Raw genomic sequence first — 55,296 nt, forward strand, 5'->3', positions numbered from 1 at the left:
CGGGGCGCCCTATGATCAACGGCGCCATCCGCTTCCACGCCGCGTCGCTCAATACCAAACGGTCCATCACACCCAAGACGGCCTCCCCAAAAGCAGCCTTGAATCTGATTTGCTCCTAAAAGGGAATCCTTAGAGTCCACACCACCTAGGGCTGCTGAAGGGATAGCTGGCCTGCGGGCGTTTCGGTGGTCGTTGCTGCATTGGCAGACGCTTGAGCTCGCTTCGGCGCAGTCTCGAACAGCATCACGATCGCGGTCCCGAGCAGCATCAGGAGCTCGGCCGCATGCATGCGCATCGCTTCGACCTCGCCGACCTTGGAGGCCATCATCATGCTGGCGAAGCTCAGCACGCTGCCGAGGCAGAGCGCCACCGCCAGCGCCTCGTCGGCGCCGCTGCTGCTCTTGCGCAGCGGTGAGAAGGCGGCCATCGCGAGGAAGACTGCGAAGAACGCCACCACGGTGATCCGCGCCAGCGCGAGCAGCCATGCGAGGCGCACCGTCGCCATCTTGCCGAGGTGCAGATAGTCGCTGGCATAGAACGCGATCGACACGCTCGGCCGCTCATAGAGGCCGTGGATCGGCGACACCATGATGCTGAAGGCGATGATGGTCCAGACCGGAATGAAATAGGCCGCAAGCAGCGCGCCGTTGAAGGAGCTGATCCGCCAGTTGTTCGACATTGCCGCTTCCCGTGCTTCCGGCGCCTTTCAGACCGGCGACGGTTCAGCTTGCGAGCTAACGCCGATCAATTGCCGGCAGCAATTTAAACCCTTTGTTAAGGTTAAGCGCGATGCGACGATTCCGGATCGAGGCCGGGATCTGCGCAAGATCGGCGCCGGCCGGGGATAAAGGGGTAAAATGACCGATAGAACGCGCGTTTTCGTCGCAACGCCCTGCTACGGCGGCGATCTGAAGATGGCCTATGTGTTGTCCGCCCTGAAGCTTCAGGCTGCGGCCACCGCCCGGGGCATCGACATCCAGTTTCATCTGATCGGAAACGAATCGCTGATCGTCCGCGCCCGGAACGAACTGGCCCACCAATTCCTTGCATCCGGCGCCAGCCATCTCCTGTTCATCGATGCCGATATCGGCTTCGAACCCGAGTCCGTGTTCCGGCTGCTGGATTGCGGCACTGATGTTTCGGCCGCGGCCTATCCGCTCAAGCACATCGATTGGGCAAAGGTGCAGCGGGCTGCGGACGCCAAGCGCAAGAACCTCGCGTCATCCTCGCTGGACTATGTCGTCACATGGGAGGGCGACCAGATCACATCTCGCGGCGACGGCTTCGCCAAGGTCCGATATGCCGGAACCGGCTTTCTCATGATGAAGCGATCCGCCCTCGTCAGGCTGTGCGACGCCCATCCCGAACTCAAATATCGGGCGAACCACAAGAGCAACGACTTGAACACCGGCGACCTGGTTCGCGCCGACCTCGACCGCGTCTCGCTGTTCGAATGCATGATCGACAAGACAACCGGCGAGTATCTGTCCGAAGATTACGCGTTCTGCCGGCGCTGGATCGATCTCGGCGGCGAAATCTGGCTCGACCTTCGAAGCGAGCTCACGCATTTCGGTTCGTACGCCTTCCGCGGCCGCTTCGCCGACCAGTTGGCCTGAACAAGACAGCCCAAGCGAAAAGGGTCCAGCCTGAACAAGGGAGGCCTCGCCTTTCGGCGAGGCCTCCCTGCTAGTTCGGCTCAATTGTCCGAATTAGCGCTCCGGATTGGGCTTCTGGCCCTGCCGGCCCTGATCCTGCTGTTGCTGGCCGGGCTTCTGGCCGCCGCCCTGCTGCTGCTGGCCGGGCTTCTGATTGGGGTTCTGGTTCGGCTGTCCCGGATTCTGATTTGGGTTGCTCATTCAGCTACTCCCTTTGCTTTCATCAAGCTGGGGACAACGCGCGCGTCGGAAGCGCGGTTGCTCGGGGAACACGGGTTCCGGCGTGATCATTGCAGGGCAAAGCCATGTCGGCCCTGTGACATCGGAACCGCATCCGCCAAACTAGTTATGTACAAGCCCTTTCTGCTGCTGCCACGCTGTTGCCGCGCCCGGGGTTCCACTGTTAGAAAACGACACGACGCGACGGATCAGGCTGCCGGGGCCCTCGCCGCGTCACCCTCGACGTAGCGTTTTCGAGCGAAGTGGGAACCGGTTCGCGTGAAGAAAGCGCGTCCAGATCAACACGAGAGCCTGGTCGGTTCTCAACCGAACAGGCTCTGACGGCAGCGTATGGATTATTTCGCCCAGCAATTGATCAACGGCCTCGTGCTCGGTTCGATCTACGGCCTGATCGCCATCGGCTACACGATGGTCTACGGCATCGTCGGCATGATCAACTTCGCCCATGGCGACATCTTCATGATCGGCGGCTTCATCGCGCTGATCTCGTTCCTGGTGCTGGTGTCGCTCGGCCTCACCGCGATCCCCCTGATCCTGCTGATCGTGCTGCTAGTCTCGATGGCGATCACGGCGCTCTACGGCTGGACCATCGAGCGCATCGCCTACCGGCCGCTGCGGCATTCGTTCCGCCTGGCGCCGATGCTCTCGGCGATCGGCATGTCATTCGTGCTGACCAATTTCTCACAGGTGTCGCAGGGCGCGCGGGTGAAGCCGGTGCCGCCGATCATCACCGGCGGCTACACGCTGCATGAAGGCTCGTCGGGCTTCGCCGTGCAGCTCTCCAACATCCAGATCATGGTCGTGCTCGCCACCATCGTCGTGCTGGCGCTGTTCACCTGGCTGGTCTCGCGCACCCGGCTCGGACGCGACATGCGCGCCTGCGAGCAGGACCAGACCATGGCCGCGCTGCTCGGCGTCGACGTCGACCGCACCATCTCGATGACCTTCGTGATCGGCGCTGCGCTCGCCGCGGTCGCAGGCATGATGTATCTCTTGTATTACGGCCTGGTCGATTTCTTCATGGGCTTCGTCGCCGGCATCAAGGCGTTCACCGCCGCCGTGCTCGGCGGCATCGGCTCGCTGCCGGGCGCGATGCTCGGCGGACTCGCGATCGGCCTGATCGAGACGTTCTGGTCGGCCTATTTCTCGGTTGAGTACAAGGACGTCGCCGCGTTCTCGATCCTGATCGTGGTGCTGATCTTCATGCCGACCGGCCTGCTCGGCCGTCCCGAAGTCGAAAAAGTCTGACAGGCACTTCGTGAGCGCGACCTCAGCCCGCCCCTCGCACGCCGCGCAGCCCTCGGGCAGCGCCTTCATTCTCAAGAAGGCCCTGATCAGCGCCCTTGTCGCGCTGGTGCTGTTCTCGCTGATGATCGGCGTTCGCACCGAGGCCGGGCCGCAGGGCGGCTTGATCTACTGGACGCGGTTCGGCGACCTCGCAGCCCTTGTCGCTACCGTGTTCGGCGGCAGCATCGTCGTCGAGTTGCTGCGGCAATGGTGGGGACCGGTCGACAAGGACCGCGTCGTGCCGAAGCCGGTGCAATCGGCGATGTCGTTCGCCGGCCGCTGGCTGGCGCCGGCGCTCCTGGTGTTCACCTTCCTCGTGCCTGTCATCTTCTACAACCAGCGCTACATTCTCGACCTGTCGATCCTGGTCCTGACCTATGTGATGCTGGGATGGGGATTGAACGTCGTGGTCGGCCTCGCCGGCCTGCTCGACCTCGGCTATGTCGCGTTCTACGCGGTCGGCGCCTATTCTTATGCGTTGCTTGCGACCAATTTCGGATTGTCGTTCTGGGTCTGCCTGCCGCTTGCCGGCATCCTGGCGGCGTTCTGGGGCGTGCTGCTCGGCTTCCCGGTGCTGCGGCTGCGCGGCGACTATCTTGCGATCGTGACGCTCGCCTTCGGCGAGATCATCCGCCTCGTCATCATCAACTGGCAGAGCCTGACCGGCGGCCCCAACGGCGTCTCGGGAATTCCCCGCCCGACCATGTTCGGCATTCCGCTGACGGCGGGTGACGACGGGCTCGCCGCCAAGCTCGGCATCGAATTCTCGCCGACCCACCGCCTCGTCTTCCTGTTCTATCTGATCCTGGCGATGGCGCTGATCACCAACTGGGTGACGATCCGGCTACGGCGGCTGCCGATCGGCCGCGCCTGGGAAGCGTTGCGCGAGGACGAGGTCGCCTGCCGCGCGCTCGGCATCAACACCACGACCACCAAGCTGACGGCGTTCGCGACCGGCGCGATGTTCGGCGGCCTCGCCGGCGCGTTCTTCGCCACCCGGCAGGGCTTCATCAGCCCGGAATCCTTCACCTTCCAGGAATCGGCGCTGGTGCTGGCGATTGTGGTGCTCGGCGGCATGGGCTCGCAGCTTGGCGTGGCGCTCGCCGCGCTGACCATGATCGGCGGCTTCGAGCTGTTCCGCGGCCTCGATCAATACCGCATGCTGGTGTTCGGCATGGCGATGGTGCTGCTGATGATCTGGCGGCCGCGCGGGCTGATCGGCCATCGCGCGCCGACCGTGTTCCTGGAACGCAACCAGGCGATCTCGTCCGACCTCGTCAAGGAGGGCCACGGATGAGCGGCGACCCCATCCTCACCGTCGACCGCCTGATGATGCGCTTCGGCGGCATCGTCGCGGTCAACGAGCTGTCCTTTGCGGCCGAGCGGCGCAAGATCACCGCGCTGATCGGGCCGAACGGCGCCGGCAAGACCACCGTGTTCAACTGCATCACCGGGTTCTACCGGCCGAGCGGGGGCGCGATGCGCCTCGCCCATGACGACGGCCGCACCATCCAGCTCGAGCGGCTGAACGATTTCCGCATCTCCAAGCAGGCCAAGGTGGCGCGCACCTTCCAGAACATCCGGCTGTTTCCCGGCATGACCGCGCTGGAAAATCTGATGGTCGCCCAGCACAACGCGCTGATGCGCGCCTCGGGCCTGACCCTGCTCGGGCTGCTCGGCCTGCCGTCCTGGCGCGAGGCCGAGCAGCGCGCCATCGATCTGGCGCGGACCTGGCTCGCGCGCGTCGGCCTGCTCGACCGCGCCGACGATGCCGCGGGAAATCTGCCCTATGGCGACCAGCGCAGGCTCGAGATCGCGCGCGCGATGTGCACTGAACCGGTGCTGCTCTGTCTCGACGAGCCGGCGGCCGGTCTGAACGCGCGCGAGAGCGGCGGGCTCAACGAGCTGCTGCTGTCGATCCGCAACGAACAGGGCACCTCGATCCTCCTGATCGAGCACGACATGTCGGTCGTGATGGAGATCTCCGATCACGTCGTGGTCATGGATTACGGCGTCAAGATCGCCGAAGGCACGCCGCAGACGGTGCGCGACGACCCCAAGGTGATCGCCGCCTATCTCGGCGCCGACGAGGAAGAGGCGATCGCCGTGATGGAGAGCGGCACGTGAGCGCGGCACAGGCAACGACACCCCTGCTCGCGGTGCGCGGCGTGCGCGCGGCGTATGGCAAGATCGAGGCGCTGAAGGGCGTCGATATCGAGATCAATCGCGGGGAGATCGTCGCCCTGATCGGCGCCAACGGCGCCGGCAAGTCGACGCTGATGATGACGATCTTCGGCAGGCCGCGCGCCCGCGCCGGCGCCATCGAGTTCGACGGCCGTGACATCACCGGCGTGCCGACCCACGAGATCGCGCGGCTGCGCATCGCACAATCGCCGGAGGGCCGGCGGATCTTTCCGCGCATGAGCGTCGCGGAAAACCTGCAGATGGGCGCCGATGCCACCGAATGCAGCGAGGCCGAGCGCGCAGCCGGGCTGGAGCGGGTGTTCGCGCTGTTCCCGCGCCTGAAGGAACGCGTCGCACAACGCGGCGGCACGCTGTCGGGCGGCGAGCAGCAGATGCTGGCGATCGGCCGCGCCCTGATGAGCCGGCCGCGGCTGTTGATGCTGGACGAGCCCTCGCTCGGGCTCGCGCCGCTGATCGCGCGGCAGATCTTCGACGCCATCCGCACGCTGAACCGGCAGGACGGCCTCACCGTGCTGATCGTGGAGCAGAACGCCAATCATGCGCTGAAGCTCGCCCATCGCGGCTATGTCATGGTCAACGGGCTGATCACGCTGGCCGGAACCGGCGCCGAATTGCTGCAGCGCCCGGAAATCCGCGCCGCCTATCTGGAAGGCGGCCGCCGCGGCTAGCTTGACGTTCCGTGCCGTCCCCGCAAGCAAGACGCGGCGGATGCAGTGTCGATTTGCCTGAAAATTGCCGGTGACTTCGCCGCGAAATCAGCTGAGAATGCCCGCGGTTTTGGGGCCCGGCGTGCCGGGCCCTTCCGCAAGAGGCAACGACCACGAGGGACGTCTCATGAAATCACTGAAGCTGATCGGCCTGGCACTTGGCGCTTCGTTCGCATTATCGGCGAGCGCGTTCGCGCAAGACATCACCATCGCCGTCGCGGGCCCGATGACGGGCTCCGAATCCGCTTTCGGCCGGCAGATGAAGAACGGCGCCGAGCAGGCGGTCGCCGACATCAACGCCGCCGGCGGCGTGCTCGGCAAGAAGCTCGCGCTGGAAGCCGACGACGACGCCTGCGATCCGAAGCAGGCGCGCTCGATCGCGGAAAAGATCGGCTCTTCGAAGATCCCGTTCGTGGCCGGCCATTTCTGCTCGTCGTCCTCGATCCCGGCCTCCGAGGCCTATGCCGACGCCAACGTGCTGCAGATCACCCCGGCCTCGACCAACCCGCTGTTCACCGAGCGCAAGCTCTGGAACGTGGCGCGCGTCTGCGGCCGTGACGACCAGCAGGGCCTGGTCGCAGCCGACTACATCATGAAGAATTACAAGGGCAAGAACGTCGCGATCCTGAACGACAAGACCACCTACGGCAAAGGCCTCGCCGACGAGACCAAGAAGGCGCTGAACAAGGCCGGCTTCCAGGAGAAGATGTTCGAGTCCTACAACAAGGGCGACAAGGACTTCAACTCGATCGTCTCGCGCCTGAAGCGCGACAACATCGATCTGGTCTATGTCGGCGGCTACCATCAGGAAGCCGGCCTGATCCTGCGCCAGATGCGCGACCAGGGCCTGCAGACCGTGCTGATGGCCGGCGATGCCATGAACGACAAGGAATTCGCCTCGATCACCGGCCCCGCCGCCGAAGGCACGCTGTTCACCTTCGGCCCCGACCCGCGCAACAAGCCGACCGCGAAGGCGATCGTCGAGAAGTTCAAGGCCAAGAACATCGACCCCGAGGGCTACACGCTTTACACCTACGCCGCGATGCAGGTCTGGACGCAGGCCGTCGCCAAGGCCGGTTCGACCGACGCCAAGAAGGTGATGGACACCATCAAGGCCGGCGAGTGGGACACCGTGCTCGGCAAGATGGCCTTCGACGCCAAGGGCGACATCAAGGCGATCGATTACGTCGTCTACAAGTGGGACGCCAAGGGCAACTACACCGAGATCAATCCGAAGGGCTCCTGAGCCTCTCTCGCGTCTGATCCAATCAGAGTACGAGAACGCCCCGGTCCGCCGGGGCGTTTTCTTGACCTGTTGCCTGCAAGTCTTACCGCAGGTGCCTGCCCGCCCATGCCCGACGGTTGATGCATCCGTTGCGGCTGCTATACCGGATCGATCGGACAGCAGGCGGATGGACCCATCGTGAAAAACCTTCTCACCGATATTGCCGGCGTTGCCGTCGGCCATGCCGACGATCCCACGGTCGCCTCCGGTGTCACCGCCATCCTGTTCGAGCGGCCGGCGGTCGCCTCGATCGATGTCCGCGGTGGCGGTCCCGGGACCCGCGAGGAAGCGCTGCTTTCGCCGCACAACGTCGTCGAGGCGATCGACGCCATCGCGCTGTCCGGCGGCTCGGCGCACGGGCTCGATGCCGCCGGCGGCGTGCAGGCCTGGCTCGCCGAGCGCGGCCGCGGCTTCCGTATCCGCGACGCGGTGATCCCGATCGTGCCGGGCGCGATCTGCTTCGACCTGCTCAACGGCGGCAACAAGGCGTGGGGACGCTTTCCGCCCTATCGCGACCTCGGCTACGCGGCGGCCAATGCCGCCTCCGATGACTTCGAGCTCGGCAGCGTCGGCGCCGGCATGGGCGCGACCACGGCCAACCTGAAGGGCGGCCTCGGCTCGGCGTCCGACATGACCGACGACGGCGTGACGGTCGCGGCGCTCGCGGTGGTCAACGCGGTCGGCAGCGTCACGGTCGGCAGCGGCCCCTGGTTCTGGGCGGCGCCGTTCGAGGTCGGCGGTGAATTCGGCGGGCGCGGCCTGCCGCCCTCGTTCACGCCGGACATGCTAAAGGCGCGGCTGAAGGGCGGCGCCGACGCGCGCGCCGTCGAGAACACCACCCTCGTCGTCGTGGTGACCGATGCGCAGTTGACGAAGCCGCAGGCACGGCGGCTTGCGATGATCGCGCAGACCGGCATGGCGCGCGCGATCTATCCGGTGCACGCCCCGCTCGACGGCGACGTGGTGTTTGCCGCCGCGACCGGCGCCAGGCCGATCGATCCGCTGTTCGGCCTCACCAGGCTCGGTGCGCTCGCCGCCAACACGGTGGCGCGCGCCATCGCCCGCGGCGTCCATTCAGCGGCCGCGCTGCCATTCGCCGGCGCGCTACCGAGCTGGCGGGACAGATTCGGTTAGATCATCGCGCTTCTGGCTCTGCCGTCATTGCGAGCGAAGCGAAGCAATCCATCTGTCCGCACATGTGGACAGATGGATTGCTTCGTCGCTCCAGCGCAAAATTGCTTTGCAATTTTGTCGCCGAGCTCCTCGCAATGACGGAAATTACCAGTCTCGTCTTAAGCGCTGACCGAAATCGCAGCGAAGTCCTGCGCCGAGATCGCCTTCGCCTGGCGCTGGATCAGCTGCTCGACGATATTGTAGGACGAAGCCGCGTTGAGGGTCGCGGAGGATGTGGCCGGCGTCGTCATAGCCACCTTCGAGCCGTCGGCATAGGTCGTCGTCGTGGTGGTCGAGCCGTCGCTGTTGGTCACCGACGTCGAGGTCGCGCCGTCCAGCGCCTGCATCAAGGGATCGGAGCTCGATCCGCCCGCGCCGCTGCTGGATTCGTCGGTCGAGCCACTGGCCATGTGATGGCGATGATGGCCACCGCCCTTGTGGCCCTGCAAGGCCTGGGACATCTCGTCGAGGCTGACGTTACCGTCGCCATTGCTGTCGAGCTTGGAGAACACGTCGTCGGCCTGCGCCGTATTGGTGCCGCCGGCGCCGAGCGCGTTCTCGAATTCCGACTGGGTGATCTTGCCGTTGCCGTCGGCATCGATCTGCGAGAACAGGTCCTTGAGCGCATCCGAGCGGCTGGCCGCCGTCGGGCTGTTTGAAACCGCGGTCTGGGACTGGCTTTGCGCGGAAATCAGCGCGCCCATCGTCAGCGGCGAAATCTGCGGAGAGCCGCTGCCCGAGCCGGTACCGGTGCTGCTGCCGGCCGACGTCGATGTACCGGTCGAAGGGGCGAACAGGCCGGTGGTCTGATTCCCCTGACCAGAGCTGCCGGTCTTGGTCGTCGACTTCGACGACATCAGCGAGCTCAAGAGGTCAATGGCCGACGACGCAGCGCCAAGGGCGAACAGCATGGCAATACTCCAACAGGGCCGCGCCTGGCGGCTCAAACGCTGGTCAATGGCTGAGCAAAGGGCGTGCCATGGCAAAAACCCAGCAAAACCAGGCGTTCCCGCATCGAAGCGGGTTCCGCGCACCCGGCAAGAGCTGCCGCCGGCGGAAGAATTTTCCGGTCGCAGAGCGCCGTCCGCTCGTCATTGCCCGCCACGCGTCCGCATGTTAGGCGGACTCACCCGTCGCCCCCTGAAGTGTTCCGGAACAGCTGACATGACTCAGTCATTCACCCCGCGTCCCCTCGTTATCGCTCCGTCGATCCTGGCGTCGGATTTCTCAAAGCTCGGCGAGGAGGTCCGCGCCGTCGACCAGGCCGGCGCCGACTGGATCCATCTCGACGTGATGGACGGACACTTTGTGCCGAACATTTCCTATGGCCCCGACGTCATCAAGGCGATGCGGCCGCACACCAAAAAGATCTTCGACGCCCATCTGATGATCTCGCCCTGCGATCCCTACCTGGAGGCGTTCGCCAAGGCGGGCTGCGACCATATCACGGTGCATGCCGAGGCCGGCCCGCATTTGCACCGCTCGCTGCAGGCGATCCGCGCGCTCGGCAAGAAGGCCGGCGTCTCGCTCAATCCGGCAACGCCGGCGAGCGCGATCGAATATGTGCTCGACCTGATCGACCTCGTGCTGGTCATGTCGGTCAATCCCGGCTTCGGCGGCCAGGCCTTCATCCGCTCGGCGATCGGCAAAATCAGCGATGTCAGGGCGATGATCGCGGGCCGGCCGATCGACATCGAGGTCGACGGCGGCGTTGCACCCGACGTCGCGGGCCAGCTCGCGGCCGCCGGCGCCAACGCCTTTGTCGCGGGGTCCGCCGTGTTCAAGGGCGGCACGGTCGAGGCTTACAAGACCAACATCGCCGCGATCCGCCATGCGGCGGCCGAAGCTCGCGGCGAGGCGATCTGACGATCCGGGGAAACTAGAACAGTGCGGGCGGCGTGGCCGCGGCATTCGCCGCTTGCTCCGCCGCCTCATCGCTCTCGCCGTCGTCCGCTTGCGACGCCAGCCGCGACGGCCGCACCACGGTCACCGTGCACGGCGCTTCCCCCGCGACCCTGGCGGACACGCTGCCGAGCAGCGCGCGCCGCAGCGAGTTCTGCCGCGCGCCGATGATGATGTGGTCGACCAGGTTGACCGCGGCGAACTCGAGGATCGCGGCCGCCGGATCGATCGCCTCCAGCACATGCACGGTCAACCGCCCTTCCTCGAGCCCGAACGGCCGCGCCCAGTGCTGCAGCGCCACCAGGCGGTCGACATGCTTGTTCTGGCCCTGCTCGTCATGGGTGCGGTCGATCGCCAGGCGATTGAGCTTCAGCACATTCACGCAGGCGAGCCGCGCCGAGGGCGAGGTCGACAGCACCCGCTCGGCGGTGACGCGGATGGTGTCGTTCAGCGCCTCGGCACCCTCGCCGATATCGAGCGCGACGGCCACGATCGGGCTCGAGGCGAGCTGGGCCGCGACATCGGACTTCGGCCGCGGCGGCACCGCGCCGAGATTGAAGCGGCGGCGCCAGACCGTGCTGAGCGGATCGCGGCGCAGCCGCTGCGCCCGCGCCGTCAGCTTCACCTGATCGGGATGGCCGAGATCGAAGGCAAGCTGCGCCGCGGTCGGATAGCGCGCGGCGGGGTCGATCTCCAGGCAGCGCAGCACGATTTCCTGCAGCCAAGGCGGATAGTCGGGCTTCAGCTCGCGCGGCGGATAGGGATCGCGCCACAGCCGCCGGCGCATGCCGCGCAGGCTTTCGGTCTCGCCGAAGGGGCGGACGCCGGTGGTGAAGAAGTAGAGCAGCACGCCGAGCGAAAACAGATCGCTGCGCGGATCGTCGCGGACGCCGAGCAAGCGCTCCGGCGCCATGTAGGGCGCGGTGCCGTAAGGCAGCCGAAACTCCTCCTGCAACAGGTCGGGCAGATGCCGGTGATGCGAGAGGCCGAAATCGATCAGCACCGCCTCGCCGCGCTCGCGGAACATGATGCTGCTCGGCTTGATGTCGTGATGGATGACGTTCTGCCGGTGCAGGCTGGCGAGCGCGGTGGCGACCTTGCCGCCGATCACCCTCACCTCCTCATACGGCATCGGCAGCTCGCCGAGCCGCTTGTAGAGCGTCTGACCGGGGATGCGCTCCATCACCACATAGGCCTGGCGTTCGAAGTCGCCGGTGCCGAAACAGGCCGGCACGTGCGGCCCCGACAGCCGCGGCAGGATCATCTGCTCCATCTCGAAGCTGACGATCGCGGCCGGATCCTCGCCCTCCGAGGTGAGCGGCACCTTCATCAGCAGCGGCACGGTGATGCCGGGATGGGTGACGCTCCACAGCGTCGCCATGCCGCCGCGGTGCACGCGTTCGCCGATGGTGAAGCCATCGATCTCGGCGCCCGCCTGCATCGCCAGCGCCGCCATCGGCGTCACCGGCCGAGCGGCAGGCGGTCGGCGAGCCAGTGCGGCAGGCCGTTCGCCTTGATCCGCGCCGCCGCGGTTGCGACGTCGTAGGGCACGCGATGAAAGGTGATCTCGCGGCTTATGGTATCGAACATCGCAAACGACGCCGCGGGATCGCCGTCGCGCGGCTGGCCGACCGAGCCGAGCACCGCAAGCCAGCGCCGCCCCGGCAGCAACTGAACGGCGATGCCCGAAGTCGGAACGAAGCTCGTCATCTTGGCGGTCGAGGACATCGAATAGAGGCCGGGACGATGGATGTGGCCGCAGAACGTGATCTGCAGCTCGGTGGCCATCATGCTGCGCGCGGCGTCCGCGGTGTCGCGCACGTAGCGCCATTTCGCGGGCTCCGAAGCTTCGGAGTGCACGTAGAGCCGATTGTCCTCCTCCCGCGACATCGGAAGCTCGGCAAGGAACGCCTTCTGCTCGCCGCTGAGCCGGCCGCGGGTCCAGTCGATCGCAGCCTGCGCCTCGGCATTCATGCTGTCGCTCGGCACGCCGATCGCATTGTCATGATTGCCGCGCACCGCGATCGCGCCCTTGGCGACGAGGTCCATCACCGTGTCGACGGCCCATTCGGGATCGGCACCGTAGCCGACGATATCGCCGAGGCAGATCAGCCGCTCGGCGCCGCGCGCATGCGCAGCGTCGAGGCAGGCGGCGAAGGCCTGCCGGTTGGCGTGAATATCGGCAAACAGTGCAAGCCGCATCGTGGTCCGCGTTGCTGATCCCTATCCGATATCAAGCACATGCGGCCCCGGGCTCGCAATCGGGCCAAAGGCATCAGGTGGTCAGGGGATGTCGGCAGAAAGCTCAGCTAGGGCTTGCAGACCCGCAGGCCCTTCAGCAGCAGGGCCAGCAGCGCATCGATCCGCCCCGGGCATTCCGGCTTGGCCCATTCCTCAGCATGCGCCGGGTGATGGTAGCGGACGGTGGCGTCGAACACGGCACGGGCGGTCGCCTTCACATTGTCGATCTCGAACACGCCCTGCGCGACACCGTCGGAGAGGATTTTCGCGATCAGGTCGACCTGCTTGTCCTTGTAGGCTTCCACCACCTCGCGCGCGTCCTGCGCCAGCGCCAGGTAGGTCGCGAACATCTCGGGATCGTCGCAGACCTTCTTCTGCTTGATCGTGAAGGCGGTGCGCAACCATTGCTCCAGCCGCTCCGGCGCCGGGCCTTCGCCGGCTGCGATCTTGCACAGCGGCTCGTTGGCGCGGTCGAGCCAGCGCTTGGCGACGGCATCGCGCAGCGAGGCTTTGCTGGGGAAGTGACGGTAGACGCTGCCGTGGCTGACATCCAGCGCACGGGCAACGTCGACAACGGTGGCCTTGGTCAACCCGAAGCGCCTCAAGACATCCTCAGTTGCCTCAAGGATCCGCTCGGGTGTCAAAACCACCGCCTCGTTCATGCGTTTACCGTCTGGTTATCGCTGTCCTGCCCGCGGGTGAACTTGGCGGCCTGGGCGGCCAAGTGGCGAGCGACGCGAAGATTGAGCCACTGTTGAATCTGGGCGGTCAATTGAAAGATTTCTATGGTCATGGAGGTAGTCCTTCGAGGTAGTCAAATTAAGTCCGGCTCCCCGGCCAAACGCCGGAACAGCCACTGGGCGCCCTCCTCCCTTGGGCTGATAAATATATACACCATCCCGCTGACAGATTTCAATATCTGTCAGACAATATTTTGTGAAATGACAGCCGGGTCCGCGGGAAAGGCCCACCCCTGGCTTACGGGCGCTACAACGTTCCGTGAGCAGCCGGGCGATCTGCCAATCCGCGCCTATGTCTCGCTCGGGGCTACCCGGGAGAGACTTGCATGGACCGGCCAATGACCTTGAAGGAGATCGCCAAGATCACCGCGGGCGCGGTGGTCTCGCTCGTCATTGTCGGGTGGCTGATGGTGCTTGCGATCGCATTCCTGACGGTGCTGTGAGCCCGCCTCGCCGCGCCGGCCCCTCACCGTACATTGCTGCCGGAATCGAAAGGGGCCGCTTCACGCAGCGGCCCCTTTGCCGGGAAAATCGCTTCGGGATGAAATCTAGCCCCGGTTAGCCCCAAGACTACACACTTCAGGGAATTGAGGAATTCCGGATGATTACTGTCCATCCCGCTGACTGATTATTGCCGATCCCTATTTTTGTGCCACCTTCTGGATAGGCATCCTGCTATTGCTGCTCGTCCTTGGGCGGCATCCGGGGCGGCGGCAATGGCGTGAACACCGACCCTTGCGCGCCGGCCGGCGGGGCCACGAACGTCCCCGTCGTGGAATCGCCGCCTGTCGTCTCCACGATCGTCTTCGGCGTGATGTACTCCCTGACGAAGTCCATGATGGTGCCGTCGCCACCGCCGAAATCCGCCGCCCGCCCGCCCTGCGGATGCCCGGCCTTGATCTCGTTCTCGGCGGTGTGTGTCTGCTCCGCCAACGCCTCGCTATAGGGAATGCGGAAAGCGCGCGGGATCGCGCTCGGCCGGTTGTCCTCGTCAAGCTCCTCGACCCAGAGATAGATCGAGCCCGGGTCGCCCTCGAGCGAATGCGGCTCCACGATTCGCGTCGACAGCAGCTTGAAATTCGCCGGCAATTTTTCCGCGGACGCCCAGCCGAGCAGACCGCGCATGCCGCCGAAGCTGACGAAATAGAACGCGCTGGTCACGACGATGACGACAGCTTTCAGCGACCAGTGCAGCCGCGCATAGACCAGCACGATCAAGAGCAGCGCACCAACCACCGCGTATGCGACCGCAAGCGTGAGGATCACCGACTGCAGACTAATCACGGCGGAGCACCCTGACGCCGGTTTTCGGATCCATGTCGGCGCCGTTGCGCCAGCTGCTGCGGAAGGTCTCGAGCAGCGATTTCGGCCGCCGGTCCACGTTGATCACCTTGCCCTCGGCGTCGAGACGAAACCTGACCGCGGTCTTCTCGTCGCCGGTGTGATCGACGGTCAGCTTGTCGTCGAAGATCACCTGCGCCGTCGGATTGAGCTTCTGCACCTTCACATTGGCCTGCACCGGCTCGCCGGTCGTGGCCTGGAAATGCGAGACGTTGACGGTGTATTCGCCGGCGACGATGCCGCGCAGCGTGACGATCTCCTCGCGGATCGGAGAGGCGATCTTCTTGCCATTGACGATGATGAAGTCGTTGGCGCCGCCGCGGTCGTCGCGATCGAGCGTCAGGAATCCGGCCTCGCGATGCCGGTACCAGGCGATGTTGCCGGCCGGATCCTGCACGAACAGGTCGAGATCGTCAGGATGGTTGTCCGGCCAGTCCATCGTGATGATGAACTCCGCCTTGGATTCGATCTTGCCTTCCTTGGAATCCGGCGACACCGCAAGCAGCGCCAGGAAGAACAGGAAAGCGATGACCTGCAGCGCCTTGAACAACATCACGCCGAGCGGATCGAACGGCTCCTCACGCGGATAGAGCCCGAACTCATCCATCATGACGGCGTACCGAGGCGACGTTCCAGGGCCGGCGTGACGTGCGTCTCAGTCAGCACGACGGCGTCGGAAAACACCCGCTGGGTCGCGGAATCGAGCATGTAATACTGGATCCGGACCAGGATCGATCCGATCAGCCCGGCCAGCGTCGTGTACATCGCGACCGCCATGCCGTCGCTCATCAGGCCCATCGACGATTTCATCGCGACCTTGTCGGCGGCATCCAGCGAAGCGATCGGCGCCAGCATGATTATGAAGCCGATGATGGTGCCGAGCAGGCCGAGTTTCATCAGCGTGTCGGAGACGAAGGCGCCGAAGCCGTTGGACCCGCGCAGCCGGTCCGCCAGCGTCCGCAGCAGCAGGGTCTGGTCGATGCGGCCTTTCGCCTGCGCCTCGGCCTTCTGCACCAGGCTCTTGATGTGATCGGTGACGAGCCCGCCGGGCAGGCCGCGCGCATCTGATGCAAGCGCCCCTGATGCAAGGATCTTGGCGCCATCGGGCGCGGCGAGGATGGTGCGGCAAGAGCGCGCCACCTCGCCTTCCCGCGCGATCGCCCGTGTCCGCCAGAAGCAATGGATGCAGGTGACGATGTAGAGGACGGCGATGACGCTCGAAATGTAGGTGCGGTCGGAACTGATCATGAGGCGGATCAGCCCGTAGCGCCACAGCAGGAAGGCGGCGAACACCGAAAGGCCGGTGAAGATCATCCAGAGCAGCAGGGCGCTGCGCTCCGCCGCGTCCGTGGCGGCCGATGCGGCCGCGACGTCGACCTTGGCATCCATGCTGCGTGAGCTCCCTGTGTTCCATGAGGCTCAGCGAGGGCCTCACTGTCCGTTAGAGCAGAGCCGGCCTGCGCCGTCCAAAGACATCTGCCCAGATTTCGTCGGGCAAATTTCCCGACCTGCACAGCTTCGCATGCTTGCGATTGGCGGGGAACAGCGGTGCTGTTAGCATCGCTTCTGTCGTTTGAGCATGACCAGCCGCTTCTCTGCTGTCCGGATCGTGCTCTGGCCGTGGAGTGATCGCATGCGCCTCGTGCTTCAACTGGTCGCCCGCCTGCTCGTGATCGTCGCGCTATGCCTCGGCGCAGCCACCGTCTGGGCCACGATCGACGCCTATCGCAGCGTCGATCGCGCCACGCAGGCGTCCTCCGAGCGGGTCTCGCAATCGCTCGAGGCGCTGTACTGGCGCGAATTGCTGCTGCGCAGCAACCGGATGCGCGAGCAATTGCTGCCGGCACCGGACTGGCGCACCATCGAAACCATGGGCCTGATCGCGCCCGGGATCTGCGTGCAGTTCGAACCGGCCGGCGCCTTCGAGAAGCCGCTCTGCGGCCAGAGCAAGGGGATCGGCAAGGCGCCGCCACGCTGGTTCGCGGCCACCGTGCAGATGATACTCGGCGATCACGCCACCGTGGAGCGGCCGATCAGCGCCCGCGCCGCGACCGCGGGAACCGTCCGCGCCATCGCCGATCCGGACGCCGCGATCGCGCTCGCCTGGCAGCACATCCTCGACAACATCCATGTCGCGCTGTTGATGGCCCTCGCCATCGCGCTGCTCGCTTCGCTTGCGATCGCGCACACGCTGGCGCCCGCCCACTCGATCGTGTCCGCGCTGCGGCGGATGGCCGACGGCGAGTACCGTACGCCGCTGCCGCGCGTCCGCTCGATGGAGCTCGCGATGATCGGGCGCGCCGTCAGCGATCTCGGCGACCGCCTCGCGCTTGCCGAGGAGGAACGCACGGTGCTGACCAGGCGGCTGCTCGAAATCCGCAACGACGAACGCCGCACGCTGGCGCGCGAGCTGCACGATGAGTTCGGCCAGAATCTCACCGCGATCCTCGCCTTCGCCAACACGATCGAGGCAAGCGCCGGAGACAAGTACGCCGCCGGCACCGAAATTGCACAGGATGCACGGATGATCTCGCAGGCGACGCGCCGCATCATGGCGTGCCTGCGCGATACACTGAACCGGCTGCGCCATCCGCCGGCCGAAGAGCTCGGGCTGGAGGCAAGCCTCGTCGATCTCGTCGACAGCTGGCGGTCGCGCACGGCGCAGCCGATGATCCAGCTCGATCTGCAGGGCGACCTTGCCGACATCAGCGGCACGGTCGCCGCCACCGCCTATCGCGTCGCGCAGGAATGCCTGACCAATGCGCTGCGCCACAGCTCGGCGCGCGAGATCGTGCTGCGGATCGAGCGGCGCACCGGAAGCGAGAACGCCCTGCTGGTGCGCGTCGAGGACGACGGCGGCGGCGATGCGGCCAAGGTGGCGCAATCCGCGGGCTTCGGCCTCACCGGCGTCAGCGAACGCGTCACAGCCCTCGGCGGCTCGCTGTCGATCGCGCGCGCCAGCCGCGGCCTGTCGGTCGCCGCCACGATCCCGCTCGCCGCCTGAGATGACAACCGTGACGACGACAACGGCGAAGATTCGGGGCATCTCGATCCTGCTGGTGGACGATCATCCGGTGGTCCGCCAGGGCTATCGGCGCGTGCTCGAGCATCAGGACGATTTCCACGTGGTCGCCGAAGCCGACAACGCCGCCAGTGCCTATCGCGCGTTCAAGTCGCACCAGCCGGACGTGGTGGTGATGGATATCTCGATGCCGGGTGCCAGCGGGCTGGAGGCGATCCGCAACATCCGCGCGCGCGACCCTGACGCGCGCATCCTCGTCTTCAGCATGCATAGCGAGGCGGCCCAGGTGAAAGCGGCATTCGGCTCCGGCGCCAGTGGCTTCGTCACCAAGGGCAGCGAACCGGCCGAGCTGATCGCGGCGATCCGCTCGGTGGCGCGCGGCGAGCATGCGATGAGCGACGACGTCGCCCGCGTGCTGGCGATGGAAAGCCTGGTGCCGACCCGATCGGCGCTCGACCAGCTCGGCGAGCGCGAGATCGAAATCCTCCGGCAGCTGGCCGCCGGCAGCACCAAGGAGCAGATCGCCGCCAACCTCAACCTCAGCACCAAGACCGTGCAGAACTATCACTACCTCATCAAGGCCAAGACCGGCATGCGGACCGACGCCCAGCTGGTCCGCCTCGCCGTCGAATGCGGGCTGGCGAATTTGTAGCCCGCTCCCGTAGCCCGGGTGAGCGCAGCGACACCCGGGGCTGGTTGTGCATATCCCCGGATATCGCTTGCGCTCATCCGGGATACTGACGCCATTCCCGCGTGACAAGTCGGCGGGTTACGCTACGCTGACCCGCCCACCAAAGTTCACAAGAAACGGACGCTCCCCATGCCCATCGTCAATCGCGTTGCCGCCCTCTCGGATGAAATGGCCGCCTGGCGCCATGACTTCCATGAGAATCCCGAACTGCTCTACGAAGTCCACCGCACCGCCGGCATCGTCGCCGACAGACTGCGCGAGTTCGGCTGCGACGAGGTGGTGACGGGGATCGGGCGCACCGGCGTGGTCGGCGTGATCCGCGGCCGCAAGTCCACTTCGGGAAAGACCATCGGCCTGCGCGCCGACATGGACGCGCTGCCGATCGCGGAGGCCTCGGGCGTCGCCTACGCCTCGAAGATTCCCGGCAAGATGCACGCGTGCGGCCATGACGGCCACACCGCAATGCTGCTCGGCGCCGCCAAATATCTCACCGAGACGCGCAATTTCGACGGCACCGCGGTCGTGATCTTCCAGCCCGCCGAGGAAGGCGGCGCCGGCGGCAAGGCGATGGTCGACGACGGGCTGATGACCCGGTGGGGCATCCAGGAGGTCTACGGCCTGCACAACATGCCCGGCCTGCCCGAGGGTTACTTCGCGACGACGCCGGGCCCGATGCTGGCCTCGTCAGACACGTTGAAGATCGTGGTCCACGGCAAGGGCGGCCACGCCGGCGCCGCCCCGCACGAGGCGGTCGACAGCGTGCTGATCGGCGCCCAGATCATCAATGCGTTGCAGTCGATCGTATCGCGCAATGTCGACCCGCTGAAATCGGCGGTCATCTCGATCACCATGTTCGAGGCCGGCACCGCGTTCAACGTGATCCCGGAGACCGTGACGCTGGGCGGCACCGTGCGCACGCTCGATCCCGGTGTGCGCGACCTGGTCGAGCGCCGGATCGGCGAGGTCGCCTCCAGCATCGCCAAGGCCTATGGCGGCTCGGCCGAGACGGATTATGGACGCATGTATCCGGTGACGTTGAACCACGCGCGCGAGGCCGGCGTCGCCGCCGAGGTCGCCCGCGATGTGGTCGGCGCCGACCGCGTCAACGACAATCTGGTGCCGGTGATGGGCGCCGAGGATTTCGCCTTCATGCTGGAAGCGCGACCCGGCGCGTTCGTCTTCCTCGGCATGGGCGACGGTCCGATGTGCCACCACCCCGCCTACAAGTTCAACGACAACATCCTCGGCCACGGCGCCTCCTACTGGGTGCGGCTGGTCGAGAAGCAGATGCCGGCGGGCTAGCGCTGCAGCCACGGCCCGGTCGCTCGCTTCGCGACCGGGCCGCCAGCTTTCACAAGCGCGGCTGCTGCTGCGTCACGCAGTGGATGCCGCCGCCACCGGCGGCGATGCCGTCGATATCGAGCTGGATGATTTCCCGGTCGGGGTACAGGTCGCGCAGCTTGTCGCGCGCGTTGCGGTCCGCTGCCGCATCACCGAATTCCGGCGCGATCACGGCACCGTTGCAAACGTAGAAATTGATGTAGCCGGCGGCGAAGCCGTCGTCGTTTCCGTACTTTGGACGGACCGTCGACGGTCCCTGCAACTCCACGACCTTCAGGTGTCGACCTCTTGCGTCTGTCGACTTGGGCAGGATTGCCAGGTGTTCTCTCGTCACCTCGTAATCGTCGAACGACGTATCCATCTCCAGGCCCGCGACAACGACGCCCGGGCTGGTGAAGCGCGCGTAGAAATCGGTATGGCCGTCGGTAATGTCGTCTTTGTTGTGACAGCCGGGTAGCCAGATGATCTCCTGCAGCCCGAGCAGGCGGAAGAGTTCAGCCTCGCATTCATCCTTCGTCAAACCAGGATTGCGATTGTCGTTGAGAACACAGCTTTTGGTGATGATCGCTGTCCCCTCGCCGTCGACTTCGATGCCGCCGCCCTCCAGCTTCGGGCCGGCCTTGATGAACTCAGCTTGCGCAAGCTCGGCCACACGTTCCGCGATCTTGGCATCATGCGCATGCCTTTGTTTCCCGCCCCAGCCGTTGAAGTTGAAGCCGACGGCTCCGAGTTGCCCTGACGGGTTCGTTACAAAGACCGGTCCGGTGTCCCTGATCCAGATGTCGTCGAGCGGTTGAACAACGAGGTTCACCCGAGGGCCGCATAGCCGCGCGGCAATATCGTAGTCTTCCTTGCGCACCAGCATGTTAACGGGCTCATGAGCCGCGATCTCCTTCGCGACCAGGGCGAGGTTTTCCCTGACCACCGGAAGCAGCCGCTGCTTGCGCCAGATCTTAGTGTCGTGCGCGAACGCCATCCAGGTGGCGACATGCAAAGCGCTCTCGTCCGGCATCCGCCAGCGGCGGCCAGCGTCCGGTGCGGAGTTTCTCATGTGGACAAACCGGCTTGGTCCGCCGCGCCCGTCCCCACCATCCGGGCGGCGACACGGTCGCGCTTGACGAAGTGGTGGAAGGTGACCGCGGCGAGGTGCAGCACGATCAGCGCCAGCAGCACATAGGCGAAGAAGATGTGGCGATCCTCATAGGCATCCGCCGCCGCCTTGTCGGGCGAGGTGATCTGGGGAATGTGAAACAGGCCGAAGAAGTTCGAATAATCCTGGGCGCGGGCGCCGGAATGCGCCCAGCCCAGCATCGCAACCAGGATGGTGACGGCGTAGAGCGCGCCGTGGCTGACCCGGGCGGCGATCCGCTGCCAGGAGGGCATCTCGGCCGGCAGCGCCGGCGTCGGGTTGACGCCGCGCCAGACCAGCCGCAGCACGGTGAGCAGCAGCACCAGGTAGCCGATATCGGCGTGGATCGAGCGGTAGAAGAACTTGTCCGCCCGCGCCGGGACGTGGTTCATCCACCAGCCATAGGCCAGCATGCCAATGATGGCGATGCCGAGCACCCAGTGGAACGCGCGGGCGAGCGAGCCCCAGCTCGCGGCGGTATTGCGGATCATGTCGCGTGGCCCCCTTGCGGCCGCATTTTTGGATTTCACACGTCGCAGCAATAGTTTGCCGTGATACTTGCAGCTATCGGTCAAGGCCATGTGAAATTCCCGGCTTCACCGCCTTTTGTCGGCCGAAGCGGCCGGATAGCCAAAAACAACTGAATGGTAACCCTGCTTCGGATAGAGTTTTCGCGTGTCCACTCCCCCGACCATCCTTGTGTTCGATTCCGGTCTCGGCGGCCTCACCGTGCTGCGCGAGATCGTCCGCGCCCGGCCCGACGCGCATTACGTCTATGTCGCCGACGACGCCTTTTTCCCCTATGGCCACCACGGCGAGGACGAGATCATCGCCCGTGTGGTGCCGCTGGTCGGTGAGCTGATCGCGGCCCACGCGCCCGACCTCGTCGTGATCGCCTGCAATACGGCATCCACCCTGGTCATGTCGCATCTGCGCGACGCCTATCCTTTGCCCTTCGTCGGCACCGTGCCGGCGATCAAGCCGGCCTGCGCCTCGTCGAAAACGAAGCGCGTGTCGGTGCTCGGCACAAGGGGCACCGTGAAGCGCGAATATACCCGCAAGCTGATCTCGGACTTTGCGCAGGGCTGCGAGGTGACGCTGGTCGGCTCCGGCGAGCTCGCCTCGTTGGCGGAGGCCGCCCTCAGCGGCGCGAGCGTGCGTGACGAGGATATCGCGGCCGAGCTCGCGCCCTGCTTCGTCGGCGATGGCGCCCACGACCCCACCCGCACCGACACCGTCGTGCTCGCCTGCACGCATTATCCGCTGCTGCTGGAACGCCTCAGGAGGCTCGCGCCCTGGCCGGTCGACTGGATCGATCCGGCGCCGGCGATCGCACGCCGCGTCGCCGACCTGCTCGGCCCTGCCGGCCACGAGAGCGACCAGGCCGGCGCCGAGATGATCTTCACCTCAAAGCGCCCGCACGCGCTGACGGAAGCCTTGACGCCATTCTTCGGCGGCCGCGTCCCGGCCTGATCCTTTTCGCCGTCACAACGCGCTGCTAGCCTCTGCTCTCCTTCGAGGGAGGACCAAAATTTGACCGCAGCCCCGCTGACACCGCTCAATCGCCTGCGCGAGGCGTGGCGCGACAAGCGCCCAACCTTCGGCGCGATCGCGACCATTCCGAGCATCCAGACCGTGCAGATCATGGCGCAGTCGCTGGACTGGATCATCGTCGATCTCGAGCACGGGCCGATCGATCTCGGCACCGCCCATGCGATGATCGTGGCGACCTCGGGCACGCCCTGCGTGCCGATGGTGCGGATCGCCGCCAACGAGCCGCATCTCGCCAAGGCACCGATGGACATCGGCGCGCTCGGCATCAATTTTCCGATGATCTGCAACGCAAGCGATGCGGTGAAGGCGGTGCGCAGCGTGCGCTATCCGCCGCAAGGCGACCGGCTCTGGGGACCGTTCCATGCGCCGTTCCGCTGGGGCGTCTCGATGAACGACTACATGGCGACCGCTGACGACGACATGATCTGCATGATCACGATCGAGCACGTCGATGCCGTCAACCGCATCGACGAGATCATGGCGACACCGGGCATCGACCTCGCAGTGATTGGCCCCGGCGATCTCGCCACCTCGATCAACAAGCGCGGTCTGCCCGACGATCCTGAAGTGGTCGCGCTGATGCAGCGCGCCGAGCAAGGCATCATGAAGAGCGGCGTGCCGATCGGCGGCGTCGCGCGCACCGCCGAACAGGCCAATGCGATGATCGACCGCGGCTACCTCGCGCTCGCACTCGGCTTCGACTGGTCGCTGTTCCAGCGCGGCATCGCGGCCGCGTTCGCGGGGATCAAGCGGTAGGCGTCAAACGCGGCCGCGCGGCGCTCCGCTTGTTCACAGCCGCCGGCGAGCAGGTTCCAGTCACGTCGTGAAGGAACCGTGGCGCAACTTCCGGCATCGCGCCTGCGACGGCGTGAACGATGCATGTCGCCGAGACAGCTCGTTCGCCTGAGTAGCTCATGAATAAGCGGCACAAACCCGCGCTGTTCGATGAACGGACTAATCCCAACGTCGCAAGTGCACATCACATATCGCCCGCTTTCCGCCGCGATTCCGCGCTGCTAGAGTTTTGCGGGTTGGGAGGAAAATGCATGTTCGGAAATTATTGCTTGGTCTCACTGTGATTGCCCTTGCCGGTGCCGGCGCTGCTTTGGCGCAGCAGAGCGGCATCAAGCGGACGCCGCTGCAGAAGGTCGATTTTCCGACAGGCTACAACACGATCACCGCGATCGCCGAGGTTCCGGCCGGGGGTGCGTCGGGGCGTCACACCCATCCCGGCGCTGAAACCGGCTATGTGCTCGAAGGCGAGCTCGAGCTTCTGATCGACGGCAAACCGCCGCTGAAGCTGAAGGCGGGCGGTTCCTACCAGATCCCGGAAGGCGCGGTGCACGACGCCAAGACGTCCGGCGACAAGCCGCTCAAGGTGCTCGGCGTCTATGTGGTCAAGGCCGGCGAGCCGTTGGCAAAACCCGCGCCGTGAGCAGAACCCTTTGGTCTCCGACCAGTTGGTTCATCTGGAGCTTCAGGTGCGGCGAGCAACCATTTGAGCTCGCCGGGCCTTTGATTTTTTGCCTGTTTGCTAAGGAACTGAACCGAACGGATGCGCGGTAAATTTCGTCAGATTTCATTGCCGCGCCGTCTCGTCGCCGATCTGATGCATGCATCGGCCGGCGTGCCGCTGGTCTCCCTGAAGCGCACCCTGAACGTGCGGGCAATCGTCGAGGCTCGTGCACGTGCGGCGCGGGCACCGGGCTGGGCCGCCATCTTCGACAAGGCATTCGCGCTGGTCGCCATGACCGAGCCGACCCTGCGCACGCTGCACGTCAAATGGCCGTGGCCTTGCCTCTACGAGTTGCCGCGCAGCGTCGGCATGGTGGCGATTGCCCGCGTTGAGAAGGGCGAGGATTGCGTGCTGTTCGAGCGCATCTGTGCCGCCGACGAGATGCCGCTCGCCGAGGTCGACGCGCTGATCCGCCGCGCCAAGACCGCGCCGCTGCACGAAATCCCCTCGTTCCGCAAAATGCTCTGCGTGACGCGCCTGCCGCTTCCGCTGCGCCGCCTGGCGTGGACGATCGGGATGAATTTTGGCCGGCAGCGCGCCAATTTCTGCGGCAGTTTTGGCGTGACCTCGGTCGCGGCCTATGGCCCCGGCGAGTTGCACGCGCTGAGCCCAGGGCCATTCCTGTTGAGCTACGGCGTGATCAGGCCGGACCACACTGTCGACGTGGTGCTGCGCTGGGACCATCTGGTCTGCGACGCCGCCCTGATCGCGCAGACCTTGATCCGCCTCGAGCAGGTGCTGGGCGGCGAAATCGCCGCGGAACTGGGCGCGGGCCGGCCGCAAGCCGATGCCCGGCTGGTCCGGGCGGCCGGAAGCCGCCTCTGAGGGGCAAAATCGGCGAATTTTGACGCCAATTCGGCCCAAAATGCCCTGCGTTTTGTTTGACAGAACCGGACTTTCTCCTTAAGACCACCTTGCTCGCGGGCCGGTTTTCGGCCCGCGATGCGTTTCGCGACCCGTGGTCCTCCCCGAGCTTTCGAGGCGGACCTGTCGGTACAGGCCTTTTGGCCGGTACACAGGAGGGCGCGTCTCCTCAAACCCTAGACTGACAAAACGCCGGGCGCTGGGTGCGACGGCTGTACAAAGAGGACGCGATGACAAAGCGCAGTGAGGCGAAGTACAAGATCGATCGCCGCATGGGCCAGAATATCTGGGGCCGCCCGAAGAGCCCCGTGAACCGCCGCGAATACGGCCCCGGCCAGCACGGCCAGCGCCGCAAGGGCAAGCTCTCCGACTTCGGCGTGCAGCTGCGCGCCAAGCAGAAGCTCAAGGGCTACTACGCCAACATTTCCGAGCGCCAGTTCCACGGCATCTATGTCGAAGCCAGCCGCCTGAAGGGCGACACCGGCGAGAACCTGATCGGCCTCCTGGAGCGCCGTCTCGACACCGTGGTCTACCGCGCCAAGTTCGTCTCCACGATGTTCGCCGCGCGCCAGTTCATCAACCACGGCCACATCAAGGTGAACGGCCGCAAGGTCAACATCGGCAGCTACAAGCTGAAGGTCGGCGACCTCATCGAGGTCAAGGACTCCTCCAAGCAGCTGACGCCGGTGCTGGAAGCGGCCCAGCTCCCTGAGCGTGACGTGCCCGACTTCATCGAGGTCGATCACTCCAAGATGACCGCGACGTTCGCGCGCACCCCCGGCCTCTCGGACGTGCCATTCCCGGTGCAGATGGAGCCGCATCTGATCGTCGAATTCTATTCGCGCTGATCACTGCAGCATTGCGATATCCGAAAGGCCCCGGTTTTGCCGGGGCCTTTTTGTTTGCCCACAAGACGACTATGATATTCGGGACTTGGCAGATGACTGCCCGTTGAGGTTTCTTGCCGATGACCCGGTTACTGGAACAGGCCTTCGAGACAGTTTCAAACTTGCCTGACACAGAGCAGGACGAGCTCGCGCGCATCATGCTGCAGCTTGCCGGCGTCGACCAACCACCGCTTCAGCTCGCGCCGGAAGAAGACGCCGATCTGGCTGAAGCCGACTCCGAGATTGCACGCGGCGAGCTGGCAACGGCCGAGGAAGTCCGTGCGATGTGGGCAAAGCACGGGCTGTGAACGTCCGTTACACGCGACGCGCTCTTGTTCAGATTGATCAGGCACTCTCCTATATCGAGACACGATCGCCCCAGGGGGCGGTCGACGTGCGGGACCGCATCTTGGCACTTGTCACGCTGCTGCAAGAGCAGCCGCGTGCAGGGCGCCCGACAAGCCGCTCAGGCGTCCGCCGGCTTTCGGCGACACCTTATCCCTACCTGATCGACTATCGCGTGACGCCCACCGAGATCATAATTATGCGGTTTCGTCACGCTGCCCGGAGGCCTATACGCTAGCGGCGATTCCGCACGCCAGCGGAGCGATGAGGAAAGCCCATGCACTACACCCCTGCCCGGCCCGATCCCAAGGCCCCGCCCGTCCGCATCAACCTTCTGTCCGATACGCAGACCAGGCCGACGCCGGCGATGCGCGAGGCGATGGCGAAGGCGGAGGTCGGCGACGAGCAGGTCGGCGACGATCCGACCACCAATGAGCTCTGCGCCCGCGTCGCCGATCTGCTCGGCAAGGAGGCTGCCGTCTTCATGCCGTCGGGCACCATGTGCAACGTCGCGGCGACGCTGGCCTATTGCCGCCCCGGCGACGAGATTTTGGCGCATGCGACCGCGCATATCATTGCGCGCGAGGGCGGCGCCCATGCCGCGCTCGGCGGTTTCCAGATCACGCAGCTGCCGGGCGATGACGGCCAGTTCACGCCTGAGACCTTCCAGGCCGCGCTGCATCCGCGCACCCGCTACCAGCCGCCGCAGATGCTCGTCAGCGTCGAGCAGACCGCCAATATCGGTGGCGGCACGATCTGGAAGAAGGCGGCGCTCGACGAGGTCGTGCGTATCGCCAAGGCCCACGGCCTTGTCACCCACATGGACGGCGCGCGGCTGCTCAATGCGACTGTGGCGTCCGGCATCACGCCGCGCGACATGACGGCGGGCTGGGATTCCGCCTGGATCGATTTCTCCAAGGGCCTCGGCGCGCCGATCGGCGGCGTGATCGCCGGAACCCGCGCCTTCATCGACGATGTCTGGCGCTGGAAGCAGCGGCTCGGCGGCTCGATGCGGCAGTCCGGCGTCTGCGCCGCCGCCTGCATCCATGCGCTCGATCACCATGTCGACCGCCTCGCCGACGACCATGCCAATGCGCGGGCGCTGGCGCGCGGCCTGTCGCAGATCAACGGCATCGCGGTGCAGGCGCCGGAGACCAACCTCGTCTTCTTCAAGCCCGACGGCGCCGGCGTCTCAGGCGACAAGATGGTCGCCGAGCTGCGCAAGCGCGGCGTGACGCTGGCGATGATGGACGGCCGGATCAGGGCCTGCACGCATCTCGATGTCACCGCGGCGATGATCGAGGAAGCGGTCGGACACGTCAGGGACATCGTGCGCGCGGCGTAACTCCCGTAGCCCAGATTGCGCTTCGCTTCATCCGGGCTTCGAAGCTGAATTCTACCGCCCCATCGCCTGGTAGATCAGCGTCTTCAGCTCCTGCTGGATCCGGCCGCGCTGCGACGGCGTCTGCACCATGAAGATCCCGAACAGGTCGTCCGCGGGATCAATGAAGAAGAAGGTGCCGCCGACGCCGTCCCAGCGATACTCGCCCAGCGGCCAGTCTGTGTTCGGCGGCACCGAGGTGCGGACCGCGAAGCCGAGGCCGAAGCCCGAATTCGGACCGGGATAGTAGTTCTGGTCGCGCACGACGCCGGTCTCCGGACCGATATGGTCCCTCGCCATCAGCGCGACGGTCTCCGGCTTCAGATAGCGCCTGCCCTCATAGCTGCCGCCGTTCAGCAGCATCTGCGAGAAGCGCGCATAGTCGCCGATGGTGCCGACCATGCCGCCGCCGCCGGATTCCCATCGCAGCCGCTTGCGCGGATTGCGGACGTCGGCGACCGGACTGATGGTGCGATCCTTCGGCATCGGCTCGGCGATCAGCGGCCATTTCGCCCGGTCGGCGACGTAGAACGCGGTCTCGTTCATCCCGAGCGGGCCGAGCAGCCGCTCCTGCTCGACCTGAAACAGCGATTTGCCCGTGATCACCTCGATGATGCGGCCGAGCACATCGGTGGAATGGCCGTAGTCCCATTGCGTGCCGGGTTGTTCGGCGAGCGGTAGCGACGTGAGCCGCGCCACGAATTCGGCATTGTCGGGATCGTTGTTGAACAGGCCGGCATCGGCGTAGGTCTTGTTCACGATACCACCGCCGTAATAGCCGTAAGGCAGGCCGGCGGTGTGGCGCATCAGGTCTTCGATGGTGATGGGGCGCCTCAGCGGCTCCAGCGTCATCGCCATCTTGCCCTCATCGCCGCGCTTTTCCACCCCGACCTTCATGTCGGCAAAGGACGGGATATATTTCGACACCGGATCGCCGAGGGCGAGCTTGCCTTCCTCGACCAGCATCATCGCGATGACCGTGGTGATCGGCTTCGACATCGAATAGAGGCGGAAGATGGTATCCGCGCTCATCGAGAGCTCGGTGGCGACGTCGCGAACCCCGAACTTCTCGTAGTAGACCGGCTTGCCATGCTGCTGCAGCAGCAGGATCGCGCCCGGGATCTTTCCGGTCGCGACCTCGTTCCTGACATAGTCGGAGACCCTGGCGAGGCCCTCCGCCGAGAAGCTGTGCGCGGCCGGCCCCGCGGAGCCGGCCTTCGCAACCGTTGCGACCAACGCGAACGCGAGTGCCGCGACGAACGCGCGGCCCCCACGCATGCAAGCGCATGAGCCGATCCGCCTGAATCGGATCATGCCGTCATTCCCTTCTTTTCAACGCGTTTGTTCACGCGAACCGGTATCCACTTCGCTCGAAAACGCTCTAGTTTTCCATGGCTTCATAGACGAGCTGCTTCAGCGTCCGCTGGATGCGCTGACGCTCGGTCGGCGTCTGCTCCAGCAGAACGAAGAAGAAATCCTGCTTGCGGTCGATGACATAATAGCAGCCGCTGGCGCCGTCCCATTTCAGCTCGCCGAGATCGCCGGGCGGTGGTGGCTTCGCAGTGCCGGGATCGGTGCGCACCGCGATCCCAAGCCCGAAGCCGAAGCCGTCGCCGGGGAAGTAGAAAAAGTCGCGCTCGACGCCGGAGCCCGGTCCGACGCGGTCGGTCGTCAGCTCCTTGAACGTCTCGGGCTTCAGGATGGTCTTGCCGTCGAGGGTGCCGCCATTGAGCAGCATCTGCGCGAAGCGCGAATAATCCGCCATGGTCGAGACCATGCCGCCGCTGGCGGACTCCCATTTCTTGACCTTGGTCGGATCGTTGACGCGGCCGACCCGGAAGTCGCTGTCGTTCGGCATCGGCTCGGCCATCAGCTTCTGCTTCTCGGGATCGGTGACGAAGAAGCCGGTGTCCTTCATGCCGAGCGGATCGAGTAGCCTTTCGTGCTCGATCGCCGAGAGCTTCTCGCCGGTGGCCACCTCCATCACGCGCGCCAGAATGTCGGTGGAATGGCCGTATTGCCAGAGCGCGCCGGGCTGGTTGTGCAACGGCAGCTTGGCGATCCGCTCGGCGAATTCGGCGAGATCGAAATCTCCGCCGTAGATATTGGCTTCCTTGTAGGCTTTGCGGACCAGGCTGTCGCCATAGAAGCCGTAAGTGATACCCGACGTATGCGTCATCAGATCGAGGATCGTGAGCGGCCGCTTTGGCGGCACCAGCTCCAGCGTCTTGGTGCCGTCCTCGGCCTTCTTCTCGACGCCGACCTTCACGTTGGCAAAGGACGGGATGTACTTCGAGACCGGATCGTCGAGCTTGTATTTGCCCTCCTGCAGCAGCTGCATTGAGACGACGGCGGTGATCGACTTGGACATCGAAGCCAACCGGAAGATGGTCTTGTCCGTGATCGGCACCTTGCTGACCACATCCTGCACGCCGAAGGCCTCGTGATAGACCGGCTTGCCGTGCTGCTGGATCAAGACGATGGCGCCGGGAATCTTCCCGGTCGCGACCTCGTTCTTGAAGAACTCGCTGATCTTGGCGAGCTTGTCGCGGTTGAAATGCGCACCCGCCGGAATCTCGTAGGTGCCCTCGGTGTGCGGGTACGCCGGCGCCGCCAGCACCACCGCGGCGGCCGCGGCCGCGCACGTCAAACGAAATGAATGCATTTGGATTATCCCTCCCCGGAAATCACGGAGAAGTGTAGCGGCGGTATCATCAGGCACAAGGGCTGCCAAAGGCCCCCAGGACCTTCTGATGAAGCTCGCCGCTTTGGGCAGAAAAGCAGCAAAAGATCACCTGCGCGAGGCCGGGTGCGGCGGCCAGGGCATCGACGACGGCCTTGACCGCGATGTCGGCGGCGCGATCCGGCGGGAAGTGATAGACGCCGGTCGAGATGGCGGGAAATGCGATGGAGCCCAGCTGATTGGCGTGGCACAGCTCGATGCCGCGGCGATAGCAGGATGCGAGCAGCGCATCCTCGTTTTGGATGCCGCCGTGCCAGATCGGGCCGACGGCGTGGATCACGTGCTTGGCCGGGAGCCGATAGCCTTTGGTGATCTTGGCATCGCCGGTCTTGCAGCCGTGCAGGGTGCGGCACTCGGCGAGCAGCTCGGGGCCCGCGGCACGATGGATCGCACCGTCAACACCGCCGCCGCCGAGCAGCGATGAATTGGCCGCGTTGACGATGGCGTCAACGCGCAAGGTCGTGATGTCGGTAACGATGACTTCGAGCCGCGCCTTGCCGATCTGGCGCGCCGTCAAGGTCAGGCAGCCACGTCGACCGGGATGCCCTTGTCGGCAAACAGCTGCTGCAATTCGCCGGCCTGGAACATCTCGCGGATGATGTCGCAACCGCCGACGAACTCGCCCTTCACATAGAGCTGCGGAATCGTCGGCCAGTTCGAATAGACCTTGATGCCGTTGCGCAGCTCGGCGGATTCGAGAACGTTGAGGCCTTTGTAGCCGACGCCGATGTGGTCGAGGATCTGCACGACCTGACCGGAAAACCCGCACTGCGGGAATTGCGGCGTGCCCTTCATGAACAGCACGACGTCGTTCGACTTCACTTCGTTGTCGATGAATTGCTCGATGCTCATTTTCGCTTCCTTCGGGGGCGGCGCTCTCAGGCCTTGACGGGCCGGCCCACCCTTCTAACCCGTGACTGACTATATATGTAGCTCAAACCATTGTGCATCCAAAGCAAAATGGCGGAAATCTGGCATGCACCGGGCGCTGCGGGCGCCCAAAATGGGCCGGGATTATCTGACGGCCCCAATATCATCGCGGGGGGAGGCTTTTTTCCCGTAACGGAGCCCCTATCTAGGACGAACTGTCCGTTGGGAACCAGTTTGCCGAAGCAACGTTCTCTCCATTGAATCGGAGACCCCTGTGACGAAACCAGCCTCTGCCGCGGCCGCCCTTCCCGCCGTCCCCCCGTCACTATCCTCCGAATCCGGCCCGCTCGCCCAGCGCTTGGTGGACGCCTATCGCGCCGTCCGCGACGAGACCGAACGGCGGGCCGCGCCGCTGTCGCCCGAAGACCAGCTGATCCAGTCGATGCCGGACGCGAGCCCAGCCAAATGGCACCGCGCCCATACCACCTGGTTCTTCGAGCAGTTCCTGCTCGGCGAGCACGTCAAGGGCTACACGCCATTCCATCCCGACTACGCTTATCTGTTCAATTCTTATTACGTCAGCGCCGGTCCGCGGCACGCCCGCCACCAGCGCGGCCATTTGACCCGCCCGACCGCCGACGAAGTCACCGCCTACCGCCGCCATGTCGACGGCGAGGTGGTGAAATTCTTCCACACTGCCGGAGCCGACACGCTCGAGGCGCTGGTGCCGCTGGTCGAGGTCGGGCTCAATCACGAGCAGCAGCATCAGGAGCTGATGTACACCGACATCCTGCATGCCTTCGCGCAGAACCCGATCCCGCCGGCCTACGATCCGACATGGCGCTTCCCGGCGTCGCAGCACGGGCCTGAGGAATGGGTGACGCTCAACGAAGGCATCCACACCGTCGGCCATGGCGACGACAGCTTCCATTTCGACAATGAGAAGCCCGCGCATCGCGCCTTGGTCGGCCCGGTCAAGCTCGCGAAGAACCTCGTCACCAATGCCGACTGGCTCGCCTTCATGAAGGACGGCGGCTATTCCACCGCCACGCTGTGGCTGATGGATGGCTTCGGCACCGTGAGCAACGAGGGCTGGCAGGCACCCGGCCATTGGCGCGAGATCGACGGCGAATGGAGGATCATGACGCTCGGCGGCCTGCAGCCGATCGATCCGTCCGCGCCGGTTTGCCACGTCAGCTACTACGAGGCCGACGCCTTCGCCCGATGGGCCGGCAGGCACCTGCCGACCGAGATGGAATGGGAGGTCGCCGCGCGCGCCGGCCTGCTCAACGACGCCTACGGCATCGTCTGGCAATGGACCCGTAGCTCCTATTCGCCCTATCCGGGCTACCGCGCGATCGAAGGCGCGCTCGGTGAGTACAACGGCAAGTTCATGGTCAACCAGCTCGTGCTGCGCGGCTCGTCGCTGGCGACGCCTTCAGATCACAGCCGCGTCACCTATCGCAACTTCTTCTATCCACACCATCGCTGGCAATTCACGGGGTTACGCCTCGCAGACTATGCCTGATTGAGTCCTGTCGACATCAATAACGCGTCGGTAAGCGCGTTCGGGAGAGTATCATGAATGTGCATGCCGCCGCTTTGGCCAAAGCGTATCCGTTCGACGCAGCGACATCGGTGTTTGCCGGCGACGTGATTGGCGATCTCGCCCGTCACCCGAAACGGCTGTCGCCGAAATATTTCTACGACGCCACCGGCTCCGAGCTGTTCGAGCAGATCACGGTGCTGCCGGAATATTATCCAACGCGCACCGAGCTTGGCATCCTGCGCGACCGCGGCGACGAGATCGCCGCGATCATCCCTGACGGCGCGGCGCTGGTCGAGTTCGGCGCTGGCGCGACCACCAAGGTGCGCCTGCTGCTCGAGCATTGCGAATTCGCAGCCTATGTGCCGGTCGATATCTCAGGCGATTTCCTGAAAGCCCAGGCCGACGGGCTGCGGAAGGATTTCCCTCGCCTCGGCATCTACCCGGTCGCTGCCGATTTCACCACGCCGTTCACGCTGCCCGAGGCCGTCGCCACGATGCCGAAGGTCGGCTTCTTCCCCGGCTCGACGCTCGGCAATTTCGAGCCGAGCGAGGCCTTGGCCTTCCTGCGAAGCGCGCGAAAAATCCTCGGCCACGGCGCGCAGATGATCATCGGCGTCGACCTCGAGAAGGACGAGCGCGTGCTGTACGACGCCTATAACGACGCAGCCGGTGTCACCGCGCGGTTCAACCTCAATGTGCTGGTTCGCATCAACCGCGAGCTCGGCGGCAATTTCGATCTGTCGGGCTTCACGCACCGCTCGATCTACAACCGCGATCGCCATCGCATCGAGATGCACCTGATCAGTCGCAAGGCGCAGACCGTGCGCATCCTCGGCAACACCTTTGCGTTCCGTCCGGGCGAGAGCATCCACACCGAGAACAGCTACAAATACTCGCTCGAGCGCTTCACCGCGCTCGCCCGCAGCGCGGGCTGGACGGTGCGCGAAAGCTGGACCGACGCCAACACGATGTTCTCGGTGCACGCACTGGTCGCGGACTAGCGCCCAAACCAAGAGACGGGGCAAATCATGGGCAGGCGTCCGCTGCAGATCGCGACGGCGTTGCTCGCCCTGGTCCCGATCCTGACCGGCATCATCACCATGCTGGGCGTCAGTGATCCGCTCTACGCCTCCGCGGGCGTCCCGGCGCTGCCGGTGCTCGACAGCAATCTGCGCTTCTTCGGCGGGGTCTGGCTCGGTCTCGGCCTCGCGCTGCTCTGGCTGGTACCGCGGATCGAAAGCGAGAGCGTGCTGTTTCGGGTGGTCTGGGGCGGCATCTTCCTCGGCGGCATCGGCAGACTGCTGTCGATGCTGATGGTCGGCCTGCCGCCGCTGCCCTTCGTGGGCTTCACCGCGCTCGAAGTGATCGGCGCACCGCTGTTCGTCTATTGGCAGCACCTGGTAGCAAAGGCCGGCCGCAAGTAACGGCGGCCGCTATTCCTCTTCCCCCGTCGATCGCAGCGAGATCGACTCCCACGCGGCGACCACGATCATGATCGCGGTGGTGACGATCGAGAGCACCAGCGGCGACATCTCGCGGACGAAATAGGCCGTGATCGCCAGCGCGACGATGCCAACGCCGTGCGACAGCTGGAGAAAGTTGCGGATCACATATTTGAACAGGATGGTCCCGATCAGGAACAGCATGGGCCCGCCGACCGAGCTGACGATCGTGTTCAGATCGGAATGACCGGACGGGTGCTTCAGCACCAGTTCGTCGGCCACCGCGGTGAGGATGATGCCGCCGACGATCGGCATGTGCAGATAGGTATAGGCGATCCGCGCCACGCGCCCGGATTCCTCTGACTTGGAGATCATATCCGAGCCGGCTTCGGCGCCCTTGTGGAAATAGATCCACCACATCGCGATGCTGCCGACCAGCGCCGAGATGAACGCGGTGACATTCTCCGGCGTCCAGGTCAGCTCGGCAAAGGTCGCGCCATCGACCACGATGGCCTCGCCGAGCGCAATGATGATGAAGCCGGCGCAGCGCTCGGCCATGTGGCCACCCTCGACCGACCACGCCTCGATCGAGGAAAAGCCGAGCCCAGGGGTCCAGAATCGCGCGGCCGGCGCGATATATTCGATGGTCAGCGCCGCAATCCAGAGCCACATCCGCGTCTCATGTTCGGCGAATCCGCCGAGAATCCACAGCACGGCCGAGCAGGACAGCCAGGTCAGGATGCGGATGGCGTTGTGGCGCACCGCCGTCCGGCGCCGCGGCGTCGCCAGCAGCCAGAACGTGGTGCGGCCGACCTGCATTGCCGCATAGGTCCCGGCAAACCACAGCCCGCGGCCCTCGAAGGCGGTCGGTATGGAGGTCGACAGCAACAGCCCACCCAGCATCAGCACGAACAGCAGCAGGCGGACCGGCGTCAGCTCGGGATTGAGCCAGTTGGTGACCCAGGTGGTGTAGACCCACACCCACCACACCGCGAGGAACAGCAGCGTGACCTGCACCGCCCCAAGCGGGGTGAAGTGGTGCAGCAGCGTATGCGACAGCTGCGTGACGGCGAAGACGAAGACGAGGTCGAAGAACAGCTCGGCATTGGTGACGCGGCTGTGCTGGTTCGGCACGATGACGCGAAACATCGCACCGCGTGGATTGTCCACCATGCTTGAGGCCCCCGCCCGCAGCTTTGCCGGGCCTAGCCTTCCGGCACGCCGGTCTGCAGGGCCAGCGCGTGCAGCACGCCGCCCATCTGGCCCTTCAGCGACTGGTAGACGATCTGGTGCTGCTGGACGCGGGACTTGCCGCGGAAGGACTCGGAAATAACAGTGGCGGCGTAGTGGTCGCCGTCGCCGGCCAGATCGCGGATCGTCACCTCGGCATCGGGAATCGCTGCCTTGATCATCGATTCGATATCACGGGCGTCCATCGGCATCCCAGTCCACCTCCGTCAGGTCGTTCGAATCAGGGCCAGATCGGCCAGATAAACCTAAGGATAAAACCTAGCCCTTGGGGTCTTCTAGGTCATCCCGGGCACACTATATTCCCATTCCCAGCGATTTAAACCTGCATCAATCGGTCACAAGCCATCACACCGAAATGACCAGAAGAGGCGCAGAATCATGAAGCTCCCCGGCCCCGATCATCCCATTACGATCACGCCCAACGCCAAGCGCGTCCGCGTCATCGCCGACGGCGTCGTGATCGCCGAGACCACCCATGCGCTGACCTTGAAGGAAGCGAGCTATCCGGCCGTGCAATACGTCCCCCGGCAGGACGCCAACATGGAGCTGTTGACCCGCACCGAGCGGACCACGCATTGCCCGTACAAGGGGGACGCGAACTACTTCAGCATCAAGGCCAACGGCAAGACGCTGGACAACGCGATCTGGACCTATGAGGAGCCCTTCCCGGCGATGACCGAGATCGCCGGCCACCTCGCCTTCTATCCGGACAAGGTGAAGATCGAGGAAGTCGCCTAGGGTCGCCTGCCGCAAGCGCCGGGCCTCGCCCGGCCTTTGGTCGCGCGCTGACTCAGCCTGCAAAACGGCAATGCCCGGGCGAGGCCCGGGCATGACGTCGGGAGCGCTTGGCCCCGATCCCAGCTATACCCTGAATATCGTGAGCCCGAGGATCAGGAGCACCAGGAAGATCACGACGAACACATAGAACAGAAAGCGCGCGATGTCGGCGGAGGCGGCGGAAATGCCGGTGAAGCCAAGCAAACCCGCGATGATCGACACGACAAGGAAGATCAGCGCCCATTTCAGAATTGTCATTACCCGCTCCTCATAACCGCGCGTGTCCGCCAGGTCGGACGAGAACGCCCGCACCCGACCGCAGTTCCAAAGACGAAACAGCTTCGCCGAGATGACCGACCTCGATACTCCCCCGTCCGGCCGATTGGGCCTTGCTGAATCAGGTTCCCGACTGCAACATCAGGGTGCAGACCCGGCTGGTGGCACCATGAAATCGATTGCTCACGCGGCTCCGGCCGTCGACATCCAGGCAGCACCGAAGCTCCACAAGCGCAATGTCGCGCTGGACCGCGCACGCACCTTCCTGACCCTGGTCGTGCTGCTGCACCACGCGGTGATCCCCTACACCTATTTCGGGCACACCGACCCGACATCGTGGATCGGCTTCGACTGCGTGGTGCTCGCCACCGACAGCTTCTTCATGGCGATGTTCTTTTTCCTGTCGGGGCTGTTCGTCTGGCCGGGGCTCGGCAACAAGCCATGGCTGATCTTCCTGCGCGACCGGCTGCTGCGGCTCGGCCTGCCGTTCGTGATCTGCGCTGTCACGGTCATTCCGATCGCCTATTACGCGATCGCGCTGCGCGCGACGCCGGGGCTGAGCTTCTCCGAATTCTGGTGGAAAACCATGACGGTCGGGCCGTGGCCAAGCGGACCGATCTGGTTCGTCTACGTCCTGATGGCTTTCGACCTCACGGCGAGCCTGCTGTACCGGGTGTCGCCGCGTCTGCTCGATCCGATCAACCGCCTGTCGATCAAGGGATTTCAACGTCCCTCGAAGTTCTGGCTGTTCCTCGTCATCGTCAGTGTCGCCGCCTACCTGCCGATGCTGGTCCATTACGGCCAGAACTACTGGTTCGAGTTCGGACCGTTTTCGGTGCAGGCGAGTCGCGTGCTGCTGTACGCCTCCTATTTCTTCATCGGAGCGGGAATCGGGGCGGCGAACCTCGAGGGTGGCGTGCTCAGCGCGCACGGACGGCTGACCGAGCGCCGCTGGTTCTGGACCGGCATCACGCTGATCCCCTACTGTTTGATGTGGGTGATGATCTACATCAAGCGCATGATCATCGGTAACCCCGATCCGCTGCCGGGCTGGTATCTCGGGATCTACGGTACCTTCTATGTGCTGTTCAGCGCCTCGATCCTGTTCGCGATCCTGGCCTACTTCCTGCAATCGAAATCGTCGGGCCCGACGCTGCTCGACCGGATGCAGGGCGACGCCTACGGCATGTTCCTGGTGCACTATCCGATCGTACTGTGGCTGCAATACTGGCTGTTTGATATGGATCTGCCGGCCTTCGCCAAGGCCGCGATCGCGTTCTTCGCCACTGTGGCGCTGAGCTGGGCGGTCACGGCCGTGTTGCGTAAGATTCCCGGCTCGAGATACGTGCTTTAGTTCGATGAAGCCGTAGGATGGGTAGAGCGCAGCGAAACCCATCACTTTCGTGCCGTGCATCGAGATGGTGGGTTTCGCTGCGCTCTACCCACCCTACGCCTACGCAGCGATCTCGCCCCTCGCCGCCACGCTTTCCAACCGCGGGGCGGCCGCCGCGCGATGGTCGCGGGCGATCAGGATGTAGAAGGTCGGCAGCACGAACAGCGTGAACAGCGTGCCGATCAGCATGCCCATCACCACGACGATGCCGATGGCGAAGCGGCTCGCGGCGCCGGCGCCGTCGGCATAGAGCAGCGGGGCAAGGCCCGCGACCATCGCGGCTGTCGTCATCAGCACCGGCCGCATCCGCACCGCGGCCGCCTTCTGGATCGCGGCGACCCGGTCGAGCCCTTCGTGGTGCTGGATCTCGTTGGCAAAGCTCACCATCAGGATGCCGTGCTTGGAGATCAGCCCGATCAGGGTGACGAGGCCGATCTGGGTGTAGATGTTCAGCGTGGTGAAGCCGAAATACAGCGGCAGCAGTGCGCCGCAGACCGCGAGCGGCACCGTGACCATGATCACCAACGGATCGCGAAAACTTTCGAACTGCGCCGCCAGCACCAGGAAAATCACGATCAGCGCCATGCCGAAGGTGACGATGAGACGGTTGCCCTCCTGGACATATTGCCGGCTGTCCGACAGCCAGTCGACGGTCATCCCCGGCGACAGCTTCTGCGCCTGCATGAACGACACCGCCTGCCCCATGGTGACGCCGGGCCTCAGCACCGCCGAGATCGTCGCGGCGTTCATCTGATTGAACTGCGGCAGCCGGTTCGGCTCCGGCTTGACGTTGACCTTGATCACCGTCGACAGCGGAAACATCTGCCCCGAGCTCGAACGGACGTTGAAGTTTCCGAGCCCTTCCGGCGTGACCCGGTCGGCCTGGCGCACCTGCGGGATCACCTCGTAGGAGCGTTCAAAGAAATTGAAGCGGTTGACATAGTTCTCGCCGACCAGCACCGCGAGGGTGTCGGCGATGGTCTGCATACTGACCCCGGCCTCGGCCGCCTTGGCGTGATCGATGGTGATCCGCGCGGTCGGGCTGTCGAAGGCGAGATCGCTGTCGACGAAGGCGAACAGCCCGCTCTTCCATGCGGCCCCCTTCAGCGTCTCGACCTCCTGATAGATGGTGGCGAAATCGCCGGCCGAGCGCACCACCATCTGGAACGGCAGGCCGCCGGTCGCCGCCGGCAGCGCCGCCGGCTGGAACGGCGTCACGCTGGCGCCGAGCACGCCATAGGACATGCCGTAGAGCTGGTTCTGGATGTCGTTGGCCGAGCGCTTGCGCTTGTCCCAATCGGTCAGGGTGATGCCGCCGAAGGCATGGTTCTGCCCGTCGGTACCGTTGATGAACCAGCTCGCGTGGTATTCGGGAAACGAGCGAAACAGCTGCTCGATCTGGTCGGAGGAGCGCGTGGTGTAATCGACGCTGGCATATTGCGGCGCGCGGAGCACGGTGAACACATAGCCCTGGTCCTCGGAGGGCGCGAGCTCGCGCTGGCTGCCGAGGAACAGCACCACGATCGCCGCCAGCACCCCGAATGCCACCAGCAGCACTGCTGCGCGCATCTTGAGCGTCGCGGCCAGCAGCCGGCCATAGCCACGCGACAGCCTTGAGAACTGATGCTCGACAAAACGGGCAAATCGGCCGTGCGAGGTGGCTTCGCCGAGCAGCTGCGCGCTCATCATCGGCGACAAGGTCAGGGCGATGACGCCCGAGACCACCACCGAGCCCGCCAGTGTGAAGGCGAATTCGCGGAACAGGCTGCCGGTCAGGCCACCCATCAGGCCGATCGGCGCATAGACCGCGGCGAGCGTGATCGTCATCGCGATCACGGGACCGATGATCTCGCGCGCGCCAATCAAGGCGGCGTCGCCGGGGCTCCGCCCTTCCTCGATGTGACGATGGATGTTCTCCACCACCACGATGGCGTCGTCGACCACGAGCCCGATCGCCAGCACCATCGCGAGCAGGGTCAGCAGATTGATCGAGAAGCCGAGCGCCAGCATCATCGCGGCGGTGCCGACCAGCGACAGCGGCACGGTGACGACAGGGATCAGCACCGAGCGGAACGAGCCCAGGAACAGCAGGATCACCACCACCACGATCGCGATCGCCTCGGCCAGCGAATGCTGTACCTCCGATATCGAGGCCTTGACGAAGTGCACGATGTTGAAGACGTCGGCGACCTTCAATCCGGGCGGTGCCACGCGGTTGAGGTCCTCGATCACCTTGGCGGTGGCGGCGACAATCTCCAGCGGGTTGCCGTCGGGGGTCGGCTGCACCGCGATGTAGACGGTGGGCCTGCCGCTGTCGCGTGCGTTGGAATCGTAGTTCTCGCCGCCGATCTCGAGGGTGGCGACGTCGCCGAGCCGCACCAGGCCGCCGCCGCCGGCGCCGGTCTTGATCACCATCTTGCGGAAATCGTCGAGATTGCGCAGATCGGTCGCCGCGGAGATGTTGGTGACGGTCATCTCGCCGCGCAGCCGCCCCGGCGCCGCCTGCACGTTGTTGGACCGCAGCGCGGCGGAGATATCGGCCGCGGTCAGCACGCGTGCCGCGAGCTTGAACGGATCGATCCACACCCGCATCGCCAGCGACGATCCGCCCGAGGTGTCGGCCGACGCCACGCCGGGCACCGAGGTGAGCAGCGGCTGCGCCACGCGGGTCGCGAAGTCGGTGATCTGCGCCGGCGTCAGCGTGTCGCTGGTGAAGGCGATGTACTGCACTGCCGACGCGCCGTCGGTGATCTTGGTGATGACAGGGTCGAACACGCCGGCCGGCATGCGGTACTTGACCTGCTGCACCTTGGCGAGCACTTCGGTCATGGCGCGGTCGGCATTGGCGTTGAGCACCAGCTTGGCCTTGATCTGGCTGAGGCCAAGCGTCGAGTTCGAGGTCATGTACTCGATGCCGTTGGCGGTCGCGATCGACTGCGCGATGACAGACGTGACGAAGCCCTGCATCACGTCCTGGGTCGCACCGGGGAACGAGACGTCGACCTGGATCGTCGCGCTCTCCATGTTGGGATATTGCCGCACCGGCAGCGAGACCATCGCTGCGGTGCCGATCAACAGGATCAGCAGGCTGACGACCGTCGCCAGAATCGGCCGGCGGATGAAGATGTCGGTGAAATGCATGATGCTTGCCTTTGGTCGCCTACCGCTCGCGGGTCAGCGTCCCTTCTCCGGCGTCTCCGCCATGGTCGTCTGGACGGCCGCGCCGGGCATGACGCGGAGCTGGCCCGCGGTGACGATGTGATCGCCGGGCGCAAGCCCCTGCTCCACCACGACACGCTCGCCGATCCGTTGCCCGGTCTTGACAGCGACGCCGACCGCCTTGTTGTCGCGCACGACCAGCACGCTCTCGCCGGATGCGCTGGTCTGGATCGCCGTGACCGGCACCACGATGGCGTCGGCCTGCGGCGGCAGCACGACGTTCACCATCACGAAGAGGCCCGGCCGCAGCAGCCGGTCGGGATTAGGAAACAGGGCTTGCACGAGGACATTGCGGGTGTCCTCGGCGACCTGCGGCTCGATGGCGTTGATCTTGGCCTCGAACACCCGATCGGGGAAAGCATCGGTACGGATCGTCACCGCGCTTCCCACCTTCAGATTTGACAGGCGCTGCTGCGGAACGGTGAAATTGGCATAGAGCTGGTCGAGCGCGGTCAGCGTCGCGAGCGCATCGCCGGCATTGACGTATTGGCCGAGATTGACCTTGCGCAGACCGATCTGGCCCGCGAACGGCGCGCGGATCGTCATCTGCGCGATCTGCGCATCGAGCTGGTCGAGCGAGGCGTCGGCCTGCTTCAGATCTTCCTGCCGCTGCTGCAGCGTCTCCTGGGTCACGAAGCCGGACGGCGCGAGGCCCTGCGCACGCTTCTCCTGCAATTGCGCGAAGCGTCCCTTGGAGACCGCAACCGCACGCGCGGCGCGCAGCGGCGCGTCATAGAGCTGCACCAGCGGCGCGCCCTCGGCGACATCGATGCCGGCATCGAAATTGATCGCGGTGACGCGGCCGGCAACCTCCGGCGCCAGAATCACCTGCCGCACCGCCTGCAGCGAGCCGATCGCCTCGATCGACCGCGGCAGGGTTTCGGTCCGCACCACCATCGCCGCGACCGGCGTCGGCGGGGCTTCGGCGGTGGGCTTGGCCGAGGCGCTGGATCCGCCTGCGCGCCAGGCAAACAAGCCGGCCGCGGCACAGGCGAGCAACAGAACGGTAATGCCGAACGGCCTGGCACGAAGCCCGAGCCAGCGGCGCGACGAAAATGATGCGGACGGCATATTGCTTCCAAGAACGAACCCCGGCGTGTCGGCCGGAAGCTTGCCCCTGCAAGCCCGCAATTGATATAGAACCTCAAGTATGGTTGAGGTCAAGGCTGGCAGCTTGCAAGTCTTCTAATGCACGACTTCTAATGCAAGACTTCCAATGCAGGACTTCTGATCCGGGATTGCTTGGGCAATGACGCTTGCGCAGGAGCTTTCAGTCGGCGAGGTGGCGCGGCGCAGCGGACTTGCCGTCTCCACCCTTCACTTCTACGAGAGCAAGGGACTGATCGCGAGCCGGCGCACCGGCGGCAACCAGCGCCGCTACATGCGCGGCGTGCTGCGGCGGATCGCGGTGATCAGGATCGCGCAGCGCGCCGGGATCCCGCTGGAGGAGATCAGGCAGACCTTCGCCGCGATACCGCTCGATCGCGCGCCGACCGTGCGCGAATGGGAGCGCGCGATGCGGGCCTGGACCGAGACGCTGGAGCAGCGCATCAACGATCTCACCGACCTCCGCGACAAGCTGTTCAACTGCATCGGCTGCGGCTGCCTGTCGGTGACCGATTGCCCGCTGCGCAATTGCGACGACAAGCTCGGCGCCCAGGGGCCGGGCCCGCGCATCCTGATCACCGCAGCCGAACGCCGGGCACGGCGCAAGCGGCGGGGCTGACGGCATTTTTCGTGGCCGACAAGTTGCGCACAACCTGCCTTTGGTCACATCCCGCCAGGTGATTCTCAGGTATGCTGGCCGGACTGCTTGACCCTAGGGAGTCCTGAGATGAACGACCCTCAAGTTGGATGGATCGCCGCCATCATCGTCGGCGGACTGGCGGGCTGGCTCGCCGAGATGTTCATGAAATCCGGAACCGGCATCTTCATGAATATCATCCTCGGCATTGTCGGCGCCGCGCTGGCGAACTGGCTGTTGGGTCTGCTCGGCGTATCGCTCGGCGGAGGCTGGCTCAGCTATCTCGTCGCCGGCTTCATCGGCGCCTGCATCATCATCTTTGCCTGGCGCGCGGTCCGCGGCGCGACATAAGGCATGATCCGAAGGGATCACGTTCGGAATAGAAATGGCGCGATGATGGGTTCATCGCGCCATTGAATCGTTGCTCGCGGCGCCTGATCCAGCCGGATCAGGCGGCAGTGCCGTGCATGTAGTTCGGCAGCCAGTACTCGAAGGCGCGCGACAGGCTTTCGACCGCAACCGGCGACTCCCCAGCCACCGCAATCGCGTCGCCGCCGGTGGTGCCGATGCGCGCGCAGGGCACGCCGGCGCCCTTCATCTTGGCCAGCACGAGGCCTGCGTCGGCGGCCGGCACGGTGACGATGTAGCGGGCCTGATCCTCGCCGTACCAATAGGCATGCGGCACGATCGAGGACGGCGCGGCCAGGAGCTGCGCGCCGATGCCGCTGGCGATCGCCATCTCGGCGAGCGCGATCAAAAGACCGCCGTCGGAGACGTCGTGCACCGCGGTCGCGGTGCCGGCATGGATCATGCCGCGCACCACGTCGCCATTGCGCTTCTCGGCAGCGAGATCGACCGGAGGCGGAGCGCCCTCCTCGCGGCCGCAGACGTCGCGCAGATAGACCGACTGGCCGAGCCAGCCCTGCGTGTCGCCAACCAGGAGGATCGCCTCGCCGGCCGCCTTGAACGCCAGGGTCGCGGACTTGGTGAAGTCGTCGAGCAGGCCGACGCCGCCGATCGAGGGCGTCGGCAGGATGCCGCGACCGTTGGTCTCGTTGTAGAGCGAGACGTTGCCGGACACGACCGGGAAATCCAACGTGCGGCAGGCCTCCGAAATGCCCTTCAGGCAGCCGACGAACTGGCCCATGATCTCGGGGCGCTCGGGATTGCCGAAGTTGAGATTGTCGGTGATCGCGAGCGGCCGGCCGCCGACCGCGGTGATGTTGCGCCAGGCTTCCGCGACCGCCTGCTTGCCGCCCTCGAACGGATCGGCCTCGCAATAGCGCGGCGTGACGTCGACGGTGAGCGCAAGGCCCTTCGGTCCGTCCTCGACGCGAACCACCGACGCATCGCCGCCGGGACGCTGCATGGTATTGCCGAGGATGACGTGGTCGTACTGCTCCCACACCCAGCGCTTCGAGCACAATTCGGGCGTGCCGATCAGCTTTTCCAGCGCATCCGCGATACCGAGCGGCGGCTTGACGTCCTGCCCGCGGATCACCGGCAGCGCATTCGAGGCGACGTGCGGACGGTCGTAGACCGGCGCCTCGTCACCGAGCTCCTTGATCGGCAGATCGGCCATCACGTCGCCGCCATGCTTGACGACGAAACGCTTGGTCGGCGTGGTGTAGCCGACGATGGCGAAATCGAGCCCCCATTTGCGGAAGATCGCCTCGGCCTCTTTTTCCTTCTCGGGCTTGAGCACCATGAGCATGCGCTCCTGGCTCTCCGAGAGCATCATCTCGTAGGCGCTCATCCCGGTCTCGCGGGTCGGCACCGCGCTGAGGTCGAGCTCGACGCCGAGATCGCCCTTGGCGCCCATCTCGACCGCCGAGCAGGTCAGGCCAGCCGCGCCCATGTCCTGGATCGCGATCACGCAACCCTTTTCCATGATCTCGAGGCAGGCTTCCAGCAAGAGCTTCTCGGCGAAGGGATCGCCGACCTGCACGGTCGGGCGCTTCTCCTCGGAGGCGTCGTCGAATTCGGCCGAGGCCATCGAGGCGCCGTGGATGCCGTCGCGGCCGGTCTTGGAGCCGAGATAGACGATCGGCATGTTCACGCCGGAGGCCGCCGCGTAGAAGATCTTGTCGGCGTCGGCGAGGCCGACCGCCATCGCGTTGACCAGGATGTTGCCGTCGTAGCGGGTGTGGAAACGCACCTGGCCGCCGACCGTCGGCACACCGAAGGAATTGCCGTAGCCGCCGACGCCCGCGACCACGCCGGACACCAGATGCCGGGTCTTGGGATGCTCGGGCGCACCGAAGCTCAGCGCGTTCAGGCAGGCGATCGGGCGCGCGCCCATGGTGAAGACGTCGCGCAGGATGCCGCCGACGCCGGTGGTCGCGCCCTGGTAGGGCTCGATGTAGCTTGGGTGATTGTGGCTCTCCATCTTGAAGACCACGGCCTGCCCGTCGCCGATGTCGATCACGCCGGCATTCTCGCCGGGACCCTGGATCACCCAGGGGGCCTTGGTCGGCAGCCCGCGCAGATGGATGCGCGACGACTTGTACGAGCAGTGCTCGTTCCACATCGCCGAGAAGATGCCGAGCTCGGTGAAGGTCGGAACCCGCCCGATCAGCTTCAGGATGCGCTCGTACTCGTCCGGCTTCAGCCCGTGGGCGGCGACGAGTTCGGGGGTGATTTGGGGCTCGTTCTTGGCATCGTTCTTGGGCGCGTTCATGGGACCCTTAATAGGTAGATAGAACGGGGGCGAAAAGGCCTTTTAGGGCCCATTTCCGGCCTGTCCAGAGCTTTGCGGCAGCTGACCGCGGCCCGGGATTTGGTCCCGGGATTTGCACAATGGGGATGGATCGGATTTAAGGACCCGAACCCGATAATTGAAGGCCATATTTCGTGAACGAGCTCGCCAAAACCGCATTCAACCGCCGCCCCGACCTGCACGTCGAAACCGAGGGCGAATTCGCCGGCTGGCGAACCTGGACCCGGGACAATTTCGAGACCCATACCGGCCCGTTCTACCACCGTATGGACGAGAACGGCCGCATCACCTGCGCGTTCCGGGTCGGCAAGAAGCACCTCAACGGCTCCGGCAACGTCCACGGCGGCTGCTTCATGACCTTCGCGGATTACTGCCTGTTCGCGCTCGCCGGCTCGGTGCTGCAGGGCCCCGGCGTCACGGTGTCGTTCGCCTCGGAATTCCTCGACGCCGCCCGCGAGGGCGACCTGATCGAGTGCACCGGCGAGGTCACCCGCGCCGGCATGTCGCTGATCTTCGTGCGGGGCATGCTGACATCGGCGGAGCGGCCGCTGTTCACCTTCTCCGGCACCATCAAGCGGGTGAAGCGCAGGACGCCGGCGCAGGCAACGGCGTAAAGCGTGTGACGTCTGTGGACGCACGCCGTCATCCAGCCGTTACATCGCCACGGATTGAATCGACAGCACAGCTCTAGCGCGTTGTGTTCACGCGCGTTCTTCGCGTGAGGCAATGCGAACTGCGGTTGTGACGTATCGACGCGCTGTCGTTGCGTCGTCGCGCGCGCGTCACATGCGCGTCAGGCAAGCCCCCGAAGATTGCTGAACGGTTTCCGTTTGTGCGTTCGCGCAGCGAAGTTGGGGCATTCTCATGAAATTGAAGACGTTCGTTTCCGTTACGACGGCGATGTCGCTTGTCGCATCGCTGGCGTGGACTGCAACTCCGGCGCGCGCCGGTCAAGACGGCGATAATGGTGATCGCGGCGTTGGCGATGCTCGCGGTCACGATCAGGATCATGACGGCGGTCATCACGGCCGCAAGCCGCGCGTGGTGATGATCTCGCTCGACGGTGCCAAGCCCGATTTCATCCAGAAATTCATCGAGGAAGGCGTACTGCCGCGCGACGGCGGCCTCGCCCAGCTGAGCCGGCGCGGCGCGGTGGCGTTGCAGAACGTGACGGCGTCACCGTCGCTCACCGCGGTGTCGCATATTGCGATCGCGACCGGTTCGACGGCAGTCCACAACGACATCCCCTCGAACACGTTCGAGCCGATCGTCGGGCCGATCTCCGGCAGTATCAGCGGCTTTGCGGCGCCGATCGGCGGCTACAGTGAGAACCCGCTCGGGCCGTCGCCACACCCGACCGCGGTGCCGTTGTGGGTGCAGCTGCACCAGCAGGGCAAGAAGGTCGTCACGGCGACCTGGCCAGGCGGCGACGGCGCCGACATCTCCATCAACAAGACCGTGGTGCAGCCGGCCCAGCCGACCCGCATCACCGACTTCACGGTCCCGTTCGGCGCGTTCGGCGGCATCGGGGCCCAGGGCTTCTCGCTGTCGCGAGGCGACTTCACGGCCGACCCGAGCATCGTGACGGCGCTGCAGGCTGCCGGCCATTTCTCGTTCAGCCCGGTAATGGTGACCTCCGCACCGATCGAGACGTTTTCCTGCTCGGCCGCGGCAACCGCGACCTGCACCAACGCCTCGACGCTCGACGTCAAATATTCGATCCGCGTCGCCGCGATCGACACCACCAACGATCGCAAGGTGAACTACGACACGCTGGTGTTCTTCGATGCCAACCGCGGCATCACCGCAGGACCGTTCCACGCGCCGTCGACCGGGCCGGCCTATGTCAAGTTCGGCGGCGAGAACGCACCGTTCTTCTTTGAAGGCAGCGGGGCGAAGGTTGGTGCCGCGTACTTCGTCTCTGCGCTGTCTCCCGATCTCTCGGTGGTGCGCTTCGCCCGCTACGGCGCCAATTACATCCCGCGCAATACGCCGGTTCTCGCCGACGTCGACGACATCAACAACAACATCGGGTTCTGGCGTCCGCAGGCCGACTTCCGCATTCCGGAGCGGCTGAGCCCGGGCTTCACGGGCTTCCCCGACGTCGAGATCGAGACGATGTTCGAGGACATGGTGAAGACCTTCGTGCGCTACCAGGCCAATATCGGCGAGCGCGCGATCAAGACCCATCCGGACGCCGACCTCGTCATGGTCTATATCGAGCAGCCCGACGGCTCCGAGCACCAGTTCCTGCTGACCGATCCCCGCCAGGGCACCACCCCGACCGATCCGAATTCGATCGGCGCCAACCAGGATGCTGCCAAGGTCAAGCGCTACGCGTCCTACATCCGTTTCGCCTACCAGACGGCCGACAAGGCGGTGAAGCAGATCGCCGATGCGGCGGGCCGCGACAGCAACGTGATCGTGGTGTCGGACCACGGCTTCGCGCCGTTCCACACCTCGGTCAATCTCACCAACATCCTGCGCAACGCCGGGATCGACACCAGCAAGGTCGGGATCCGCACCTCCGGCCCCGCCGCCGACATCTACGTCAACCTGCAGAACCGCGAGCTCGGCGGCACCGTTGATCTGGCGACCTACCGCACCCTGGTGGCGCAGATCACTGACGCGGTGAAGAACGCGGTCGACCCCAATGCCCGCTTCAACTACTCACTGAAGGACCAGCGCATCTTCACCGTCGTCGAGACCCGGCCGCTGCAATGCGACGCCGGAACCGGACAATGCATCAGCAAGACCATCGGCCAGGACTATGGCGACGTGTTCGCGCTGATGGCGCCCGGCTACAATTTCGACGGCATCCAGAACCCCGGGGTCGCGCGCCAGGGCGACGCACCGTTCAACGCGGCAACCACCATGCTGTCGATGCCGAACTTCTATGGCGCCCACGGTCACGACCCCGAGCTTCCGGTGATGAGCGCGACGTTCATCGCCGCGGGCCCGCAGATCCGCAAGGACACCGTGGTGCGGCACATGCGCAATATCGACGTGGCGCCGACCATCATGCGGATCCTCGGTTCGGCACCGCAGCAGGTCGACGGCGAGGTGCTGGGCCAGGTCCTGCGCTAGAGCATGGTCCGGCATTTCAGGCACAGCTCACGCGATGGACGCCGGAGCGGCGTCCATCGCTGATTCGTTCTCGCCAATCCTGCGCCACTGGCGTTCACCGAACGGAAGTGTCAAAATCAAATCTATTCGCCGTTATTTGAAATGACGCCGTGGTGAACCCCTGCCACCCTCCCGGCGCACCAGGCCCGAACCAGGGGCGACATGTTCACCCGGCTGCACCAGCAGTGACAACCAATTGGGATCAAGTCATGAGCGCGGCAACACCGGAACATATTATGCAGATTGGTATGGGCTTTTGGGCGTCCAAAACGCTCTTGAGCGCCGTCGAACTGGGCGTGTTCAGTACGTTGGCCGATGGCCCCGCTGACCTGCCGACGCTGCAAAGGACGCTTGCGTTGCATCAGCGATCGGCCCGCGACTTCCTCGATTCGCTGGTGGCGCTCAGATTGCTTGAGCGCGAGAACGGCATCTACAGCAACACCCCGGACACGGACCTGTATCTCGATCGCGCCAAGCCATCCTACATCGGAGGCATTCTGGAGATGGCGAATGCCCGGCTCTATGGCTTTTGGGGATCGCTCACGGAGGCCCTGCGCAGCGGCGAATTGCAGAACGAGGGCAAGGGCGGAGGAGAAGACTTATTTGCGGCATTGTATGCCGATCCGGATCGGTTGCGGGGATTTCTGACCGCGATGAGCGCAATAAGCGCGGGTGCGGCGCATGCTATTGCCGGCAAGTTCCCTTGGAGCGAGTACAAGACTTTCATGGATCTCGGTTCGGCTCAGGGCATGGTGCCTGCCACGCTCGCACACGACCATCCGCACCTCACCGGCATCGGCTTCGACCTTCCCGCGGTCAAGCCGGTGTTCGAGGAATTTATCGCTCAGCGCGGGCTGGAGGATCGGGTGCGGTTTCGGGGAGGAAACTTCTTCGAGGACCCGCTGCCGGAGGTTGAAGTCATCATCATGGGTCACATCCTTCATGATTGGGACCTTGCCAAGAAACGGGCGCTTCTCGGCAAGGCATTCGATGCGCTTCCGAAAGGTGGCGCAATCATTGTTTATGACGCCATCATCGATGACGATCGCCGCGAAAACGCTTTCGGGCTTCTGATGAGCTTGAATATGCTGATCGAAACCGCCGGTGGGTTTGACTACACAGGCGAAGACTGTCAGGCTTGGATGCGCGACGTCGGATTTTCCCGAACGCGGGTCGAACCGCTCGTTGGCCCGGATTCGATGGTGATCGGATTTAAGTAGCGTATCCGCGTGGTCTACCGATCAGTCCGCTTTCCGGACGCCGACGCCGTAAGCGCCTCGAAATTATGCTGCCAATACTGCTCGATCTGCTCGACCAGCGTGGCCGGCAGGGGAACGTAGTTGAGCAATTGAGCCTGCGGCTTGCCGCTCTGCAATGACCAGCGCAGGAAGTCGATCGCGGTTGCCGACCCGTCGGGCGATTTCGGCTGCTTGTGCATCAGGACGAAAGTCCTGGCCGTGATCGGGTATGCGTCCTCGCCGGGAGCGTTGGTGAGGACCAGGTTGAAGTCCTGCGTCGCCATCCAGTCCGCGCTCGAGGCCGCAGCCTGGAACGATGCGGCGTCGGGGGTGACGAAATTGCCGGCACTGTTCTGCACCAGGCCGAAGGAAATCCGGTCAAGCCGTGTGTGGGCCAAGTCACAAAACGGTAGCATACGCCGGAGGCGTCGGATTTGGCACCCGGACGACGCCAGCCTCAGTCCCACAGACGCAGCCCGCCAATTCCTCCAAGCGGGATATCGGCGTAAATTCAATACCCTAGCCTTGCATCGCGCCGCCGCGCTAGATTGCTGCTTCGCGCGCCAATGCGCGAAGGGAGCCAAATCAAGGTGCCGAAGAGCACAGCGAAAACGGGCGGCGTGACGGCTCCCGAGAAAGTGCCCACCTCGTCCACGTCGGCGCCGGGCGCGCGCGGCTGGCGCGATTATGCGCTGCTGCTGGCGCTGGCGTGCTGCTGGAGCTCGACCTACCCGCTCACCAAGATCGGGCTCGGCTCGATCCCGCCGGTCACCTTCATTTCCGCGCGCTCGCTGGTGGCCGCCGCCTTCCTCCTCATCGTGCTGCGCATTCGCGGCATCCGCATCCCGACCGACCTCAAGGCCTGGAAGCTGTTCGCCTTCCAGCAGACCATCAACTCCACGATCCCGTTTTTGGTGATCACCTGGGCGCAGCTTTACGTGCCGGCATCCAACACCGTGGTGCTGGCCTCGACGACGCCGATCTTCGCCTTCCTCATCACCTGGGCGATCACGCGACACGAGCCGGCCTCTCTGCTCAAGCTGGTCGGTGCGATCCTCGGCCTCGCCGGCACGGTCGCGATCATCGGCCTCGACGCACTCTCAGGCTTCGGCAAGGAGATCTTCGCCGAGATCGCGATCCTGCTCGCCACCGTCTCGTTCGCCTGCGCCACGATCTTCGGGCTTCGGCTGTCGGACTATGATCCGATGGTCGTGGCGGCCGGCTCGCTGTTGTTCGGCGGCACCGTGCTGCTGCCGGTCGCCCTGATCGTCGACCATCCCTGGACCCTGCACCCGACGCCGCAGGCGCTGGTCGCCACCGTCGTGATGGGCATCTTCTCCAGCGCGTTCGGCCTGATGCTGTTCTACATGTGCCTGACGCGGCTCGGCACGCTGACGACGAATGCGCAAGGTTATCTTCGCATTCCGATCGGCGTCGCGCTGTCGGTGATCCTGCTCGGGGAATCCGTGCCGTCGAATCTCGCGCTCGGCCTCGTGCTGGTCATGGCCGGCGTCGCCGCGATGACGGTGCCGGGCGAAGCAGTCAAACGGTGGCTGCGCAGGCTGTAGCTGCTGCTCATCGAATCTGACAGACCCGCTATTTGCGGTCGCCTATCTCGCTTCACAGCGCGCTTTGCGCTCCTCTTCGGCGCGCTTCGCACGCTCCGATCTCGCCTGCTTTTCCTCCGCCGAAAGCACCTCCTCGATGACCTTCGTCTCTTGTGCGGGTCCATCGTAGGCATCAGCGAATCCGGCGAGCGGCACGGTCAAGCTGATCGGCGAATTGGCCTTATCGAAGGCTTCCAGAGTGAGCGCATGCGCTTGCTTGAGCTGATCGACCATTTCCGGTCCGGCGTCGTAGTCAGCCGTGCAACCGTAGGCAAAGCAGCCCGCGTAGGGCCGCTCAATCGCTTGTCCCTGATCGATAATGATCCGAACACCACGTTCGACTATCACCCGGGTCGGCAAGAAAACGCGCAACGTCTTCCTGGAATCTCCGGTGCGCGCGATCAGCGCGGCTGCCACGACTGCCCCGCAGTCTATGTTCTCTATCTTCGATCGCCCCTCTCGCCCGACAATGCAGGTGTCGGCTATGCAGAACTTCGTCCAGGGGGGATAAGTCAACGTAGCCTGTTCGCCGGCTACTGGGCCGGCAACCAGCCAAGCAAGCGCCATGCCGGCGCAGCAACGCAAGATCACACGGCGCATGGCCGCTTTCCCCGATCAGACCTGAACTCAGGCTCGTCGCGGACTGTGTCCGCATCAGGGCGTTGCACGCCGCAGAAATGCTACTTCTTGTCGTCCTTCGCAACGTCGCGGGTCACGAGTTGCTGCAGCACCTCGGCGCGCGAGTTCATTGGCGTCGGGTACGACCGTCGACAGGTCGACGAACCGCTTCTTCACCGCTTCGCTCGCACTCGGGCGCAGCCATGCAGGCGACGATGCTGGACCCCGGCTTATTGCACGCTGACCAGCGTGAGGTCGACGAACCACGATTGGGGCGACACAAAACCCTTCACCTTCGGACTCATCGCGCGAGGGTTCAGATCGTGGACAATATAGAGCCAAGGCGGATCGTCGACGAGGCGCTCATGCGCCTTGCGGTAAGCCGCCGAGATCACTTTCGGATCGGTCGCTTCCGAAATCGTCTTGAGTGCGGCTTCGAACTCGTCGTCCTTCCATTGCTCGAAATTGAAACCGTTCGGTGAAAAATTGGCGGCCAGGAAATAGCGCGCCATCACGCCGGCGTCCGACGAAGGCGAGCTGATATTGAGCGCCATAGCGCCGCGCAAAGTTGGGCTGTCGGGCGTGGCCCGGGCCGCCGTCAGAAGCACCTGCCACTCGATGACGTCGAATTCCACATCGACCCCGCAGGCTTCCTTCAGGTTCTGCTGCAGGAATTCGTTCATCGGCAGGGGCAGCATCTGCCCCGAGCCTGAATTCGAGATCAGCACCTTGAACGCCAATGGCTTCGCCGACGTGTAACCCGCCTCGGCAAGCAGCGCCTTGCCCTTGGTCGGATCGAACTTGTAGTGATTGACCGGCGCGCCGAAATCGGGATCGCTGGCCTTGAGCCAGCCGACCGACGGCTCTGCGGTCCCGTTGAGCAGGGACACCAGCCCGTCCCGATCGATGCAGTAGTTCAGGGCCTGGCGAACCCTGACGTCCTTGAACGGGCTGTTGGCGGCGCCGATGTTGTAGAACCACGGCCAGACATGCGGATAGGAGCCGGTGGTAATGGTGAAGCCGGCGGATTTCAGCGAGTCGACGCCATCGGCCGGCGGCACTTCGATCCAGTCGACCTGGCCGGCACGCAAGGCGGCCAGCCGCGAATTGGCCTCGGGGATCGGCAGCAACACGACATTGTCGACCTTCGCTGTCTTGCTCGTGTCCCAATACTTGTCCCAACGCGCCAGATCTGCCTCTTGCCGCGGCACAATCCTGGTGATGCGGAACGGCCCGGTGCCGGCAGCCGGCAACGTCGCGACCTTGGCCCAGTCGCGGCCGGCCTTTTCGAATGAAGCGGGCGAGGTGAACAGAAGATAGACCGCCATATAGGGAAAATAGGATGCCGGCTTCGTCGTCGAGATCGCCACCGTTGCGTCATCGATCTTCCGGTAGCTGCCCATCACCGGGACCCGCGCCCGCGACATCGCCGAACTCGGCGGCTCAAATTGCGGGCTCTCGCTGTTGAAGTAGCGATCGAGATTCCAGATCACGGCATCGGCATTGAAATCGGTACCATCGTGGAATTTGACGCCCTGGCGCAGATGGAAAATCCAGGTCTTGTTGTCGACGGGGTCCTGTTCCCATTTCTCCGCGAGTCCGGGACGCAAAGTCGCCAAGCGGTCGGTTCCGCTCAGATTCCACAGCACCAAACCCTCAAAGATCGGATAACCGAGAAAGCGCATGCCTTCGAAGCCGTTATTCGGCAGCCCGGTGGCCGTCGGGATATCGGACGCCGTCATGGCGATGCGCAACGTGGTCTCGGCCATCGCCCAATGCGACCACAGCAGCGCGCATAGGAACGCAATCGTGCGGTGAGCCTTGCGAATGAGCATGATGCGCTCCCGTCCTGATCGATCGGGAGATCACCAGCAAATTTCAGGCCAGTCTGGCGAGCGGCTGACGCAAGGCTCGCCGCCTCGGCGACCGCGTCGAGGGCAGAGCCAACGCAGCGACGATGACCCTCTACTTCTTATCGTCCGCCAGCAGCGTGCGGTATTTTGCGACGTCGCGGGTCACGAGCTGCTGCAGCGCCTCGGGCGCGAGCTCATTGGCGTCGGGGGCGACGGTCGACAGGTCGGCGAAGCGCTTCTTCACCGCCTCGCTCGCAACCGCGGTGCGCGCGGCGGCGTTGAGCTTGGCGATGATCTCGGGCGGTGTGCCCTTCGGCGCGAACAGGCCGTTCCAGCCCTGCGCCTCGAACTCGGGCAGTCCGGCCTCGGCCGAGGTCGGCAGTTCCGGCAGCGAGGCCAGCCGCACGGTCGAGCCAACGACGACCGCTTTCACCAGCTTGTCGTCGATCGCCTGCGACACCGAGGCCGCGGCATCGCAGACGCCGTCGATCTGACTGCCGATCGCGTCCGTCAGCGCAAGCGCCGCGCCGCGATAGCCGACCAGCTGCACGTCGATGCCGGCGGCATGAACAAAACTCTTGCAGATCAGGTAATTCGAGGAGCCCACGCCGGCATGGCCGAGATTGACCTTGCCCGGATTCTTCCTGGCGTAGTCGATGAATTCCTTGAGGTCCTTGGCCGGAAAATCCTTGCGCAGCGCGACGATGCCGAAGGTCTTGGCGACCACGGCAATCGGCGCGAAGGAGTCAGGCGTAAACGGCAGCTTCGGATAGATCGTGTAGGTCGCGGCGTTGGTGCCGGCATTGCCGATCGCGATGGTGTAGCCGTCCGGCTCGGCGCGCGCGGCGCGGGCGAGCGCGGTCGAGCCGCCGGCGCCGCCGACATTCTCGATGATGATGCTCTGGCCGAGCGCCGTGCCCATCTGGTCGGCGACCGCGCGGGCGATCACGTCGGAGGTGCCGCCGGCCGTGAACGGCACGATCATCGTGATCGGACGCTTCGGGAAGTCCTGGGCGTAGGCCGACGTCGCAAGCAGAAGCGCCGCAGCCGCGGCAACGCACCACCGCCGCATTTTATTCTGACGCGTTTTCTTCACGCGAACCGGTCCCCACTTCGCTCGAAAACGCTATGGTGATTACGCCGCCTTTTCGAACTGCTGGACCAGGCCTGCGAACAGGCCGCGGCCGTCGGTGCAGCCCATGATCTCTTCGACGTGGTTTTCCGGATGCGGCATCATGCCGAGCACGTTGCCGCGCTCATTGACGATGCCGGCGATCGAATGCGCGGCGCCGTTCAGATTGGAGGCCTCGTCGACCACGCCCTCCGGCGAGCAGTAGCGGTACAGCACCCGCCCGTCGCCTTCGA

General features: G+C 64.9%; 58 protein-coding genes (1 of these 58 only partly in view). 31 read left to right on the forward strand and 27 right to left on the reverse strand.

Going from position 1 to position 55,296, the window contains the following annotated elements; translation table 11 throughout:
• Positions 1-145: 145 nt before the first annotated feature.
• Entirely contained in the window at positions 146-679 is a 534-nt protein-coding gene (locus Q2M23_RS25985) for a hypothetical protein (RefSeq protein ID WP_316397519.1), read from the reverse strand.
• Between Q2M23_RS25985 and Q2M23_RS25990 the strand changes: the two genes are divergently transcribed.
• Positions 648-848, forward strand: coding sequence for a hypothetical protein (locus Q2M23_RS25990; RefSeq protein ID WP_316397521.1), 201 nt, complete (start codon positions 648-650; stop codon positions 846-848). The two genes, Q2M23_RS25985 and Q2M23_RS25990, sit on opposite strands and share 32 nt — an antisense overlap.
• Before the next feature lie 9 nt (positions 849-857).
• Positions 858-1,616 carry a hypothetical protein gene (locus tag Q2M23_RS25995; protein WP_316397523.1) on the forward strand — a complete coding sequence of 253 codons (759 nt, stop codon included), beginning with the start codon at positions 858-860 and terminating at the stop codon, positions 1,614-1,616.
• A gap of 93 nt (positions 1,617-1,709) precedes the next feature.
• Here Q2M23_RS25995 and Q2M23_RS26000 read toward each other — a convergent pair whose 3' ends face one another.
• Positions 1,710-1,856, reverse strand: coding sequence for a hypothetical protein (locus Q2M23_RS26000; protein WP_168858023.1), 147 nt, complete (start codon positions 1,854-1,856; stop codon positions 1,710-1,712).
• A 369-nt stretch (positions 1,857-2,225) separates the two neighbouring features.
• On the opposite strand from Q2M23_RS26000, the gene Q2M23_RS26005 reads away from it, so the two are divergent.
• The 6 genes from Q2M23_RS26005 (at position 2,226) to Q2M23_RS26030 (ending at position 8,513) form a co-directional block, all read left to right on the forward strand.
• Entirely contained in the window at positions 2,226-3,143 is a 918-nt protein-coding gene (locus tag Q2M23_RS26005) for an ABC transporter permease subunit (protein ID WP_028339921.1), read from the forward strand.
• Positions 3,144-3,153: 10 nt separating this feature from the next.
• On the forward strand, positions 3,154-4,479 hold the full coding sequence (gene livM, locus Q2M23_RS26010) for a high-affinity branched-chain amino acid ABC transporter permease LivM (protein ID WP_316397525.1): 1,326 nt from the start codon (positions 3,154-3,156) through the stop codon (positions 4,477-4,479).
• A complete protein-coding gene (locus Q2M23_RS26015; protein ID WP_316397526.1) occupies positions 4,476-5,309 on the forward strand; it encodes an ABC transporter ATP-binding protein in 834 nt (277 codons plus the stop codon). Before livM ends, Q2M23_RS26015 begins: the two co-directional genes overlap by 4 nt.
• Positions 5,306-6,055, forward strand: coding sequence for an ABC transporter ATP-binding protein (locus Q2M23_RS26020; protein ID WP_018272406.1), 750 nt, complete (start codon positions 5,306-5,308; stop codon positions 6,053-6,055). Before Q2M23_RS26015 ends, Q2M23_RS26020 begins: the two co-directional genes overlap by 4 nt.
• A 166-nt stretch (positions 6,056-6,221) precedes the next feature.
• The gene (locus tag Q2M23_RS26025) at positions 6,222-7,340 is read left to right on the forward strand and encodes a branched-chain amino acid ABC transporter substrate-binding protein (RefSeq protein ID WP_028339917.1); all 1,119 of its coding nucleotides are present in this window, start codon (positions 6,222-6,224) and stop codon (positions 7,338-7,340) included.
• 177 nt (positions 7,341-7,517) lie between these two features.
• Positions 7,518-8,513: a P1 family peptidase gene (locus Q2M23_RS26030; RefSeq protein WP_076828508.1), complete on the forward strand. Its 996-nt coding sequence runs from the start codon at positions 7,518-7,520 to the stop codon at positions 8,511-8,513.
• A 158-nt stretch (positions 8,514-8,671) separates the two neighbouring features.
• On the opposite strand, the gene Q2M23_RS26035 is transcribed toward Q2M23_RS26030, so the two are convergent.
• Entirely contained in the window at positions 8,672-9,463 is a 792-nt protein-coding gene (locus Q2M23_RS26035) for an EF-hand domain-containing protein (protein WP_076828506.1), read from the reverse strand.
• 253 nt (positions 9,464-9,716) lie between these two features.
• Here Q2M23_RS26035 and rpe point away from each other — a divergent pair, with 253 nt between their 5' ends.
• Positions 9,717-10,418, forward strand: coding sequence for a ribulose-phosphate 3-epimerase (rpe, locus tag Q2M23_RS26040; RefSeq protein ID WP_076828504.1), 702 nt, complete (start codon positions 9,717-9,719; stop codon positions 10,416-10,418).
• Between the two features lie 13 nt (positions 10,419-10,431).
• Here the strand turns inward: rpe and Q2M23_RS26045 are convergent, their stop codons facing one another.
• From Q2M23_RS26045 to Q2M23_RS26075, 7 genes are all read right to left on the reverse strand, one after another.
• Entirely contained in the window at positions 10,432-11,910 is a 1,479-nt protein-coding gene (locus Q2M23_RS26045) for a serine/threonine protein kinase (protein ID WP_076828502.1), read from the reverse strand.
• Between the two features lie 5 nt (positions 11,911-11,915).
• Entirely contained in the window at positions 11,916-12,656 is a 741-nt protein-coding gene (locus Q2M23_RS26050) for a metallophosphoesterase family protein (protein ID WP_076828500.1), read from the reverse strand.
• Positions 12,657-12,763: 107 nt separating this feature from the next.
• Positions 12,764-13,357, reverse strand: coding sequence for a TetR family transcriptional regulator (locus Q2M23_RS26055; protein WP_076828498.1), 594 nt, complete (start codon positions 13,355-13,357; stop codon positions 12,764-12,766).
• Complete coding sequence (locus tag Q2M23_RS26060) at positions 13,354-13,488, reverse strand: hypothetical protein (RefSeq protein WP_016843141.1); 135 nt, start codon at positions 13,486-13,488, stop codon at positions 13,354-13,356. Before Q2M23_RS26060 ends, Q2M23_RS26055 begins: the two co-directional genes overlap by 4 nt.
• Positions 13,489-14,110: 622 nt before the next feature.
• Positions 14,111-14,719, reverse strand: a complete 609-nt coding sequence (locus Q2M23_RS26065; RefSeq protein ID WP_016843143.1) for a hypothetical protein — start codon at positions 14,717-14,719, stop codon at positions 14,111-14,113.
• A complete protein-coding gene (locus Q2M23_RS26070) occupies positions 14,712-15,386 on the reverse strand; it encodes a hypothetical protein (RefSeq protein WP_026192978.1) in 675 nt (224 codons plus the stop codon). The genes Q2M23_RS26065 and Q2M23_RS26070 overlap by 8 nt, the downstream gene beginning before the upstream one ends.
• Entirely contained in the window at positions 15,383-16,165 is a 783-nt protein-coding gene (locus tag Q2M23_RS26075) for a MotA/TolQ/ExbB proton channel family protein (protein WP_316397531.1), read from the reverse strand. The genes Q2M23_RS26070 and Q2M23_RS26075 overlap by 4 nt, the downstream gene beginning before the upstream one ends.
• 244 nt (positions 16,166-16,409) lie before the next feature.
• Between Q2M23_RS26075 and Q2M23_RS26080 the strand changes: the two genes are divergently transcribed.
• The 3 genes from Q2M23_RS26080 (at position 16,410) to Q2M23_RS26090 (ending at position 19,791) form a co-directional block, all read left to right on the forward strand.
• Positions 16,410-17,780, forward strand: a complete 1,371-nt coding sequence (locus tag Q2M23_RS26080; protein WP_316397532.1) for a histidine kinase — start codon at positions 16,410-16,412, stop codon at positions 17,778-17,780.
• 1 nt (position 17,781) lies between these two features.
• Positions 17,782-18,450 carry a response regulator transcription factor gene (locus Q2M23_RS26085; RefSeq protein WP_076828491.1) on the forward strand — a complete coding sequence of 223 codons (669 nt, stop codon included), beginning with the start codon at positions 17,782-17,784 and terminating at the stop codon, positions 18,448-18,450.
• A 168-nt stretch (positions 18,451-18,618) separates the two neighbouring features.
• Entirely contained in the window at positions 18,619-19,791 is a 1,173-nt protein-coding gene (locus tag Q2M23_RS26090) for a M20 aminoacylase family protein (RefSeq protein ID WP_076828489.1), read from the forward strand.
• A gap of 49 nt (positions 19,792-19,840) precedes the next feature.
• Here the strand turns inward: Q2M23_RS26090 and Q2M23_RS26095 are convergent, their stop codons facing one another.
• Both Q2M23_RS26095 and Q2M23_RS26100 read right to left on the reverse strand, forming a co-directional pair.
• Positions 19,841-20,881 carry an agmatine deiminase family protein gene (locus Q2M23_RS26095; RefSeq protein ID WP_316397533.1) on the reverse strand — a complete coding sequence of 347 codons (1,041 nt, stop codon included), beginning with the start codon at positions 20,879-20,881 and terminating at the stop codon, positions 19,841-19,843.
• Positions 20,878-21,450, reverse strand: coding sequence for a cytochrome b (locus Q2M23_RS26100; protein ID WP_316397534.1), 573 nt, complete (start codon positions 21,448-21,450; stop codon positions 20,878-20,880). The genes Q2M23_RS26095 and Q2M23_RS26100 overlap by 4 nt, the downstream gene beginning before the upstream one ends.
• Before the next feature lie 184 nt (positions 21,451-21,634).
• Between Q2M23_RS26100 and murI the strand changes: the two genes are divergently transcribed.
• The 8 genes from murI (at position 21,635) to Q2M23_RS26140 (ending at position 27,470) form a co-directional block, all read left to right on the forward strand.
• Positions 21,635-22,432 (forward strand): glutamate racemase, encoded by a 798-nt coding sequence (gene murI, locus Q2M23_RS26105; RefSeq protein WP_057018411.1) that lies wholly within the window; start codon positions 21,635-21,637, stop codon positions 22,430-22,432.
• Between the two features lie 60 nt (positions 22,433-22,492).
• A complete protein-coding gene (locus Q2M23_RS26110) occupies positions 22,493-23,269 on the forward strand; it encodes an HpcH/HpaI aldolase family protein (protein ID WP_057018410.1) in 777 nt (258 codons plus the stop codon).
• Positions 23,270-23,555: 286 nt separating this feature from the next.
• On the forward strand, positions 23,556-23,948 hold the full coding sequence (locus Q2M23_RS26115) for a cupin domain-containing protein (protein ID WP_410469767.1): 393 nt from the start codon (positions 23,556-23,558) through the stop codon (positions 23,946-23,948).
• A 120-nt stretch (positions 23,949-24,068) separates the two neighbouring features.
• Positions 24,069-24,854 carry an acyltransferase gene (locus Q2M23_RS26120; protein ID WP_316397535.1) on the forward strand — a complete coding sequence of 262 codons (786 nt, stop codon included), beginning with the start codon at positions 24,069-24,071 and terminating at the stop codon, positions 24,852-24,854.
• Positions 24,855-25,123: 269 nt separating this feature from the next.
• Entirely contained in the window at positions 25,124-25,741 is a 618-nt protein-coding gene (gene rpsD / locus Q2M23_RS26125) for a 30S ribosomal protein S4 (protein ID WP_076828559.1), read from the forward strand.
• A 119-nt stretch (positions 25,742-25,860) separates the two neighbouring features.
• On the forward strand, positions 25,861-26,088 hold the full coding sequence (locus Q2M23_RS26130) for a hypothetical protein (protein ID WP_076828477.1): 228 nt from the start codon (positions 25,861-25,863) through the stop codon (positions 26,086-26,088).
• Complete coding sequence (locus Q2M23_RS26135) at positions 26,085-26,363, forward strand: type II toxin-antitoxin system RelE/ParE family toxin (protein ID WP_310881200.1); 279 nt, start codon at positions 26,085-26,087, stop codon at positions 26,361-26,363. Before Q2M23_RS26130 ends, Q2M23_RS26135 begins: the two co-directional genes overlap by 4 nt.
• 39 nt (positions 26,364-26,402) lie before the next feature.
• Positions 26,403-27,470: a threonine aldolase family protein gene (locus tag Q2M23_RS26140; protein WP_316397536.1), complete on the forward strand. Its 1,068-nt coding sequence runs from the start codon at positions 26,403-26,405 to the stop codon at positions 27,468-27,470.
• 51 nt (positions 27,471-27,521) lie between these two features.
• On the opposite strand, the gene Q2M23_RS26145 is transcribed toward Q2M23_RS26140, so the two are convergent.
• The 4 genes from Q2M23_RS26145 to grxD all read right to left on the reverse strand — a co-directional run bounded on the left by Q2M23_RS26145 (position 27,522) and on the right by grxD (position 31,101).
• Positions 27,522-28,784: a serine hydrolase domain-containing protein gene (locus Q2M23_RS26145; RefSeq protein WP_316397573.1), complete on the reverse strand. Its 1,263-nt coding sequence runs from the start codon at positions 28,782-28,784 to the stop codon at positions 27,522-27,524.
• Between the two features lie 103 nt (positions 28,785-28,887).
• On the reverse strand, positions 28,888-30,171 hold the full coding sequence (locus Q2M23_RS26150) for a serine hydrolase domain-containing protein (RefSeq protein ID WP_057018406.1): 1,284 nt from the start codon (positions 30,169-30,171) through the stop codon (positions 28,888-28,890).
• Positions 30,172-30,220: 49 nt separating this feature from the next.
• On the reverse strand, positions 30,221-30,772 hold the full coding sequence (locus Q2M23_RS26155) for an O-acetyl-ADP-ribose deacetylase (RefSeq protein ID WP_057018462.1): 552 nt from the start codon (positions 30,770-30,772) through the stop codon (positions 30,221-30,223).
• Positions 30,769-31,101 carry a Grx4 family monothiol glutaredoxin gene (gene grxD, locus Q2M23_RS26160; protein ID WP_016843475.1) on the reverse strand — a complete coding sequence of 111 codons (333 nt, stop codon included), beginning with the start codon at positions 31,099-31,101 and terminating at the stop codon, positions 30,769-30,771. The genes Q2M23_RS26155 and grxD overlap by 4 nt, the downstream gene beginning before the upstream one ends.
• Positions 31,102-31,393: 292 nt before the next feature.
• Here grxD and egtB point away from each other — a divergent pair, with 292 nt between their 5' ends.
• The 3 genes from egtB to Q2M23_RS26175 are packed head-to-tail and all read left to right on the forward strand — an operon-like array spanning position 31,394 to position 34,092.
• Entirely contained in the window at positions 31,394-32,647 is a 1,254-nt protein-coding gene (gene egtB, locus Q2M23_RS26165; RefSeq protein ID WP_316397537.1) for an ergothioneine biosynthesis protein EgtB, read from the forward strand.
• A 53-nt stretch (positions 32,648-32,700) separates the two neighbouring features.
• Positions 32,701-33,669, forward strand: coding sequence for an L-histidine N(alpha)-methyltransferase (egtD, locus tag Q2M23_RS26170; protein ID WP_316397538.1), 969 nt, complete (start codon positions 32,701-32,703; stop codon positions 33,667-33,669).
• A 27-nt stretch (positions 33,670-33,696) separates the two neighbouring features.
• Positions 33,697-34,092, forward strand: coding sequence for a DUF4345 domain-containing protein (locus Q2M23_RS26175; RefSeq protein ID WP_076828465.1), 396 nt, complete (start codon positions 33,697-33,699; stop codon positions 34,090-34,092).
• A gap of 9 nt (positions 34,093-34,101) precedes the next feature.
• Here Q2M23_RS26175 and Q2M23_RS26180 read toward each other — a convergent pair whose 3' ends face one another.
• Both Q2M23_RS26180 and Q2M23_RS26185 read right to left on the reverse strand, forming a co-directional pair.
• Positions 34,102-35,283 (reverse strand): low temperature requirement protein A, encoded by a 1,182-nt coding sequence (locus Q2M23_RS26180; protein ID WP_316397539.1) that lies wholly within the window; start codon positions 35,281-35,283, stop codon positions 34,102-34,104.
• Between the two features lie 32 nt (positions 35,284-35,315).
• Positions 35,316-35,552 (reverse strand): BolA family protein, encoded by a 237-nt coding sequence (locus Q2M23_RS26185; RefSeq protein WP_016843470.1) that lies wholly within the window; start codon positions 35,550-35,552, stop codon positions 35,316-35,318.
• 187 nt (positions 35,553-35,739) lie between these two features.
• Here Q2M23_RS26185 and Q2M23_RS26190 point away from each other — a divergent pair, with 187 nt between their 5' ends.
• Positions 35,740-36,099: a DUF427 domain-containing protein gene (locus Q2M23_RS26190; RefSeq protein WP_057018401.1), complete on the forward strand. Its 360-nt coding sequence runs from the start codon at positions 35,740-35,742 to the stop codon at positions 36,097-36,099.
• Positions 36,100-36,222: 123 nt separating this feature from the next.
• On the opposite strand, the gene Q2M23_RS26195 is transcribed toward Q2M23_RS26190, so the two are convergent.
• Complete coding sequence (locus Q2M23_RS26195; protein ID WP_024582607.1) at positions 36,223-36,396, reverse strand: DUF1328 domain-containing protein; 174 nt, start codon at positions 36,394-36,396, stop codon at positions 36,223-36,225.
• Between the two features lie 187 nt (positions 36,397-36,583).
• Between Q2M23_RS26195 and Q2M23_RS26200 the strand changes: the two genes are divergently transcribed.
• Positions 36,584-37,768, forward strand: coding sequence for an acyltransferase family protein (locus Q2M23_RS26200; protein ID WP_057018399.1), 1,185 nt, complete (start codon positions 36,584-36,586; stop codon positions 37,766-37,768).
• 99 nt (positions 37,769-37,867) lie between these two features.
• On the opposite strand, the gene Q2M23_RS26205 is transcribed toward Q2M23_RS26200, so the two are convergent.
• Positions 37,868-40,948, reverse strand: a complete 3,081-nt coding sequence (locus Q2M23_RS26205) for an efflux RND transporter permease subunit (protein WP_316397540.1) — start codon at positions 40,946-40,948, stop codon at positions 37,868-37,870.
• 33 nt (positions 40,949-40,981) lie between these two features.
• A complete protein-coding gene (locus Q2M23_RS26210; RefSeq protein ID WP_316397541.1) occupies positions 40,982-42,097 on the reverse strand; it encodes an efflux RND transporter periplasmic adaptor subunit in 1,116 nt (371 codons plus the stop codon).
• 178 nt (positions 42,098-42,275) lie between these two features.
• On the opposite strand from Q2M23_RS26210, the gene soxR reads away from it, so the two are divergent.
• The gene (soxR, locus tag Q2M23_RS26215) at positions 42,276-42,752 is read left to right on the forward strand and encodes a redox-sensitive transcriptional activator SoxR (protein ID WP_057018397.1); all 477 of its coding nucleotides are present in this window, start codon (positions 42,276-42,278) and stop codon (positions 42,750-42,752) included.
• 108 nt (positions 42,753-42,860) lie between these two features.
• Complete coding sequence (locus tag Q2M23_RS26220; protein ID WP_016843463.1) at positions 42,861-43,121, forward strand: GlsB/YeaQ/YmgE family stress response membrane protein; 261 nt, start codon at positions 42,861-42,863, stop codon at positions 43,119-43,121.
• Positions 43,122-43,218: 97 nt separating this feature from the next.
• Here Q2M23_RS26220 and purL read toward each other — a convergent pair whose 3' ends face one another.
• The gene (gene purL, locus Q2M23_RS26225) at positions 43,219-45,450 is read right to left on the reverse strand and encodes a phosphoribosylformylglycinamidine synthase subunit PurL (RefSeq protein ID WP_316397542.1); all 2,232 of its coding nucleotides are present in this window, start codon (positions 45,448-45,450) and stop codon (positions 43,219-43,221) included.
• Positions 45,451-45,623: 173 nt separating this feature from the next.
• On the opposite strand from purL, the gene Q2M23_RS26230 reads away from it, so the two are divergent.
• From Q2M23_RS26230 to Q2M23_RS26240, 3 genes are all read left to right on the forward strand, one after another.
• Positions 45,624-46,103: a PaaI family thioesterase gene (locus Q2M23_RS26230; RefSeq protein ID WP_092088532.1), complete on the forward strand. Its 480-nt coding sequence runs from the start codon at positions 45,624-45,626 to the stop codon at positions 46,101-46,103.
• Positions 46,104-46,353: 250 nt separating this feature from the next.
• Entirely contained in the window at positions 46,354-48,576 is a 2,223-nt protein-coding gene (locus tag Q2M23_RS26235; protein ID WP_316397543.1) for an alkaline phosphatase family protein, read from the forward strand.
• 248 nt (positions 48,577-48,824) lie between these two features.
• The gene (locus Q2M23_RS26240; protein WP_316397544.1) at positions 48,825-49,835 is read left to right on the forward strand and encodes a methyltransferase; all 1,011 of its coding nucleotides are present in this window, start codon (positions 48,825-48,827) and stop codon (positions 49,833-49,835) included.
• Positions 49,836-49,849: 14 nt separating this feature from the next.
• Here Q2M23_RS26240 and Q2M23_RS26245 read toward each other — a convergent pair whose 3' ends face one another.
• On the reverse strand, positions 49,850-50,251 hold the full coding sequence (locus tag Q2M23_RS26245) for a substrate-binding domain-containing protein (protein ID WP_316397545.1): 402 nt from the start codon (positions 50,249-50,251) through the stop codon (positions 49,850-49,852).
• Between the two features lie 192 nt (positions 50,252-50,443).
• On the opposite strand from Q2M23_RS26245, the gene Q2M23_RS26250 reads away from it, so the two are divergent.
• Positions 50,444-51,421 carry a DMT family transporter gene (locus tag Q2M23_RS26250; protein WP_076828557.1) on the forward strand — a complete coding sequence of 326 codons (978 nt, stop codon included), beginning with the start codon at positions 50,444-50,446 and terminating at the stop codon, positions 51,419-51,421.
• A 42-nt stretch (positions 51,422-51,463) separates the two neighbouring features.
• On the opposite strand, the gene Q2M23_RS26255 is transcribed toward Q2M23_RS26250, so the two are convergent.
• The 4 genes from Q2M23_RS26255 to purQ form a co-directional block, all read right to left on the reverse strand.
• Positions 51,464-52,060 (reverse strand): invasion associated locus B family protein, encoded by a 597-nt coding sequence (locus Q2M23_RS26255; RefSeq protein ID WP_083715041.1) that lies wholly within the window; start codon positions 52,058-52,060, stop codon positions 51,464-51,466.
• Positions 52,061-52,308: 248 nt separating this feature from the next.
• Entirely contained in the window at positions 52,309-53,913 is a 1,605-nt protein-coding gene (locus tag Q2M23_RS26260) for an ABC transporter substrate-binding protein (protein ID WP_316397546.1), read from the reverse strand.
• A 130-nt stretch (positions 53,914-54,043) separates the two neighbouring features.
• Positions 54,044-55,003, reverse strand: coding sequence for a tripartite tricarboxylate transporter substrate binding protein BugD (locus Q2M23_RS26265; protein ID WP_168855089.1), 960 nt, complete (start codon positions 55,001-55,003; stop codon positions 54,044-54,046).
• A gap of 63 nt (positions 55,004-55,066) precedes the next feature.
• A protein-coding gene (gene purQ / locus Q2M23_RS26270) for a phosphoribosylformylglycinamidine synthase subunit PurQ (protein WP_057018388.1) crosses the window boundary here: on the reverse strand, positions 55,067-55,296 show its final stretch. The gene runs 472 nt beyond the window's last position; only the last 230 of its 702 coding nucleotides appear in the window; the start codon falls outside the window, past its right edge — the gene reads right to left on this strand; its stop codon occupies positions 55,067-55,069.

The sequence above is a fragment of the Bradyrhizobium sp. 33ap4 genome (genome assembly GCF_032654765.1).
Classification (GTDB): domain Bacteria; phylum Pseudomonadota; class Alphaproteobacteria; order Rhizobiales; family Xanthobacteraceae; genus Bradyrhizobium; species Bradyrhizobium australafricanum.

Bases quoted from the DNA above. Each gene is read 5' to 3' on its own strand.
- Q2M23_RS26240 (WP_316397544.1), top strand. From the start codon at position 48,825: ATGAGCGCGGCAACACCGGAACATATTATGCAGATTGGTATGGGCTTT.
- Q2M23_RS26260 (WP_316397546.1), bottom strand. From the start codon at position 53,913: ATGCTCATTCGCAAGGCTCACCGCACGATTGCGTTCCTATGCGCGCTG.
- rpsD (WP_076828559.1), top strand. From the start codon at position 25,124: ATGACAAAGCGCAGTGAGGCGAAGTACAAGATCGATCGCCGCATGGGC.
- Q2M23_RS26220 (WP_016843463.1), top strand. From the start codon at position 42,861: ATGAACGACCCTCAAGTTGGATGGATCGCCGCCATCATCGTCGGCGGA.
- Q2M23_RS26075 (WP_316397531.1), bottom strand. From the start codon at position 16,165: ATGGATGCCAAGGTCGACGTCGCGGCCGCATCGGCCGCCACGGACGCG.
- Q2M23_RS26140 (WP_316397536.1), top strand. From the start codon at position 26,403: ATGCACTACACCCCTGCCCGGCCCGATCCCAAGGCCCCGCCCGTCCGC.
- Q2M23_RS26080 (WP_316397532.1), top strand. From the start codon at position 16,410: ATGCGCCTCGTGCTTCAACTGGTCGCCCGCCTGCTCGTGATCGTCGCG.
- Q2M23_RS26265 (WP_168855089.1), bottom strand. From the start codon at position 55,003: ATGCGGCGGTGGTGCGTTGCCGCGGCTGCGGCGCTTCTGCTTGCGACG.
- Q2M23_RS26130 (WP_076828477.1), top strand. From the start codon at position 25,861: ATGACCCGGTTACTGGAACAGGCCTTCGAGACAGTTTCAAACTTGCCT.
- Q2M23_RS26085 (WP_076828491.1), top strand. From the start codon at position 17,782: ATGACAACCGTGACGACGACAACGGCGAAGATTCGGGGCATCTCGATC.
- Q2M23_RS26180 (WP_316397539.1), bottom strand. From the start codon at position 35,283: ATGGTGGACAATCCACGCGGTGCGATGTTTCGCGTCATCGTGCCGAAC.
- Q2M23_RS26090 (WP_076828489.1), top strand. From the start codon at position 18,619: ATGCCCATCGTCAATCGCGTTGCCGCCCTCTCGGATGAAATGGCCGCC.
- Q2M23_RS26100 (WP_316397534.1), bottom strand. From the start codon at position 21,450: ATGATCCGCAATACCGCCGCGAGCTGGGGCTCGCTCGCCCGCGCGTTC.
- grxD (WP_016843475.1), bottom strand. From the start codon at position 31,101: ATGAGCATCGAGCAATTCATCGACAACGAAGTGAAGTCGAACGACGTC.
- Q2M23_RS26025 (WP_028339917.1), top strand. From the start codon at position 6,222: ATGAAATCACTGAAGCTGATCGGCCTGGCACTTGGCGCTTCGTTCGCA.
- Q2M23_RS26050 (WP_076828500.1), bottom strand. From the start codon at position 12,656: ATGCGGCTTGCACTGTTTGCCGATATTCACGCCAACCGGCAGGCCTTC.
- Q2M23_RS26115 (WP_410469767.1), top strand. From the start codon at position 23,556: ATGCATGTTCGGAAATTATTGCTTGGTCTCACTGTGATTGCCCTTGCC.
- Q2M23_RS26235 (WP_316397543.1), top strand. From the start codon at position 46,354: ATGAAATTGAAGACGTTCGTTTCCGTTACGACGGCGATGTCGCTTGTC.
- Q2M23_RS26095 (WP_316397533.1), bottom strand. From the start codon at position 20,881: ATGAGAAACTCCGCACCGGACGCTGGCCGCCGCTGGCGGATGCCGGAC.
- Q2M23_RS26145 (WP_316397573.1), bottom strand. From the start codon at position 28,784: ATGCGTGGGGGCCGCGCGTTCGTCGCGGCACTCGCGTTCGCGTTGGTC.
- Q2M23_RS26120 (WP_316397535.1), top strand. From the start codon at position 24,069: ATGCGCGGTAAATTTCGTCAGATTTCATTGCCGCGCCGTCTCGTCGCC.
- Q2M23_RS26210 (WP_316397541.1), bottom strand. From the start codon at position 42,097: ATGCCGTCCGCATCATTTTCGTCGCGCCGCTGGCTCGGGCTTCGTGCC.
- Q2M23_RS26060 (WP_016843141.1), bottom strand. From the start codon at position 13,488: ATGACCATAGAAATCTTTCAATTGACCGCCCAGATTCAACAGTGGCTC.
- Q2M23_RS26175 (WP_076828465.1), top strand. From the start codon at position 33,697: ATGGGCAGGCGTCCGCTGCAGATCGCGACGGCGTTGCTCGCCCTGGTC.
- Q2M23_RS26055 (WP_076828498.1), bottom strand. From the start codon at position 13,357: ATGAACGAGGCGGTGGTTTTGACACCCGAGCGGATCCTTGAGGCAACT.
- Q2M23_RS26005 (WP_028339921.1), top strand. From the start codon at position 2,226: ATGGATTATTTCGCCCAGCAATTGATCAACGGCCTCGTGCTCGGTTCG.
- Q2M23_RS26200 (WP_057018399.1), top strand. From the start codon at position 36,584: ATGAAATCGATTGCTCACGCGGCTCCGGCCGTCGACATCCAGGCAGCA.
- Q2M23_RS26255 (WP_083715041.1), bottom strand. From the start codon at position 52,060: ATGCGCCGTGTGATCTTGCGTTGCTGCGCCGGCATGGCGCTTGCTTGG.
- soxR (WP_057018397.1), top strand. From the start codon at position 42,276: ATGACGCTTGCGCAGGAGCTTTCAGTCGGCGAGGTGGCGCGGCGCAGC.
- purL (WP_316397542.1), bottom strand. From the start codon at position 45,450: ATGAACGCGCCCAAGAACGATGCCAAGAACGAGCCCCAAATCACCCCC.
- Q2M23_RS26000 (WP_168858023.1), bottom strand. From the start codon at position 1,856: ATGAGCAACCCAAATCAGAATCCGGGACAGCCGAACCAGAACCCCAAT.
- Q2M23_RS26070 (WP_026192978.1), bottom strand. From the start codon at position 15,386: ATGATGGATGAGTTCGGGCTCTATCCGCGTGAGGAGCCGTTCGATCCG.
- Q2M23_RS25985 (WP_316397519.1), bottom strand. From the start codon at position 679: ATGTCGAACAACTGGCGGATCAGCTCCTTCAACGGCGCGCTGCTTGCG.
- Q2M23_RS26195 (WP_024582607.1), bottom strand. From the start codon at position 36,396: ATGACAATTCTGAAATGGGCGCTGATCTTCCTTGTCGTGTCGATCATC.
- Q2M23_RS26015 (WP_316397526.1), top strand. From the start codon at position 4,476: ATGAGCGGCGACCCCATCCTCACCGTCGACCGCCTGATGATGCGCTTC.
- Q2M23_RS26045 (WP_076828502.1), bottom strand. From the start codon at position 11,910: ATGGCGGCGCTGGCGATGCAGGCGGGCGCCGAGATCGATGGCTTCACC.
- Q2M23_RS26150 (WP_057018406.1), bottom strand. From the start codon at position 30,171: ATGCATTCATTTCGTTTGACGTGCGCGGCCGCGGCCGCCGCGGTGGTG.
- rpe (WP_076828504.1), top strand. From the start codon at position 9,717: ATGACTCAGTCATTCACCCCGCGTCCCCTCGTTATCGCTCCGTCGATC.
- Q2M23_RS25995 (WP_316397523.1), top strand. From the start codon at position 858: ATGACCGATAGAACGCGCGTTTTCGTCGCAACGCCCTGCTACGGCGGC.
- Q2M23_RS26205 (WP_316397540.1), bottom strand. From the start codon at position 40,948: ATGCATTTCACCGACATCTTCATCCGCCGGCCGATTCTGGCGACGGTC.
- Q2M23_RS26185 (WP_016843470.1), bottom strand. From the start codon at position 35,552: ATGCCGATGGACGCCCGTGATATCGAATCGATGATCAAGGCAGCGATT.
- Q2M23_RS26190 (WP_057018401.1), top strand. From the start codon at position 35,740: ATGAAGCTCCCCGGCCCCGATCATCCCATTACGATCACGCCCAACGCC.
- egtD (WP_316397538.1), top strand. From the start codon at position 32,701: ATGAATGTGCATGCCGCCGCTTTGGCCAAAGCGTATCCGTTCGACGCA.
- Q2M23_RS26035 (WP_076828506.1), bottom strand. From the start codon at position 9,463: ATGCTGTTCGCCCTTGGCGCTGCGTCGTCGGCCATTGACCTCTTGAGC.